The organism is Paenibacillus sp. JQZ6Y-1, assembly GCF_040719145.1.
Taxonomy (GTDB): domain Bacteria; phylum Bacillota; class Bacilli; order Paenibacillales; family Paenibacillaceae; genus Saccharibacillus; species Saccharibacillus kandeliae.
Map to the genome: position 1 here is coordinate 230,685 of NZ_JBFDUZ010000002.1, position 57,671 is coordinate 288,355.

Below are 57,671 nucleotides of genomic sequence, written 5' to 3' on the forward strand. Positions count from 1 at the left end.
GCGTATCCTGCCAACTATGAATACAACATCATCGGTGCATCGTCTGCGGTGCTGCCGATTGAAGAAATGACAACGTATCTGGCATACCGACTGTTCCAGAAGATGGACAAAATGTTTGATAAAGCGCCTGATCAGGAAGCGGTAGAAAACTTTGCCCGCAAGCTGGGTGTCGATCTGGATACGATGACCAAAACATTTGAATCGCGTGTACCGGAGCCATTGCCGGGCTTTGAGAACAGTGAGCGCCTTAGCTACAACAATGTAGTCAAAATGCAGGCGGTCAGCATGGATACCGAGCTGGAGCAAACGTTCCTAACCCGTGCGCGCGAAGAATATATCAAAGCGAAGCAGCAATTGCCGGGCGAGATTGTCGGTCAATTTTCCGATCAGATTCGTCGGATGTTCCTGCATCCAGAGCAAGGTCCATTCTATGTATCGCGTATGCTGTACACCGAAAAAGGCTTCTCCTTGCTGAAAATGCTGCTCTCGTATATCGAAACACTGCGCGAAAGCCAAACTCGCATTCCGCGCGACATCGAATCAGCAGCAGAATATGCGAATGATCGTCTCGGCGACGCGAAAAGTGCGTTCGTTTCCAAGGATAAAAAGAAAAACGTGTATATCGAAGCGAAGATTGATGAGTACTGGTTGCGTGCTGATGTCGAGCGTACGCAGCAAATGATCGAGTTTTACGAGGATCTGTATCAGCTGCTGAACCGTGAAAACAACCGTATTTACGGCGTGTTCACCGAGGTGCTGAATGCACTTAGCTCTATTTTTGAGAAAAATGGCGAGCTGCTCACAAGCGGCAGCGAGCAGGAAGATCATCGCGGCAACAAAACGTACTATTGGAATCTGGTCAGCGTGCCGGACATCTCCAAAGCGGTCAGCGATATTATGGATAGCAAGGATGGCGATGATCTGATTCGTGACTTCTCCACCCAATTGCTGGATCATTCTGATCAGTGGGTCAAAGAAAACGAAGTCGATATCGTGCGCTCCATCTCCGACTTCCTGAGCGACAAATTCGGTGATCTGATTACCCGCTCGATGGAAGACTTCTTGGTGATGAAGTACGGAGAAGACGAGCCGATTGAGAAATTTGTGGAGCGTCAAATTGCCAGCCGTTTGGATGACGATGCCGTACCGGTATTCCATCTGAGCAACAGCGCGGGCAATCTGCACTTCCCGTCATGGGGCTTTGTGTCCGTGCCGGTACAAGCGCCAAGCATCCTGCGCGGGATTCGCAACTATCAGAACAACGCGATTGGTAAATCGCATTTTACCATTAAGGAAAGTCAGGTTAAAAATCGCATCTTCTGGCTGAATACACGCAATGGTGTACCGCTGTTTGTGTATACGCCGCTGAAGGTATATGAAGAGAACTACGAGCGTACCATTCTGGATCGCGAAGGTGTCGGTCGACATCTGGTGATGAGCGAGAAGGAAAACTGGACGTATCTACCATCCCCGATTCCAGAACGTTCATGGGGCGATACGTATGTGAATACGCGTGTGCAATCGTACAATGCGCGCATTCGTGCTGATTTTAACCGTGCTCGTGCACTGCAAATTATTGTTGAGAAGGATGTAGACCAGAATACGAGCAGTCGGTTTGCCGTACGTTTCAGCCAGCCGTTCGATCTGGAAGCGGTACTGAGTGCTTACGATCTGCGTCTGGATGCGTCCCGTCCGAATCTGGGTGAGGTGAAGCGTGCGCTGGCAGAACTGCGTCGTCTGCTGAGCGAAGGATTGCCTGCGGAATCGACCAAGGATATTTTCAACAGCTATAACGAGGAACTTGCATCTGACAACCTGATTCGCTCGCCGAAAATGATTGCTCGTCTGCGCGAGGAACTGGGCAAATATGATGCACTGCAAGCGAAAATCAGCGAGCTGGAAAGTCTGCTTGGTCGTCATGAAGGCGAAGAAAAGCAGATCGACCAATTCGTTCAAGCGCTGTACACCGATACAATCACCAAAAAAGGTGCATTGTTCGTGTATGACCGTGACGAGGAAGAAGAGGCATGGGAACCGTTCGTCAATCTGATGAAAACGAAAAATGTAGTGGAGTTCGAAATCTTCGAACACTTCCGCCAATTGGACGAGAAAAGCCGCGCTGTGCTGATGCGCAAAGCGGATCGTCGCGACAACGAGCTGACAGGTTCTGAGGACGTAACCCCACTGCTGAACAAGCTGGATGAATTGTATGAGACGTATCTGGAAGCACGGGATCGTCTGGAATATGAGCGCGTGGAACTGGTCAACGGTGATGAAGCATACCAGTTCTACAAACAAATGGTTTCCAAATTAAATGATCTGCGTCGGAAGCTGAAATAAGATGAAGGAACGGCTGACACCATTTGCGGAAGCTTACGCTGCCGCCGGGGAGAAGACAGCCGGACAAGGAGACGGGCGGAGCAGTATTCACTACCCCGCCGTTTTCCTGTTTGTCGGGGATGGTCTTCAACAGGCGGCGGAACATATCCGCAGCGTGAATGCGCAAAAATGGGATAACGGAGCTGGGGTGATGTATGTGGAGGTGCAGTCGGAAGCGGCGGCATCTTCCTCCATTCACCGGGAGGAGCATCCACAGCAGCTCATTACGTACTTAACTTCGCCGGATGCAGCACGTTCGAGTGCGCAACGTCGGCGCCCAGATTGGGCGAAGCATTTTCGGGAAGAAAGCAAGCATCTACTGGAATTGAATAAAACGTTTCGCCAAGCATCGCACCGACTGGCGGACTTTGGACGATTGTATTCGTCCTTTGACCGTCTGCATTTGTCGGTGATTACGCGCGTGGAAGATCCAATGAATATTTTGGTGCCAGAAATTGCATTGCTGGCGCGTTCCATTCTCGGTCAGTCGTTCAAATCGGTGCAAATGGATCTGTATGTGCTGGTGCATGAAGGCGAACAGGAGAATAACTTTGCGTATGCCAGCTCGACAGGAGTTGCCTTTTTACAAGAAGTAGAGCAGATGCAGCGCGACGATTACAGTCTGAGCGCACCGCTACAGCGTACCGAGGATGGTTTGGCGGTCATGGTGCAGCATATGGCAGCGCCGCTGTTTGAATTGGCATACATTTTATCCGACCGCAATGAGCGCGGGGTATCTGTGAATGGCGGGATTGCTAGCAATTACGACATCATTTGCCGGATCAGCTTGCTCAAAAATCGCCAGCGTTCCGATACGGGCAGCGACGCATCGTCCCATGGCTCAGATTATAACAATACGGCATTTCGTAACAATATTCGCAATGCGGATGGCAGTCAGGGATTGGTATCGGCGGGTTTCGCGCGGGTACGACGACCAGATGAAGCGATTGCGCTAACCGTGTTGGAGCATTTCTTTCTTGGACTGGTGCAGCGAATGAAGCGCGAACCGGATCTTGGCGTTGCTGAGCGTGAACGGCTGCTCGGTATGGACGAGCCCAGTATGGATGTCCGATTGGAGCAGCTCATTCCAGACGAAGGTCGTTTAGAGGATATGAATAGTCTGATGACCCGCTCGGTTAGTTTTTCCTCGCTGCGTTCGATGAGTTTGCGGGAAGCGGAATACGCCTTATTTGAACAGGGCGGTGATGCTTTTTTTGCGGACAATTATGAGCAGGAAACGGCGCGGCGACTGGAGCGCTGGAATGCAGAACAGGAGTTTCGTGCGGTAGTTTCCGAGCGAATGAAGGGTCGCAGGGATGTACACTTTTACCAGCTAGCTGCTTGGAGTGATGAGAATCATCCAGATAGCATCTGGACCGTGCTGCACAATCGGATTCGCGATCTGAATATCTCGATTGAGCAAGCGCAGCAAGATCTGGATAGCTGGTATGGCAGTCGTGCGGACGATCTGACGTTTCAAAAGCTGCCTTTTATGGACAAGCATAATGTGCGCAGCCTGACGCGCGCGCTGATCCAAACTATCTATCCGCATAAGCTGTACATTTTAAAATTGCAAACGAGATTGAAGCTATACCGCCGCTGGGAGGAGCAGCTAACTGCTCTACATCGTGGCAGCCAAGTGCTAGTACGACAAATGGACGATCTAGCGCTGGAGCTGAACCGCGCTGCAGCAGCCAGCGTGCGTTCTGCCGACGATTACATCGGTCAAAATATCGCCGACTACTACAGTCGACTGACTGCCGAGGTGATGGCAGATATAGAAGAGAAACGCGGCGAACATGCCTTTTTCGAGGAGCGAAGTGTGGGTGATGTGATGCCTTTGCTGCAAAAAGGGTCGGACGTACTGCTGGATCGACTGATTACCATCTGTCGCCAAGACCTACTGCCGTCGCCAATCCTGTCGCAAACCTTTGAACAAGAACTGCTGAGCCGCGCCAACGTAACGATCGACTACAACAACAAACAGGCTTTGTCGCAGGAAGACCTGTTCAAAGAGCTATACCGCACACTTGAAGACCGCGCCACCATTCATATCCGGCTGCTCGACTACACACACAAGCACCGGTACGAGGAAAAGTACATGTTCGGTAACGCCAACGGCGAGTTTGTCCGCTACGCCACTGGCGTCGACCACACGACCCGCATCTACAAAACCGGCTTCATTCACGAAGACCGCACCAGCGGCGTCGAAAAGCTAAACCTTATGGGCGGCTTCACCATCGAAGACCTCATGTACTACCGTAACGGTAAGACGTATTACGATACGTATGTAGCGAATGGTTATACCTTCCATTCCGACGAAAAGTAAGAAATCAGAACATTAAGGTCAAAATGCAAGCGGATCGACAATCGTAATCCTGATTTTACATCGTCTATCCACCCACAACATGTCTTACATCTCGACCTTAGCTACATGCACGGAGCGAAGGGGATTTGGGCTTAGGACGACTTTGGAGCCGCGAGAATCTACATTTTATCCTAATCCGTAGATTCTCGTGGCTTCACCGGAGTTCGTGCCCAAATCCCTTTCCGAAGCGGTATATTGCAATCTAGCTACCCAAGAGTTTGATCCAGTTTACAAAGGAAAGGGGTGGAAGCCACAGATGCAGCGCAAGATCAACTGGCTTCTCGTATTGTTTAGCCTCATCGGAGGCGCGCTCGGTTTTATTTTCAGCGAGTGGTTGTTGCACGCGTATCTCGACCGGATGCCACGCATTCTACTCATGGGATTGTATTTCGGCATCATTAGCTTGATGATCGGCATTTTCTGCTTGCTGGCGGAAATGATCTCGCCAGTGCTAAATGGAGCTTCTTGGCGGCAACGCTATGCCGATGTTTCATGGAAGCTGCTGGTTCCAGCAACACTGGTCGTCATGTTCGTCGTCGGTCTGGCATCGCAGGCATTGTATCAGCTGGATTTTAATGGCGCACGTACAGTGAAGGATGTTGTCGTGGTCGTGGATAATTCCGGTAGTATGCTGGATACTGACCCGCAGAAATTGCGTTATCAAGCGATTAAAAATATGGTCAACTCGATGGATAATGACATGCGTGTGGGCATCATTGAATTCACCGATACGGCTAATGTAATGTTGCCCCTAACTTCACTTGAGGGAAGTTCAAGACAACAGGTGAATGCAACCATTGATGGGTTGACAGCTGGCGATGGAGGTACTAATTTTACTGCCGCCTTGGATACAGCAATGGATCAGATTGTACAACAGGAGCAAAGTGATCGTGGTATAACAGTCATTATGCTATCAGATGGATATAGTAGTTTTGATATGTCTTCATTACAACCCTATCGTGATCGTGGGATCGTTATCAATACAGTCGGTCTTACCCTTACCAATGGCGGGGGTGAAAATCTGCTTGCCAAGATTGCATCACAAACGGGTGGGCAATACCATGGTGTAGCTCAAGCAGGGGATTTGAACCAAACCTTCCAACAAATCTACGACACACTGGACAAACGCACCCTCGTTACCGAACGTAGCGAACCGTTCAACAGTAATCTGTATTATAAAATTCTCCACGTCGTATTGATTGCTCTCATTGGAGCACTCATGGGTGTCGGCTGGGGATTGATGTTCGACAATCGCTTCTTGGCACGCAGCTTTGGTGTTGGTGGCGGGGTCGGCGGATTGCTGGCAGGATTGCTGCTTGAATGGGGCATTGGTAAAACGGATTGGTCGTGGACGGATGCGGTGATTCGGTTCTTGGCAATTATGATTCTGGCGCTAGTCTTTACCTTATTCACCCTGATCATTCCGATTGGTGAAAATAACAAGCGTCTGATTCGCCGTAACGAAACTCCGCCACTGCCAAGTAGCAGCTCGGGTTCTCCGCGTCGTCGCCGTCCGGGTGATGGCGGTCGAACCTTTCAGCGTTAAAGAACTCGTGCATGCATACAGAATAACTACAACTGATTGATGCGGATACAGTTAACAGCTACGATGGACATAGGGCGGGAACTTATTCCTGCCCTACCATTGTATTTATAGCAGAAATCGCAACGAATAAGCTGGGTATACGATCTATTCTGGTTTAAAATAAAACAAACAAGCGTTAGCGGGAAGCCAGACGAGCTACATTACTATAAATGCAGCTCAATAGTGGCGACCAGCAGTAATACGTACTGGAATACGGTCATACCTCTTTTAAGGTAACCCTATACGCGAAAATAACAATATGGATCAAGTCATGAGCATACATATCATCATGACGAGTACGCAGAGGCGGAGGAAGGAGAGGGTGGGATGCGTTATCTGGATGCAAAGCCGGAGGATGAGCAGGTGATCCACGGATTAACGGCGCAGTCGGAAGAAGGCTGGTGTATACTGCGTTGGTTATGGCCTCGAGGCGCGGAGGCAGTGTACATTGAGAAGCTGACAGATCGCAGCGAAGATGGAGGAGCATCGGCATATTCGACATCCTCCCATGCGGCGCATACATCCGCCATACCTTCTCCTTCCTCTGCTTCTGTCGATACCACTTCTCTCAAGCTATACACACGCGAGGAGTACAAGGCAGCCAATGGCTACCGCGACCGAATCGACCACTTTGGCAAAATTGCCTATCGTGTACATCTAGTAGTAGAGCAAAATGGCGAAACAATGCTTGTACGTCAGCACGATGATCGTAACATAGTCGAGCTTAGCGCAGGTAAAGCCAACATCCGTTATACCATTCGTCAGCAATCCAGCTGGTTCAGCAAACGCAAAACAGTACGCATCGAGGTGCATGCCGAAGTGCCAGTAGAGCGCGATGTATTATGCTATGTAAAAAAAGATGGCGGCTATCCAGCCAGCCGTGATGATGGCATTGTCTATCCATTTGCCGAGCCGTTCCGTGCAGGACGCAATGAGCTACCCGCGATTGAGATTGGCAAAAACGAATATGTGCGTCTATTTTTTACTGATGGACGCAAGTATGGACACATGTACGAATTAATTTTGGAGTAGGGGGAAGATGGGGGATATGAAAATCTTCGATTGGTTTAAACGCAAACCGGAAGCTGAACCCAGACCATTATTTTACGATATTGTATGCCCGTATTGCTTTAACAAATTCACACCGGATGAGGTAGAGTTCCGGGCAAGTCATTACCGTGAGGATGACGAGGATTATGCGCTGCGCGAAGATGCACGGCTGAATCGCTATCGTGCTCGCTTCGGTTTGGATACCGTGCAGGACATGGAGGCAGTGCTGCGTCCACAGGATGTACCAGAGGAGCACCGGATCTATTCTGACGAGGTACTGGTCGGACTGAATGACCGTTATGGCGAGGTGACTCGTCGCCGTCTCTGCCCGCATTGTCATAACGAGCTGCCAGTAACTGCGGGCAAGGTGCCGAGTAATATTATCTCCATCGTCGGTGCATCTCAGGTCGGTAAGTCGGTGTATATGACTGCGCTGATCCATACGCTGCAAAATTCCACCGCTGATCATTTTGATGCTGCTTGCATGCCGCTGACGACAGAGATTAGCCGCAAGTTCCGCATGAATTATGAGGAGCCGCTGTTTGAACGCGGCGATCTACTCGCGTCCACGCAAAAGGAACGGATGCAGGAGCCATTTATTTTCCAATTTGTATTCAAGGATGAGAGCAAGCCGCCGCTCACACTCGTCTTCTTCGATGTAGCGGGTGAAGGTATGGTTGACCAAGACTATCTTGGATTGCACGGTCAGCATATCAAAAATTCGTCTGGCATTTTGTTCATGGTCGATCCATTGCAAATTCGCTCCATTCGTGACCGGATTCGTCTCAAACTAGGCGATACACGCGGCGAATGGGTATCCCGTTATGATGAGCCGCGCGATGTGGTGCTGACGTTGTTCAGCGATTTTATCGCTCACCAAGAAGACAGCAAGACGGATATTCCGACTGCGGTTGTACTGACCAAAAGCGATATGCTGGAATCGCTGCGTGGCGATGATGGCGAATATATCAAATCCAACAGTAATATTTTCCATAACGTCGTCCACCGCGATCACTTTGATCTGGATGAATTTGAAAATATCGACGGTGAGATTCGCCGCTTTATTGAGCGTGTGGATCGTCCGTTCAAAGGCACGATGGATGTGTATTTTAAGGACACCGCCTATTTTGCCGTCTCTGCATTGGGTAGTAATCCGGTAGAGCAAAAGCTGCAAAGTGTCGTCAGCCCGATTCGGGTGGATGAGCCGTTTGTATGGCTGATGTACAAATTGAATTATATCGAAGGGAGACGACAGGCTTGAGTATGGTTTCTGACGCTCGCATTCAGCAGCAGCTGTATACACGCGAGAAAAGCGGAATTTTCCGCACGACGGAAGGCTATGACACGATTGCGCGTTCTCCCGGACTGGACCCGTCTTTGATCAAAAAGGCGATCCATCCGCTATGTTCCTATGATGCACCAGCAGAATTGCAGGCGAAAGGGGAAAAGGATGCGTCTTTGTATCCTTCTGCCCTACAGCTGGTGCGTTTGGAAAATCGCGATATTGTGCTTGGACAGAGCGTATACGTGCCGACCGATTTCACAGGTCTGCGCAGTGCCTTTTTTACACATAACTATATGATTCCGTCCGCGCTGGGCGAGGATTGGGTACATCATTATGATCGTTGGCTGAATACTGCCTTTGTAGAGCAGTATGATCTAGAGCAGGGTAGCGAATTACCGGAGCTGAACGAGCTGCCTATGCGTGCAGAAGGACAAATGAATATTGCTGGTGATGCTGTATCCAGTAGTGCTTCGGCAGCTGTATCGTCGCCAACGAATACGATTCAGCCGCGTGTATTGCTGGATCAGTTGCAGATCGACGATGGGATGTTTCGGCAATTGCTGGGTGCTGTGATGTCAGCTATTCATCGTCATCGTAAAGTATATATTTCGCTTAATGTGCCGATTGCTCAGCTGTCCGATTATGCGCGTCAGCTGACAAGTGTGATTATGCTGGCGCTTCCGTATGCGTTTCGGCGCAGGCTTGGTTTTACCACCTATGCCAAAGAACCAGAGAGCCGCAAGGGCATGCAATTGCTGTTTGTAGAGAGCGGTTCGATTCGAGCGGGCGACCGCAATATTGAGCGGGATTATATTTTCGATCTGAACAATGGACGGATTCAAGCGGCACAGGCAGGGCGTGCTGGTCAGCTCTATATCGATTGGGTGTGCCAGCATCTGGATCAGCCGGAGCTACTGCGCGAATTGCAGCAGTTCGCCGATCAGGGGCAGGCTGGAATAGATTCGGCTGAGGAAGCATTGCCTGATCCGGCGCAATATGATGAATGGACACTGCTGTTCCGTGTGGAAAAAGGTGATCTGCAGCTATATGCTGAGCAGCGCGCGTTAGTGCTGCAAACGCTGCTGCGTCATCTACGCCCCGCAGGAGCACTGGAAGCCGCTATGCGGTTAAATGATCTGTTCTTGGCGTGCTTTGACCGAGAATTTGATGCGGTGCGTGATGGTCATGTGCCGGATGTGGCGATTGCGGAAGTATTTGCTGAGTATTATGGAATTGATCCGCAGCACACGGGACGAAAAATTTTGGAGTATTTTATCCGAGCGATTCGCAATGCGCTATCTGCCGGACAGGTGGCGGAAAGTCATGCTTTTTATGCGATGATGGAACGTCAGCCACCGCTGTATGAAGCATTTATCTCGGTTGTTGGCAGTCAGCCGGGATTGGCAACTGTACTGCTGACACCGCTGATTGATCGCAAATTCCAACAGGCACAATCGGTGGAGGAAGTGATCACGCTGGCGGCGGAGTGGGGCAGCAAATATCCACAGCTGCTAGAGATGGATGATTATTGTAACCGTGCAGGGCAATCGTTTATGGAAGCCCTGCGTCGTAGCCCCGATTTGTTGCTGGCAACCAGCAATGCGTTCAAGCAGCTAGAGCGACTAGAATCCGGTCAACAGCCAGATATGAATAGCAGTGCATGGGTGCAATCGGGTCTAGGCGAGGATATGCGTGCTTCGGCAGAGCGATTGCTGCTTAGTGAATTGGACTTAAAGGATCTTACCCGCAGTCGTCTGCTACAAGCAGATTTCCTGTCCTATCCACTGCCAAGCGATGAGCAGCCGGAACGTGCCGAACGCCGATTGAACGGTAAGAAGCGGGCGCTGCAACTGCTGCATTTCTGGTTCTCCGGCACTGGCGATGAGACAAATGAAGATGTACTGCATGAGATGGACAATTTGCCGATTGCCGAAAAGGACATCGTGCAGCAGCTTGGTCGTGCTTGGATTGGTGAGGATATTCGTAACAGTCAATTTGACCGATTGCCTGCCGCTTTTGCCTACAGTGCCAAGCCTAATGATATCGATTATGCAGCACTTGTGGAGGAAGTGCGCCGTCATTCGCCAGATGAGCAAAATATTTATCGTTTCTTCAACTGGTCGGAAGGACGCGCTGCTTTTATGATCGGCGAGGATGTGCTGGATCGTCCACGTGCATCGGCAAGTGAGCGTTCCGGCACTCGTAAGGGTAATGAACGAATAAAGGATCGTACCAAGGGTCCACGATTTGTACCGGCGTATGAAGCGGCGATTTTGGCTTACTTCCGTAAGTATGATCGCGAAGCATTCCGTCGCGGTACGCTGGCAAAAGACAATTTGCCTCAAAATAAGCCTGCTCTGACCGCTGTCTATACACGCGCACGGGATGAGCTAGCGACGCCATTCCAGAAATGGATGCGCCGTAATCGCAGTCGTTTGCCGCTGCTGATGGGTGTATTTGTAGTCTTCATTGGACTGATTGTGGGATTATCTATCTATTTCACCCATATCTTCGGTAATTCGGACAATATGGCTACTGCACCGACAACATCGGAGCAGCAAACACCTGCTATCAATCCGGATGATCTGCCCAATGTGCTAGTTACGCTATCTGGTGCAAATGGCGATACTAGCGAATCTGGAACCTCAACTGATTCCACGACTGGTGATGAATCATCGTCAAGTGAAAATCAAGACGATTCTGCCGCAGGAACTGCCACCACTGGTCAAGCTGCTACAGAAGTGGACAGCAATATCGTTACTGCTGCTTCATCCAGCACGAGCAATGCGGGTGCAGCCAATAGCAGCTCTACCAGCGGGACAACATCTGGCAGCACTTCTTCGTCAGAAGATCAGAAGAATGCCGCATCCGAGCGCTTGGTATTCCATTTTAAAACAATGGAGCCTTGCACTGCCTTTCAACCGAAAAAGGCAACCCTGCATCTGAGCGGCAAGCAGGATGTGAATTATGAAAAGCTGGAAGTACAGGCTTCCTGCACTGCCACTACCGATGATTCCGATACAACTGATAGTGGAGCAATTGGACAGAGCAGCGGCACGGATACTTCTTCTACAGGCACAACAGGAGAAGCAGGTTCTACCTCGACTGATCAAGAACAATCGGTTGATCCGACCAGCTCATCGACCTCATCGAAGGATAGCGCAACCAGCGAATCTAGCGAATCCGGTGCAGCGACATCTGAGGATACCGAAGCACCAGAATCACTGACATTGACAGCAGAGCAAATGAAGCAGGTTTATCCATACGAGGCTAGTATTGCGCTACCTACTGGTACAAATGTATCGCTGCTAGATGGCATTACCATTAACGGACAACAATATACGATTACGACCATCACGACGACTTCCTAATCGTGATTTATGTATACAACCATGCGTTTGTCCATTTGCGATAGGACAGCAGGCAGACCCGCTTTTTCATGCAGTTCCGTGCAGAAAGCGGGTTTTTGTTTTAGGGAAATCAATGAACCGGATAGACGAAGACCATACGATCAATAGAACTGTGCTACCAAAGGAGCGCATCATGAAGGAAACTGAACATCATCCCTATGTCATCGGAGTGCTAATTGGCTGGGAAATTGAGCCTGAATTGCTGCTCGCGTGCGCGCTCACAGCAGCAAGCTATCAAGCTGATTTGTTTTACTTTTATCCATCTGGTGTGGACGAGCAGCGTCAAATGATTCGCGGACGAATGCTGCGGGATGGCGAATGGGTCAAGGATGAGTTTCCTTACCCTGATGTCATTTATGATCGGATGCGTCGTCGTGGATTAAAAGGGTATGAGGATGTATATAGACAGTTAGAGCATATTCCGCTTACGCATACACTGCGCGGAAAATCGATTCGTAAGATTATGACCTATCGTTTGCTACAAAAGGATGAGCAGCTGCGCAAGTATTTGATTCCTTTTATGACGCTGCGCAGTGCAGATACCGCCTTGGAATTCATGATTCGGCATCAACAAACCATTTTAAAATCCGATTCTGGTGCATCGGCACGGGGCATTTATACGGTAGAATACCGCGATGATCGATTTGAAGTATCCGATCAGAAATATATTCACCGATTGACTCATGATCAAATGGTAGAGCTGATCGACTTCCTGATCCCGCAGCGCTATTGCTTGCAAAAGCTAGTACGTAGCGTGACGCCGCAGGGCTTTCCTTTTCATATACGTGTGCATATGAGCAAGGATGGCAAGGGGCGCTGGATCGTCGCTTTTTGTTCCCCCTCCATCTCCATGCAGCGAGAATTGAAAGTGACGAACAGTGAGCATGTATTTCGGGTTGTGCCGATGTGGAAAACATTTCTCAAGCATCATCTGAACGAAAAGCCAGGCGGAAACTTGGATCGCCGGATTGAGACATATGGCATCCAGCTGGCAGAGTATATGCAGCAACAGCTGGGTGATGGGTTTCACGAGATCGGATTGGACATTGGATTGGATGAGCAAAACCGGATTTGTTTGTTTGAAGCAGGGATTGGGTTACCTTCGACCGTCTTTCATTATGTAGAGATGGTGCGTCCGGCGATTGCGTACAGCTTAATGCTGGCACGTCGTCATCGAGAACAGGAGCAATAACGTGTCCAACAGAACAGTCAAAAGGAGAGCTGATCATGTCGAAACCTTCTCATGCAGAGCAGCCTGGATCCTGTGAAGTATTGATTGTGGGAGCGGGACCGACTGGATTGACGCTGGCGATTGAGCTGGCGCGCCGAGGCATCCATTGTCGCATTATTGATCAAGCGGATGAGCCTTCACGATACAGCAAAGCGCTAGGGGTGATGTCGCGTACGCTGGAGTTGCTAGAGCAAGCGGGTCTGGCGGAGGAATTCATCGCTCGTGGGCTTCCGATTGAACAAGTTAGCGTCTATAGCGGTAAAAAACAGCTGGCGGATATTCCTTTCGGTCAGCGCATCGCCAGCAAGTATCCGTATGCGCTGATGCTGCCGCAAAACGAAACGGAAGAGATTTTGCTGCAACGATTGGAACAGTTGGGCGTGACGGTAGAGCGAAGTACAACACTGACTGAAATTCAGCATTACGACGAGAACGCCGAGCAGCGACAGCATTCATCAGCAGTAGCTTCGTCTGCAACGGCTGTATCAGACTCTGCCAGTGCTCAACCGACAAGCAGAGCAGTACTGCCGCATTTTGTGTCTGGCAGCAGAATACAGATGAACACAACCTCTGCCACAGGGCAAAATGGCAAGCAGACCCATTATCGACTTACGGCAACGATTGTTAAACAGGCATCCTCCGCGCCACATACTTCCATCACCTCGCATATCCACGCAGGCTGGGTGGTCGGCTGTGACGGCGCGCATAGTACTGTGCGTCATCTGCTGCGTATGCCGTTCAAAGGGACAGCGATTACGCAGGATTTTGCGCTTGCTGATGTGATGGTATCCGGTAATATTGCGCATGATCGGTTGCAGATTTATTTGCATCAAGGGCGGATTGCCGCCTTTTTCCCGATGAAAAGTGGTCGTCATCGCGTGATTGTCGCTTCGCCCGTTCATGCACAGCAGACGGCAACCGACACGGATGGTACTGGAAAGGCACGAGAGATTTCGCTGCAAGATGTCCAGCAGGTGCTGGATGAATGCACGGGTGGGCAATATACTGTGTCCGACCCGATCTGGATGACGCGCTTCTCAGTTAATCAGCGTAAGGTGGAGCATTATCGGGCTGGCGCGGTGCTATTGGCAGGCGATGCGGCGCATATCCATTCTCCGGTCGGCGGTCAGGGGATGAACACAGGGATACAGGATGCGTATAACCTAGGCTGGAAGCTGGCACTCATTTGTCAGGGACGGGCGGACGAGATGCTGCTGGACAGCTATGAAGAGGAACGTGAGCCCGTGGCGCGTTCGTTGCTGCGCTGGACTGGCGTGTTTACACGTTTGGCGATCAATCGGTTTCCACTGTTGGCGATGGCGCGCGATACGGTAGCACCTTTGTTGTCGTCGCGCAGTACCGTACAGCGTCTAATGGCGCGTGCCATCTCGGAAACAGATATTCATTACCGTCATAGCGAATTGGTGCTGCGCGGGGAAAACTGGCGGCATGGCATGGTTGCGCCCGGCGATCGTGCGCCAGATGCAGGGGCTGGGCTGGATTGGTGGGATAACCGCAAGCATCTGTTGCTTGTATTCCCTGAAGCATCGCCGCAGATGCCATCTCCAACCAATCCTGAGTTGTGGGATGAAGACGAGCGTACCCGCATTCCACTCCTAATTCGGATTGGTGACAGCTGGCGGTCGGTGACGGAGATTGTAAATATTATGCCGGATCAGCCATTGATGCTGCCTCAGCCACAGCCCAATCATTTTCATCAGGATGTAGGCTCTGTATTGCGCAAGCGGTATGGCATGGAGCAGGGCGGGTATGTGATGCTACGTCCAGACGGATATGTTGGCTTTGCTGGCAGTTTGAAAGATGAAATGGAATTAATTGGATGGGTATATCGACTCTTCCGTATTCCATCCTCAGTGAAATAAAAAAATATCATCTTCGTCAGATACGCAGAACGCTGCTGCCGTACTATTGTGAGACTTTCACGATAGAACAGGTGAGCAGCGTATTTGTTGAAATTCACGAAAATATGTTCGTTCCCTATACCAATCGCCCAAAGGCATCATGTATAATTGGATATTATGTTGACCGACGGATGACCGGAAACGGTCGTATGTTCTATATTTACAACTAACTGCGCATAGATGATTACGCACATAGAAAGGCCTGGTTCACCCATGACGTTATCCTCTCCGATATCCTTTACAGACAAATCCTATATCGCCCTGCTAAGCTTCGAGGAAGACCGAGGCTTTTTCCTGCATATTTCCTATGGCAGTCTGGTAATGGAAATGGACAAAGCGCTGGATATTCAGCAGCTAGTGACTGGATACGCGCTGGAAGGCGACGAGCGCTGGCAGGTGAGCGCTTCGGGTCATACTGAATGTCTGCTCAGCACAGAAGAAGCAGGTAAGCTCTATTCGCGTTTGCTGCGTATGCTGCCGGGTACACTAGAAATGGACGATGGTGTGCCAGTACAGGCGTACTGGGATAAGCATGCCGCCGCTGTGCTGGCGGGACATGGTGAGGCATCATCTGCGATCGTGTACGAAGCGCCGGAATGGCATGATACCTTTGCAGATGAGCTGGACAATGTACCGGATCTGCATCAGGATCATGGGGATGAGCAAGATGGAATACAGATCGAGCCGGGATGGCGGAATTCACCTTCATTTTCCAATGCAACACAATCTCGTGGAGAGACATCCCATTCTCAAGCTGCGAATACATCGCTGCGCAGCCAGCCTGCACGCCAGATTCCGATGGATTGGCAGACGGTGGGCAGCAAGTCAGATCGTCAGTTGAACGAAGCGACACCAGCAGAATCGCTACCGGAAGCACCGTATATTCCGTATAACGACGAGTTTGTCGCTGACGTGCATCATGAGGTGAACTGGATTTTGGAAGGGAAAAGGGAGTCCAGACATGGCATCGGACAGGTGATGGCGGTGCCGATGATTCAGATTGGCGGTATTCGTTATCCGGCGGTGGAATTGTCACGGCGACTGCATGCGGCAGGGCGCTATATTGCACTGGATGACGGTGGACAGGTCGAGGTCGATCTGCTGCGCGAGATTGGACTTGGACCGATGGGACGGATGGCAGACGGTACGCCATTGGATCGCCATAGCAAGCTGACTCCGCAGGAGATTATCCAGCGCGGCTCGGAACGTCTACGTGGGCCGTGGTCGACCATGCTGTTACCCGGTTTGGAGTTGCCGAATGATGATGGCGAGCGTAGTCTAACGGCGCACTTTGACTTTTTGTGCCATTGGGGATTGTCTGGCGGTATATTAGGCGGGGTGACACGTCATGCTGACGATCTGGGCGAGTTTCTATCGGAATGGGTACGTCGTGAACCGGATTGTCGTATCGGTCTGATCGGGAAAAAGACACAGCTGACTGCCCTGCGCAAACAGTGGTTCGAGCTATTGGAGCCATATTGGCAGGATGCGTCTGCACCAGTAGTCAAAAGCAAAAACATGGCAGCGGCCCGTCCGCTCATCGCTGTGCCAGTCAGCATGCTAACTCAGCGTGCCGCCGTACTACCGGGCGGCGTTGATATTGTGATGTATTTAGAACCGGACGAAATGACGGGCGATGTGACCAGCAAAATGTATCGTGCTCTGAACCGTATTCAGGCGCGTGTGCGGCTGTCGGTCTTTGCCGAGGGGCAATTGCTGGATGAGCCTCATATGCGTACCGCTCAGACGAGTCTGTTGAAGCTGTTTCATTCGGTCGTGCGCGAATATGCGATTGCTGATCCACAGCATCCATTGACCGCATTGCCGCCTGCTTTTGAAATGGAGCCGAAGCGAGCTGCTCAGCCCGGTCTGCCGCAGATTGCGCGCGCGGGTGGCTTTGCCGAAATTCAACTAGGCAACGAGGAAAAAGGGATGTCCATTCCGCAGCGGGCAGGGCATCATCAGGATGAATACAACCACTATAATGAACATACAGTGGATAAATATAAGCAGGATGATCGCGGTCAGTGTAGAGAGACTGACCATGCGTACGAACAAGGGAACCATACCAATCCTATGCGGAACGATCCAACTCATACGCCGAATGAGAAAGCGGATCGAGCAGAGCGAATGGAAGGGTTACTACAGGAGTTGTCCAGACAGGGCATTCATATCCAGCGTCCGCCAGCTTTTGCTACTTCTGAACAAGCGGAAATGGAAGAGCCAGCTGTACCTATGGAATACAACGAGCCGCATCTTCCATATGATGGCGCCGAGCTGGAACTGTCGCCAGAGCAACAGCGTCGTAGCAATCTGTATATCCCGCCAGTGCAGCAGCAACGCTCGCTGGATTGGGATGGAACAAGCAGTGACTGGACGAAGCCTTCCACAGGATCAAACAGTCAAGGATATATCAGCGACGAACGGCAGGAATCATCTGCTTCGACGCGTTCCGATTCTGCGACAGAGCAGAACATAGAAGAAACAGGCTCTATTTTTGAAAATAGTCAGGCAGCACATTCTGAACATCCAACGTCCTCCCTTAACGACATATTATCTATAGAGGATCGCCAGCATATAGATGGAGCATCTGCATCGCTTCCATCGTCTGCACCGAGCATGCCGATCATACTGTCCAAAACGGAAGGACGCACATATGCCATTCCGCCAGCAGCAGACGCACCGCTGCCAGCGCGACCATTCTTGACGGAAGCAGACAGCGATCTCGCTGCAAATACAGACTGCCGTACGGATCGTGACCATGAGCTGAATCTGGAGTTGGAGCCGCTACATCTGGAAGGCATGTCGACGTCTGAGTCGCAACGACAGCCGTTCTCGGCAACCGATGATGTGCATGAACGCAGTCGTTCGTTGTCAGCGATTCAGAGCGCGGAATATATTTTCGCTTGCCGGGCGCATGATATGGTGGAGCGGGTGGAAGACGAAGCGGAATTTGTACCGTTTATGAGCTATTGGCCGACGTATGAGAGCATGACATGGCGGCAGAAGAAATGGTACTTTTACTGGCGGAACGAGGTGCGGAATGAGCGTTATCCCGCGACCGATTTGTCGTATATTTTCTTGCTCTGCTACGAGATTATTAACGGGGCGGGCTGGCAGGAGCCGCTGGATGGTCATCATGTGCTGATGAATCTGTGGCGCCAGTATCGCCGTCGTTTTCATAAAATGGATCGTTATCTGCCTCAATGGATTATCGACTTCTCGCAGGTACATGGTCTGAACGAGTCGCTGCTGGAGCTACTGCTGGAAACGCCGCGCCATGTATCGCAGGAACTGGCGGATCTAGAGTGGGAGCGCATTTGGAGCGCGTCGCCGATTCAGCTGCCGTTTGCATTGCTGCCACAGTTGCTGGATTACGATCTGGAGCGCAGCCGCTTTTATGCCGAGCAGGGCGGCGAGGTGATGCGTCAATACATTCCGAAGGTACTGGCAGCGGTCGATGCTTTTCTGGACAAGCAGCAGGGTACACGCTTGATCCAGCTGTTCCGTCCACCTGTGTATCGAGAAAATGAACGTTATCTGTTCCGCAGTGCTGTCTACGATGCTTCCCGCTACGGCCGAACCAGTCTGGTACGACGCTTGCCATTGAGCGATCATAAGCCGTTGCGTGAGTTCCTAACGGGCATCGTCAAAATGACCGAAAATGAACTGCGTCGTCAGTTGAATGTGAATGGACGCTTGCGTATCAACCCGCCAGTCGAGCCGGAAATTGCACGTCTGATCGAGCGTTATGTACGCCGTGCCTTTACACCGGTTGAGGAATTGCCTGCACCGCGTCGAGTGGAAATCAACACCGAGCTGCTGGAGCAATTACAAGCGGATTCTGCCGTTGTACGCGATATGCTGACGCTGCGTCAGGACGAACTGGATGTGATCATACAAGAAGCCAGCGAAGAAGCACAGCTTGAGCAATGGGCATCGGCGTTGGCACAAGCCGAGTCTCCTGTTACTGCTACGCTGGATTCAGAACCTGATCGTGATTGTCACGATGACGATCTGGCAGGCTGGATATCCACTGGCTCCGAGCATGATGATCCCGACTGGATGCTTATGCAGGAGCGAGAGCCGTCGACAATTGATGTATCGTTAATGGAAGAAATGAAGCGCTCTGCTGACGAAATCCCTGTCATGTCTTCGCCCACTTCCACTCTGGAATCGCCTACTGCTGCCATTTCAAATATGGCAACGCTGGGTGATATGAGTGAACTGGATGAGGAATGGCAGGATTGTCTGAACGCATTACAGCCGCAGCATATCCAATTGCTGGCGGCGATGCTGAGTGGCGCGGACGAACACGCACAGCAGGTCGTTGCCGGACGTTATGGTACAATGGCAGCGCTGCTGGCGGACGAGATCAACGATCTAGCGATGGATCATATTGGCGATCTGCTGCTGGATAGCGGCGAAATGATGGAAGAATATCGATCCATACTGGATGCAATCATCATGAGGTGAACTGTAAATGAATGAAGTGAAAATACCAAAACGTATCACAACTGCACTGGTCAATTCGTTTGCTGCCGGAGTCGTTCCGCGCATCGGATTAGAGCATGTAGCGGTTGGTCGTAAATACGAGATTGAATCCATATTGCGCGAGCTAGACAATGTTGCTGACGGCGGGGCGGCTTTCAAGCTAATCACCGGTCGTTACGGTAGCGGGAAAAGCTTTTTGCTGCAAATGATCCGCAACTACGCGATGGATCGCGGCTTTGTTGTTGCGGATGGCGATCTGTCACCAGAACGCCGTCTTACCGGTGCAAAGGGGCAAGGTCTGGCAACATACCGCGAGCTGATGATCAACTTGTCCACCCGTACGCGTCCCGACGGCGGCGCACTGGAATCCATGCTGCAAAAGTGGATTTCCAATCTACAATTGCAGGTGATGGAGGAGCAGGGCGTGAGTGCAGACGATCCATCCATCGGCATTGAGGTGCAGCGCCGGATTCATGCGGTGACTGCCGAGATGGAGGGCTGGGTGCACGGCTTTGATTTTGCCAAAGTATTGTCTGCGTATTGGCAAGGCATCCGTCTGAATGAAGATACGCTCAAGCAATCCGCTCTGCGCTGGCTGCGCGGCGAATACCAGACGCGTACCGAAGCGCGGCGCGAGCTGAATGTGAGTGTCATTATCGACGATGATGGCTGGTACGATTATATGAAGCTGTGGGCAGAATTTGCCGCTCGCATCGGATACAAAGGATTGCTGCTATTCGTCGACGAAGGCGTCAATCTGTACAAAATCTCCAACAGCGTTTCTCGCCAAAGCAACTATGAAAAGCTGCTGACTATCTTCAACGATACGATGCAGGGCAAGGCAGGTCATCTCGGCGTCTTTGTCGGTGGTACGCCGCAGTTCGTCGAGGACCCGCGTCGTGGATTGTACAGCTATGAAGCGCTGCGTTCTCGACTAGCAGAAAGTCGATTTGGCAGCAGTGGTACGAAGAATTTTGCTGGTCCAGTCATTCGATTGGAAATGCTGTCTCACGAGGAGATTCTGCTTATGCTGCAAAAGTTGCGCGATATTCACTGCCAGCATTATAAATACGATAGCGCGCTGGAGCAGGCGCAGCTTGTCTCCTTTATGCAAACAGCGGTGTCGCGGCTGGGAGCAGACGAATTGCTAACCCCGCGCGAAGTGGTACGCGATTTTGTCGATCTGCTGAACACACTGCATTTCAACGAGGAATTGACGTTTGATCATCTGCTGGGCGAACTAGCATCGGCGCCAGCGTCTTCACCAAGCAGTTATAGCGCTGATGAGGATATTCCGGCAAAAGCTGTCGGTGCGTCCTCAACTTCGACACGCTCGTCAGGTGCTACGCCGAAGCAGCCGGATGATGTCGATGATTTTTTAGCGGAGTTTGACCTGTGAGCGGGCATCCGTTTTACCGGTTAGCGCCGTTTATTCAGGAGTATATTTACCGCAGTGGTTGGAAAGAATTGCGTGAGGCGCAGGTGGAGGCGTGTAGGGTATTGCTTGATACGCCACATCATCTGCTAATTGCCTCCGGTACAGCTTCTGGGAAAACGGAAGCCGCATTTTTCCCAGCGTTAACGGCATTATATGAACAACCGTCCAAATCGGTCGGCATTCTGTACATTGGACCGCTCAAGGCATTGATCAATGACCAGTACGAGCGGCTCAAAGGCGTATTGCGCGACGCTGACATTCCGGTCTGGCATTGGCACGGCGATGTACCGCAATCGCACAAGACGAAACTGGTACAGAATCCGTCCGGCATTTTACAGATTACACCAGAATCGCTGGAAGGGCTGCTGATGAACAAGCCGAATTCGATTCTAGCGCTGTTCGGTGATCTGCGCTATATTGTAGTTGATGAAGTACATGCCTTTATGGGTGTAGATCGCGGGGTGCAGGTGCTGTCGCAGCTGTCACGTATTCAGCGCATGGCAGGCTGTCGTCCGCAGCGGATCGGTCTGTCCGCCACATTGAGCGATTACGAGAGTGCTTGTGAGTGGCTGTCGTCGGACACGGGACAGCCGGTGGAGATTGTATCGCCGCAAGGCTCGCGCAAGCTGCGTATCAGCGTGGAGCATTTTTCATTTCCCGATGCGCGCAATGAAGAACAGGCGCAGCAGCTGGAATATGCACAGCAGGCGTATCATAACTTCATCTACGACCAGACGCATCATAAGAAGGCATTAATCTTCACGAATAGCCGCTCGGATGCTGAATATTTGACATTGGAAATGCGTAAAGTTGCTGCTCACCGTCAGGAACCGGATATTTTTCATGTGCATCATGGCAGTATCTCGGCAATGCTGCGCGAGGAAGCGGAAGCGGCACTGCGGGAAGGCTACGGACCCGCCGTGGCGGCAGCGACATTAACATTGGAGCTAGGGATCGATCTGGGCGAGTTGGAGCGCGTCATTCAGCTGGGAGCGCCATATTCCTGCTCTAGCTTTGTGCAGCGGCTTGGACGCTCTGGGCGACGCGAAGGTGCCGTTTCGGAAATGATCTTTGTCTGTCCAGAGGAAGAGGATGAGCAGGCGCAATTGCCAGCAAGAATGCCGTGGATGATGCTACGGGCGATTGCTGTCATTGAGCTATATGTGCGCGACCGCTGGGTCGAGCCGTTCAGCGCTCGTAAGCTGCCGATTGGCATTCTGTATCATCAGACGATGAGTACGCTCAAGAGTATGGGCGAAGCCGAGCCTGCTGAATTGGCGCGTGCAGTGATGACCTTGCCGCCGTTCCGCCATTTTACCGTGGAGCATTATCAGCAATTTTTACGATATCTGCTACAGCTGGACCATATCCAGCAGACGGAGGAAGGTACGCTGATCATCGGCATGGCAGGTGAGAAGATCGTGAACAATTTTCGCTTCTATGCGGTATTTAAGGATGACGAGGAGCATGCTGTATACAACGGTTCGGAAGAGATCGGGTCGATTACAACTGTTCCGCCGCCGGGCTATTGCTTCTCACTGGCTGGGAAGCTGTGGAAAGTAGAAGAGATCGACAGTCGCCACAAAGCCGTCTACGTCAAATCGTCCAAAGGTAAAGTCGATACACTCTGGCTCGGTGCAGGCGGTGATGTCGATACAAAAGTCATGCAAAAGATTCGTGAGATTCTTGCTTCGACAGACCTGTACTCGTATCTGGCACCGAATGCTGCGTCTCGATTGGAACGTGCGCGTCGGCTGGCACGCGAAACTGGGCTGCTGGACGAGATCGTGATTCCGGCAGGTGGCGATTCATGCTTCGTGCTGCCGTGGCTTGGCAGCAAGCCGTTCCGTACATTAGAGCGCATGCTCAAGCATAATCTTGCTGAACGGCTTGGACTGCGCGCAGTCACGCCGATGGAGCCGTATTATTTTGTCGTGTCCGGTCAAGCAGATGCTGCGGAGCTACTGTCTGAGATGATCGCTGAATGCAAGCATATCGATTATCCTGAGCAATTACTCAGTGAGGAAGAAGCGCCGTATTTGGGCAAATACGATGAATTTATTCAGCCCGGACTGGTACGTCAGGCATTTGCTGCGGATGGATTGGATCTGGAAGGCTTGCGAGCCGGTCTGTTAAATATCCAGAAAATACAAATTAATTTGAATCCGTCATCCGATAAAGAAGCTAGAGAGTTTTGATCTCTGGCTTCTTTTGCTATTTGCGCTTGAGGTGTATTCCTTCTTATACGCAATATCGCATATGAAAATTAGAACAATACACAAAGTTGACAAAGCACATTTTCTTAAATATAATCTACTTATTAAAAGTAAGTAATAAACCAATAGAGCGACCACTACTACAAATAAAGATACTGTAATCGAGGTGGGAAGGAGAAGCCGATGAGTTGGAATGCAGAAGTAATTATTGCGGGGGCCGGTCCCGGCGGTGCACTGCTGGGGTATTTGCTCGCAGCCAGCGGAGTGTCTGTGATTTTGCTAGAGCGGCATAGTCACATGGATAAAGAATTTCGCGGAGAGCATCTGAATGCACAGGGAGAACAGATTTTGAAGGAGCATGGACTGTACCAGCATGTACAGGAGGCAGGATTGCTGCTAATGGAGCGGGTAGAATATTTTCAACAAGGACGCATCATCAAGACGATTCTGCCGGGTCCGGGTGAACAGCATACCGGTATTCATGTGCCGCAAAAAAACCTACTGCAAGTACTGATCGGCGAATCCTTGAAATTTCCGAATTACAGACTGATGATGGATACAACGGTGACCGAATTACTGCACGATGAGCAGAGCGGAGCTGTCAACGGCGTCAAAGTACGCCATCAAGGGCAAGAACAGACCATACACAGTTCACTGGTCATCGGTGCGGATGGACGCTACTCCACTGTACGCAAGCTGGCTGGTATTGGCACGCGTATTCTCAAGCATGGCTTTGATCTGCTGTGGGCGCGCATTCCGGCACCTATCGGCTGGCCTGCTACGGTGCGTATGGCATTAGCCAATGATTCGCAGCTGGCGTTATTCAGCCAGCAGGGTGGGTACATTCAGGTAGGCTGGAATATTGAGCAGGACAGCTACCGCAAGCTGCGTAAGCAGCCAGTTGAGCCATTTGTGCATGCGCTGGTTGAAGCCTTTCCCGAATTGAAAGAAACGGTGGATCAGCATATCCGTAGCTGGGATGATTTCGTGCTACTTCAGGTACAGAGCTGTATATGTGATACATGGGTGCAGCCGGGAGTAGTTATTATGGGCGATGCAGCGCATACGTTCAGTCCAACAGGCGCGATTGGTGTAAACAGCGCGATGCAGGATGCGCATGTATTAGCGCCGCTCTTGCTAGATGCGCTGCGTTCCGGTGATACTGGTCTAGAAACATTACAACAGTTTGAACAGCTGCGCCGTCAGGAAACAACTGCCGAGCTGGATAGCCAATTTGCTAAGGAAGCGGGCTTTAGCGGCAATTTTGCGATCTATCAGTCGTAAGCTACAGAGGAAATCAGATGAGGCGGAAACAATACAGCCGGTTCATCATCCAATTTTGAATATAACACGTATCTATCGTTGACAGAGATACACAACCGGAGGTAATTGATAATGATTAATCCCAAAATAGCAGATGCTCTCAAAGATCATATACAAATCGTACCCAGTGGCGAAAAATCCATCTATCTGGTCGGCCCAATCCGTCTGCCTGTAAATCTGGATGGCGAAACGGTCGTTTTCCAATGGTATTGCTGGTTGCGCTGTGACAATATCGCAGGTGCAGAATGCGGCAACACAAATATTGACCATGCAGCGATTATTGAGATGTTGTCTTCGTCCAATCTGGCGGAAGCACAGCAATCGAGCGTACTCGTATACGGCGACTTCAAAGGCTCCGCCGATGCGCTGATTCGTATGCACAGCATTTGTCATACTGGCGATATTTTTGGCAGCAAGCGCTGCGATTGCGGCTATCAGCTGAAGCAATCGATGAAAATGATCGTTGCTCACGGCACAGGGGCGTTATTCTATCTGGCGAATCATGAAGGACGCGGCATCGGTCTGTTCAGCAAAGCGATGGCATACGTACTGCAAGAGCAAGGTCTAGATACAGTAGAAGCGAATCTGGAGCTGGGCTTTGAAGATGATATGCGCAATTACGACGATGCGATCGCTGTACTGGGTCAGCTGCGTCAACAGCCCGTAACCCTGATCACGAACAACCCGCGCAAGCTGGATGCTTTACAGCGCTCTGGTGCAGAAGTGAGTGGTCGTGTACCGCTATGGGGAGACATCTCCGAATTTAACGAAAAATATCTGAATACAAAGGTGAATCGCTCCGGTCATTTCGGCAGTGGTCCACTGACTAACGCAGTGGTAGATTAAGCCAAGTTTCGATGGATGCGTGATCGTACAAAGTAAATGATACAAGGCAGTCGGGAGTGAATATCCGAACTGCCTTTTTGCATTATGCTCCAGTTTGTATTAAAATTGCCAAAAGTTAAAATTTGAATGATCCACAACCGAAAACAGGGTATTATACAACTTCTTGTAAAGGAACAGCGAAGATCCAATCGCCGACAGCACCATATGGTATAGAATTATGTAACTTTATAATGTAAAGTACGTGTAAATCTGATATGGTAGAAATAGGAATCGTTTGGTAAAATTCGTAGACAGAGAAAGCTGTGCAGACTACAGTAGAGTAGAAAGAGAAAGAAGTAGATAGATAAACAGCTGTTCCTTTTACAGATCGCGGCAGGAGGTGAGTTTCTTGGACAGTCTTAAATTAATGGAAGAGTGCATCGAACAAGAGCGCCGAGAACTTAATGAGATGGTGCAATTTTACGACCTACAAGACCACCGCGTATTGGACCAGTCGAGACGAGTAGATTCCATACTTAATCAGTACAATCATTTGAAACAGACACTTTTGGGTACTCGCAGTTCAATCGTAGGGTCTTCGTAACCAAACGGGAAAGACGAGCGAAGTCGGTAGCAAGCCGACAGGGACACAACATAAGCTTTATGATGATAGCTACAACTGAATGGACTTTGTATAGCCTCCGTGGATAACGGGGGCTTTTTTATATGTTTATATACTTGGATTGTAGGATGTCAGAGGCTTGCACGAATCGTAGATGCTATATCTGTATCTGCCATCAGACATACCATCGCTGCAAGCAAAACAACCGCCAGCCGACCTAAGGTCGACGAGCGGTTGCATGTGTAATCAGCTCGTTCAGATACAAACAGCTGAATTAGAAATTGAAATTGTCTGGATCTGGGCCTGTACGCTCGTTTTTGTTGAGCGCGTTCAGTTGGTCGATCTCGTCAGTCGTGAGCTGGAAGTCGAAAATGTTAGCATTGTCGACAATACGTTCTTCTTTGACGGAACGAGTCAGAACGATGACGCCTTTGTCCAGTACCCAGCGCAGCAATACTTGTGCAGGGCTTTTGCCGTATTTTTCGCCGATGGCTTTAACGGTTTCGTTGTCGAACAGCTTACCGCGGGCAAGTGGGGACCAAGCTTCCACCTGAATACCTTTTTGCGCGCTGTAATCCAGTAGTTCGTTTTGCGTCAGCAGTGGGTGGAATTCCACCTGATTGACCGCTGGTACGACTTCGGCATCTGCCAGCAGATCGTCCAGATGATGCGGTTGGAAGTTACTTACGCCGATTGCACGGATACGTCCTTCTTTGTACAGCTTCTCCATCGCACGCCAGGAATCTTTGTACTTACCTTTGACTGGCCAGTGAATAAGGTACAGATCCAGTACATCCAGACCGAGCTTGTTCATCGTATCGTCAAACGCTGCCAGCGTCGATTCGTAGCCTTGATCGCCGTTCCACAGCTTGGATGTAACGAACAGTTGGTCGCGCGGTACACCGGAGTCGCGGATTGCTTTGCCGACGCTCTCCTCGTTTTTGTAGGCTGCGGCGGTATCGATCAGTACATAGCCTGCATTGATCGCAGCAGTTACGGATTTGGTTGCATCTTCGCCTTCTTCTACTTGCCATACGCCTAGACCGAACCATGGGATTTCTACGCCATTGTTCAGCTTCACGGTAGTTTTGATATCTGTTGTCATTTGTGATTCCTCCTTTGGGGGTGCTTTTGGGTTCCTTATACATCATACCCTAAATTGGGAGTGTTAATCGGAATTAGCTGGAAAAATTACTGTTTTACGCTGGTATCTACCACTACGGAAAGGAATAAGGGAACAGGCTCCAGTGGAGAGAGGAGAATCTACACAATGGGAGATACTTGTATATTCCCCTCCTCCAAAGTCGCCTTTTCCCCCTATTTTCGTTCCTCCGTTCCGAGCAGCATCGAGTACCTTGTATTAGTCTATGGATGGATGACAAGCGTGATGTAGGGATTCGAGCAAGTCTTGTAGATTTTGTTTTAAAGTAACGTCTGTGATGGTGCCTTCTTTGGATAGCTTTAAGGTAATGTGCGGGATGGTTAGGGTAGTTGTGTCTGATACCTTGGCGTTGATCATTTGTAGGGTGAGCAGCAGAGACGCGTTGGCATGGTTCCCACCCATAGGGGAAGGGGAGGCTGTAATAACGGCGGTTGGTTTGTTTACAAATTCGCCGGATGATACGATCCAGTCGAGAGCATTTTTCAGTGTGCCGGGTACGCCATTACCATATTCGGGCGTGCAGATGAGTACACCTTGGGCGTCTTGAAGCTGTTTTCTCAGGTCTTGCACAGACTCTGGTCCATTGTCGGTATCGAGGTCTGGGGTAAAATGAGGCAGGTCATTGAGACCAGTATAGGTGGTGAAGATCATATGGTCGGGAGCAAGTCCCATGATAGCGTTGAGTAGTCTTGTATTGGAAGAAGACTGACGCAGACTTCCTGAGATGGCGAGTATAGTCACGGGCTGATTCATAAATGGATATCCTCTTTTCTATAAGTAAGATATGTAATGCTTGCGCGGATAGCGATAAGACCAAGCCGTTCTGTTCAGTATAGCTTAGTACAAGATAGTGTTGGATGAAGATTGGATGTATACAATTTTTATGTATATAACAAAAAGCAGGAAGAGCGAAGGGGGAGTGCTGCATATGTAAGCGATGGTAGCGCACAATGCAATGCAGAAGAGAAGACGATCAACAAAAAAACGAAGACCAGATCAACTAAAAAAGGGAGCGGCAACCGTATAGGCTGCTGCTCCGTTTCATGAGAGAATGACATTGCTTCGTATGGGAAGGATATAGATATAGATACGTCGAGCTATTCGACATGAATCTCGTTGTTTTTGGGAGCGGTTGGATAAATATAGCCCTTGCTGCCTGCGCCGAGACCTGTGTAGAGAAGGCTGACAGCAGCTACAACGAGCAGCAGCAGCGGAATAGTCCAGCTGTTGGAAGTGTCGTGCAGAATACCGAATAGGGTAGGGCCGCAGGCAGCTAGCAGATAGCCGACGGATTGCGCCATACCGGAAATTTCGGTTGCTTGCTCCGGTGTCTGGGTACGCAGGTTGAAGAACATCATTGAAAGGCTAAATGCAGCAGCACCAGCGATACCGATCAGGATCAGACAAACGGCGATAATACCAAGATGCCCACTGCCAAAGATGATCCCAAGCAGACCGATCAGATACATGGCGACGGTTCCAGTAACAAGCAGACGCTGGGTAGCGAAGCGTGCTGCTAGAATCGGAATAATAAAGTTAAAGGGCAGCATGGAAAACTGCATCAGAGACAGCATATAGCCGGATTGTATGCGGGACAAGCCTTGCTCTTGCAAAATGTCCGGTAACCAAGCGATGGATACATAGAAGATCATCGACTGCATGCCCATGAAAAAGGTGATTTTCCACGCGAGCGGCGATTTCCAGACACTATGACCAGATGTATGCGAGCGCTTCGCCAGACGAGCGACCTTGTTGTAGCGCAACTGGGTGACCCAGAACAACAGCGCTCCGGTTGCCAGTACGGTCCAAGTGAGCAGAGAGCCTTTCCAGCCGAGACCCGCATTCATGGCGAGCGGTAAACTGAGTGCAGACGCCAGTGCGGCAAATACATTGCTGCAAATCGAATAAATACTCGTCATCAGCCCGATGCGATGCGGAAATTCACGCTTGATCATGCCCGGCAAAATAACGTTAATCACGGCAATCGCCAGACCCGTCAGAAACGTACCAGTGACCAAGATACCGAGTCCGCCAAACGGACGCATCCAGCCGCCAATCATCATGACGATCATCGAAAAGAAAATGATTTTTTCCATCCCGTAATTGCCTGCTAGCTTGGCAACGAAAGGAGATAACAGCGCAAACGCCAGCAGTGGAATAGTCGTCAAAAAGCCCGCCATCGTATTGGAAATGGGAAAATCAGCGCGCATCAGATCGAGTAGTGGACTAAGCCCGGTAATCGGACTGCGCATCGTGCAGGAAACAAATAAGATACAGAACAGTAAAAAGGCCGGATTCCGCAACGCGGCGGACTGACCGGGTATGTCAAGCGTACGCTTCATTGCCTAAAATCTCCTTCGGTCATAATGGATTTGAAATAGTGAATATAATCATCTACAATCACTGCCGCCCGCTGTTCGTCCTGCTGACGGATTGCTTCGATCAGATTGTGATGCCCCGTATGATCATTGTCGGTCGTCAGCTCGGTAGTGCTCATAATCGACATCTGAATCCGTTCAAACATATGGTTGTACAGATCGACCAGCAGTGGGTTGTAGGATGCCCCGATGATCGTATGATGCAGCTGCATATCGACCTCGACGAATTGCTCGATCTCGCCAGCATGAGTATGCTGCAAGCAGAGAGCGGAATAATGCTCCATCTTTTGCAGATCATCGTCTGTGCGGCGCTGACATGCCAAAATAACCGCTTCCCGATCAAGCGCATGCCGAACTTCCAGAATCTCAATCACGCTGGAATTGCCGACTCGCTTTTGGAGGACCGAACCGAGTGGACTGGCAGCAATAACAAACGTGCCGTCTCCTTGACGTGTAGATAGCAGTCCCACATGTACGAGCGCACGAATGGCTTCACGCAGTGTATTGCGGCTGACACCAAACTGTTCCATCAATTCCGCTTCTTTCGGAATGCGCATACCGACAGTCCAAACGCCGCTACGAATCTGTTCCTCCAGCCGTTCACATAGCTGCTCAACGAGCGACTTTTTTTCTAATTTATCAAACATAGTCTTCCCCGCATTTCTGGATATAATGAGCTGTATGTCAACAGCAATCCTTTATTTATGGTTAAAGGTAGGATGATTGGTCTATTGGGCATTTTAAGGGATGAAGAGCTATTTGTCCATAGCTAACATGAAAAAGAAGATTTGCGAAGCCTATAGAATTGCTAAATTTCCTTTTAATAAAAATTTTACATAAAAGAGGAATTTGATAGATAAAAGAGGAATATGATCAATAGAGAATCGTATTTTCCCGCACTGACGGGTATAGGAGGAATGTTCATTGAATTACACTATTCGCAAAAGAACGGTTGCTGCGCTCATGACCGCGATTCTGACGGTCGCTACATTGCTTGGGTTTATCCCACAGCAGCAGGTGCAGGCGGCTACAGCGCTGACTGTGGCACAAGCGATTCAATCGCAAAGTGCAGGCACGATCACTGTAACCGGCATTATCGTCGGACACGCCAGCGGTTCACAAACCGCCGATTTTACTAGTCCGTTTGCCAATGATTTTAACGTGTTGCTGGCGGACAGTAGCAGCGAAACCAGCACATCCAAGCTGCTGGACGTTCAATTGCCATCTTCATTCCGTTCTCAATATGGGCTGCAAACCAACCCCGGATTGATTGGCACAACCATCACCGTTACAGGAACAGCCGGTACATACAACAACTTTGCGGGTGTAAAAAGCCCGACTGCCATCACGACTGGTGGCAGCACCACACCTCCACCAACCGAGCCGGGCACCACACTGCCTAACGGCACAGGCAAAAAAGTCCTGTTCGACAATACTCATGCGCAAACCGCAGGTGCAGCGGACTGGGTAATCGACGGCGGCTTCTCTGACTTCGCGAACGGTCTGCGTGCCGACGGATTTACGGTATCGTCGCTGGAGCGCTCCATTCCTTACACATTTGGCGAGCAAGCGATCACATACGACAAGCTGAAAGGCTATGACGTATTCGTTATCGCTGAGCCCAACGTACCGTTCAAAACAAGCGAACAGGCAGCCATGCTGCAATACGTCAAAGGTGGCGGCAGCATTTTCTTCATCGGCGATCACTACAACGCCGACCGTAACAAAAACCGCTGGGATGGTTCCGAAGCAATTAACGGATACCGTCGTGGTGCCTACAACAATCCGACACTGGGCATGTCTACAGAAGAAGCAGCTTCCCCAGCAATGCAAAATGTAACAGGCTCCGACTGGTTGGGCAGCAACTTCGGTATTCGTTTCCGTTACAATGCGTTGGGTGATGCTAACGCAACGGATATCGTATCTTCCTCCCAAGCCTTTGGCATTACAGCAGGTGTCAGCTCGGTAGCTATGCACGCTGGCTCCACACTGGCAATCCTTGATCCGACCAAAGCCAAAGGGATCGTCTACATCCCATCCGGTATGTCCAAATGGGGCAATGCAGTGGATCAGGGCGTATACAATGGCGGCGGACGCGCAGAAGGTCCGTATGCAGCCGTATCCAAGCTAGGTGCAGGTAAAGCAGCATTTATCGGCGATTCCTCTCCAGTTGAAGATGCTTCGCCTAAATACAAACGCGAAGAAAACGGTCAAACCAAAACAACCTATGATGGCTACAAAGAAGTCAACGATGCCACACTGCTGGTAAACACAGTTCGTTGGTTGGCTGTCAAAGAAAGCTATACCGATCTGACGCAAGTAAGTGGTCTGACACTGGACAGCAAAACATCCCTGCTGTCGATTGAAAATCCTGCTACATCGACTGAGCCGCAAACCGAACCGTGGGCTGCTCCAGCGGCAGGGTACAAATGGTATGACCCAACTACATTCAAATCCGGCTCATACGGTTATGTAGCCAAATAATGAACACATTCGGCATACCCGAATAACCAAGTGATACCAGTTATACCCCAAAGGAAATAGCCCCTGTATACCCACAATCATATGGGAGATACAGGGGCTATTTACACACTTCCTCTATGGACTACACTTGTACAGCATTCAGCCCTGCTTACATCAGAAATGTACCAATCACAAACGAAATTCCAATAATCACCGAGCGCAGCAAGCGCGCCAACGCCATATTGCCGTTCTGAATCTGCTCACACAATTTTGTTTTCGGTGTGATCAGATCAAAGATAATATACACGAGACACAGAATCACGATACCGACTGCTGACCAGATGATCACATCCATCCAGTTGTCCGAACCAATCGACACTAGCCCAACGATGATACATAGTCCGAGCAGCTTGCTGCCCATATACATCCCAGCTGCTTCATTGCCTGCGGCGATCTCCTTGTTATCATCGTACCGGGTCAAGCGACTGAATACATAATACCCCACCAGCAAAATGGCAAATAAAATGACCAGCCCAATTCCTACATGACCTAGATCCGTTACAAAATTTCTCAACATAGTTCCTCCTTCATAAATACATACCATTGATAAGCATGAGCTTTATAGTTGGGGTACGACTGCCGCTGCACAATAACATGCCAGATTGTCAGTTACCTTGCCGCCAATCCGCGGCAGCAGACCGGCAAAGCGTCCACCAATAACAAATGCACCCGTCAACAGATACCCGTCAAAATCCCCTTCCAGCGTCTGCGCACAGATTCGTTCCATCGGTTGAAGCTGCTGATAGATCTTCAGTTGTTGCTCATAATAAGCAGCGATAGCCGCTTCGTCCTCTGCTGTGTCAGACGTATCCAAAGCCAGCGCATCCGTCATATCTTCACTGTGAGTCTGCGGCTGTTCAACTAGCTTTGTACCTTGACCTTCGCGTCCGAAGAAGCCTTTGGACACATACGGAATATCCGCTGTTATAAACGGTTCCGGGGTAAAATAAGTCGGCAGCATATAGCGTTCAATCCATTGGCATTCCTCATCCGTAAATAGCTGAAAGCCCACATGCTCCGCCATCTGGTCATTGCGTTCATACAGCGACCATAGCGTAGCCATAAAGCCTTTGCTCTGTGTAATCATATGCTGCACCGGATTGATCAGCCCTAGCTTGCCATCCGCCACCAGATGCAGCAGGTCCTCACCAACGGTGCGTCCGCTGTCCTCCTCGCGATCCTCCGCCAGATATTCCAGCGGATACAGACGATATAGCAGCTCAATCTTTTCGTTCTCATAAAAAAGCCCTTCACCCGGAACAATCCGCAATTGCTCCAGCGGTACAAATACCGCTTCGATGCCTGCCAGCTTGCATTGTTCTAGCAGATAGATTGTATTCATTCGATCCTCATCATGCCAGTCGTAGCTGGTCATATACAAGATGCCGCCAAGCCCGCGTTGCCGATAATCCTGCACCGCAGTTACAAACATGTCTCGAATACAGCTGTCCATGTGTGAGGAGGCAGGGTGTAAATCGGGCGCATATTCCAGCAGCTTTCCTTCCAAATATGCCGCTTCTGGAATGCCGCTAGGAGTATCGGTGTTATTCTCAATACATTTCATATCGCCATTCGGGCTAATGATCCAGTCCAGTCGGGTAATGCCGTCCCAATCGACCTGTTCCGTCGCCAGTACAGCAAGCAGCGGATGCAGACCAAGCTGGTGTACGAGATAAGGCTCTGGCAAATGCTGCTGGATAAAGCGCAGCGTTTTGCGATATAGATGATGCACGCGCTCCGAGCCGAGCGAGAGCTGTTCATATTCATCGGCGTGATACAGTGTGAGGGCAGGCAGGCAATACGGCTTGTCGTACATGATATGGTATGGCACGACTTCTGCCACCTCGCCGCCAAACAGTACGTCGCGCGATAGCTGCAATGGACGAGTTTGGCGCACGGAATCAACCTCCAAAGAACGAATGGCTAGAACCGGAGCTGCCAAAGCCGCTATGCGAGCTGGAACTACTTTTTTTGTAATAATGTGAGCTGTAATAGCCACCGCTGGAGCTGTAATAATAATCTTCATCCTGACAGTCAAACGGCTTGCCTGCACTATCATATTGGCAATATTCATCCTTGTCGCCACAGCCCGTAAGTGCAACTGGTACGACCAGCATGAGGGAGAAGGCAGTCATTTTGGCTTTGTTGGCGGCATTGCCTGTTGGTTTGCTGAGCGGCGATAGTGATTTGTCGTTAGATGCCTGCGAGGAAGAGGAGATGTTAGTATCGTTGTTCATTACAGATCCACTCCTCTCATGAAAATCATGACTTTTTGCCGATCCGCATCCAAGGCGGTATACAGCAGTTCATATGTATCTCCATGCTCCACCCGATAATGATCCAGCAGCATGCGCGCGATATCCAGTGTAGACATAAAGGAAGAAAAGGAAGCGCGTCGCACAAACTCACGACCATCCCAGATCCAGAATTCCGGCTCCAATCGGGAAGGGTAATCCTTCTGTCCAGCAAGCACACGACCGAGACGTTCCTGATACGGTTCCGGTAATTCCTGAGCAAAGGGACGCGTATACACGACATGCCGCTGATCGTCCTGCGTTTCATGGGAAACATGTACCCAGATTCGATGGTTTAGCTTCACCGCATCTACCAGCTTATGTAGAAACAGCTCGTCTTGCGGCAACGATGGGTACTCGTGAATCAATCCTAGCTCGCGTTGTTGTTGTTCTGACCACTCTACGTATTGTAGTGGGTAATACATGTTGTCGTACTCACTCCTTTTGAATAACTGCGATTTGCAATATTTCCATGTTTACGAAGCATCTCGCATAAAGATGCAATATTCCCATTTTTCGATAAAAATGCGTATTTGGCAATACTATTTTTGTAAATTCCGACTTCTTATGTAGAGGAGCGGGAGCAAGGTCATATGATGTAGGAACCAATAGGCAGTCATTGTTGGTAATCGTGCTATGGACGACTGTATAATAGGGGCAAGCATTCGCGTTTTTGGCAGGTGTGCGTTGAGGCATACCATGCTTTCCTTGGATAAACGTCTGCCACTTTTGTATTGCACAGGGAGGTAAGACCGTATGAATAAACGCGCTGAGGCGCTGCAATCTCGTCTGCATCGGACGGGACGATCTCATACTCATCATCGCCGTTATGAATGGTGGTGGATCGCCGGATTGCTCATCGCAGGTCTGCTCATACGACTTTGGCTGGGCGGACGCTATCCCGGCTTTATGGATGACCAGAATCTATTCGTGCAATGGATGAATAATGTAAGGCAATATGGGCTCGGAACCGTCTATATGCACAATAACGGGATCAATTACCCGCCGATCTTTCTTGCACTAATGAGCATGTACGCATCCGTACTACATCTGTTCGGCATGCAGGCAACGGCGGGTACACTATCGTACAAAGGAATTCTGATCGTACTTGATCTGCTATGCTTTATCGCTGTCGCAATCTGGTCGCGCGGCAAATCGGGACGCATCGCTCGACCACTGCTGCTGGCACTGTTCGCTCTGAATCCGGTGCTGATCGTAGACGGCGCGATCTGGGGACAGGTGGATATATTAAATGGCATGCTGATGACCGGCTCACTGCTGCTGATTCTATCCGCTCCGCTACTCGCCGGTGTCCTATTCGCGCTGGCGCTACTCACCAAGTTTCAAGCGATTGTCATTGCGCCGGTATTTGGCTGGTACATGCTGCGTACGTTATGGAAAAGACAGCTGCGTCCATTGCTGCGTTTTCTTGTGGGTGCCTTGCTGCCGCTGCTGCTCACTGCACTGTACTTTACGCTGCACGGCGGCTTCACAGCTATGATTCGTGGCGCGTATTTAAGCGCTGTCGGCATGTACAAGCAAGTCACCTTGAATGCCTTTAACATCTGGTATTACCTTGTCGGCACTACCCCAGATACAAGCGATACGATCAAGCTATGGAACCTGATCTCGCTGCGCAATATTGGCTTTGTCCTGCTGCTATTGGCTGTGTTATACACCGGCTGGTATATTTGGAGACGGCAAACTCTGACCACCGCCGCCATGCTGCAAGCAGGCGCATGGATCTCATTCGCTTTCTTCATGCTGCCCACCGAGATTCACGAACGCTACAGCGTACCTGCACTGGTCACGCTGCTGCTACTGAACCTGCTGGACCGCCGCTGGATACCAATCACACTACTACTAAGCATCACCATTACCTACAACCTGTGTGCAGTCATCGCCAGCTACCTACCACCAGCTCCAGGCATCATCATATCCTGCATCCATGTATTCGCCCTACTCTGGATGGCTTGGCTCATACTGCAAGACCTACGTACTTCCAATCGCCAACCCAAAAGCCATCCAACAAACCATCAATCCATCCCTACCAACACCGTTTAATCAAAATCAAAACCGCAACCCTATTACACCAACTAACCAAATAACCAAAAATCACCCCAAAAGAAGTCGCTCCCCGAGCAGACTTCTTTTTTTGCCAACCCAACTCCCCACTACCCCACACCCTCATTCCCTCCCCAACTCAACCTATCCCCCAAAACTCCCTGCCACTCCTTCTCTTTCCACCCCTACCACCTCCACAAAAGAGCACCGGATGAGGCGTGGAACGGAGGGGATGGAGCAATGCCGGACGTCCGACTTTGAAGCCCGGATGTCGACCGCATGTACCCATTCCTGACATCCGGGCTTCACCGGAGGCGCCGACATGTTCCATCCCCGGATTGGTCCCCTCTCCAGAGAAATTTTAAATTGACAGTATCCGCTTTCAACTTCTATGATGTTAAACAGTTGTTTGAAAAACTTGTTACCGCAACTTTACAGCAGCTAAACTTTAGAAGGATATAGACAGACCATTGGTAGATGGCGTCACAAGGAGGATACATGAAAAGCGCATTTCAAGCATTTATGAAATTGCCAACGACCAAGGTTGGTATAATGACGGCAATTTTGTTTCAAGTAATTTTTACCGTTGTCTGGATGACCGGCTATCAAGGCATTACAGACCGTTTGCAAAATCTGAGCGTAGCGGTGGTTAACGAAGACCCTACCTACGGTCAGCAGATTATCGAAGGATTGCAGAGAAAGGTGCCAGTACAATTGAAAACTGGGCTAACTCTGGATCAAGCGCAGCAGCAATTGCAGCAGCGCGAAGTGCAGATGATTATTCAGATTCCAGCCGATTTTGGTTCATCTATACAATCGGCGAATCCAGCGCAGCTACATTATCTGATCAACGAATCGAATCCGGTAATGATCAAGAACATGATGACCAATATCGCTGATCAAGTAACGGCGAGCGTGAATAAAGTTGCGATTCAGAGCGGTTTAACTGGTGTATTTGCTGGTGCTGGTCAGGCGTCGGAACAACAGGCGCAAGCAACCGCAGCGATGCTAGCACAGCGCGTTGTATCGGATATTCAATCGGTGAATCCGGTGCAGGGGATGAACAACCAGATGGTTCCGATGATGATGGTGCTTGCGTCGTATGTAGGCGCGATGATCATGGGTCAGAATTTCCAAATTTCGTCCAAAGCAATGGCAAGCCGCTTCGGACGCTGGCAGCGCATGTCGGTACGCTTGCTCGTAACCGCTGCGTCGGCAGTGGTTGTATCGTTGATCGGTACTTCGCTTGTGGCGTTGTTTGGCGGACAATTAGGACATGGCTTCTTCGCCTTGTGGGGCTTCCAAGCGCTGTTCCTGTTAACCTTTATGTTTGTGGCGCAGATGTTCCTCTTCGTCTTCGATATGGCGGGGATGCTGTTCAACATTCTAATCTTGTCCGTACAGCTTGTTTCCTCCGGTGCGATGATGCCGCGTGAGCTGCTGCCGACGTTTTACCATGTACTGGGCAGTGCTTTTCCAGCAACGTATGCTGTGCAGGGCTTGATGAATATTTTGTTCGGCGGCAACGGTACAGGCGCTGCTTGTCTGGCGCTAGTACTAATCTTCGTCGTGGCATTGATCATCATTGTGGTGTCGACGTATTTCCGTCGTGACCGGATGCCCGTATCGCCCGTAGTAGCGGCAGCCGAGTCTTGATGCTAAGATAAGAAGAGCGAGTCTGGAAATGATTGGTGAATCAGAACGACAGAAGTGTGTACGTTGTTTCCAGCTGTAAGCAATCTGAAGCAGGGAAGTGAAGGGTACGTTGGTAAAACAAGGCGAAGATCATGTCAAACTGCGAATTTTGCAGGCGGCACGTAAGCTGGCGGCAGACAGAGGCTTTGAAGCGACGACCATCCGCGAAATCTGTCGGGAGGCAAATGCGAATATTTCGCTCGTTTCCTATTATTACGGAGGCAAGGAGCATCTGTTTGAAGCGATGCTACAACAGTTTATTCCGTTTCCGCTCTATTCTGTGCAGATCCGGCAGGAGAAGCTCGACCCAGTAACTGGGATGGATCGATTGATTGAGCGGGTATTCGATTTTGGTCAGCAGGACCCGGAGATTTCTCATATTTTGCATCAGGAGTTTGCCCTTCGTTCGGAACGAATTGCGACGATTCAGCAGTATACGTTTCCTGCATGGGAGCTGCTGCGACAATATTTGAGGGACGGTCGGGAACAGGGCGTATTTCATTTTTATTCGCTGGACCAGACATTTTTGCAGGTGATAGGAAGTATTCTGTTTGGCAGCAATACCGTCAAATCGTTTGCATTTATTCCACTGCTGGATCAGGAAGAACCGGATCGTCAGCAGCAGCTGGATGAGTTGAAGCGATATGTATTGCGCGGTATCGGCTACCGTCAGGAATTGTCGTCTCCATAAACAGATCACGGACATAAAGGATGAGGTGTACACGCGAAATATGGGTGTATACCTCATCCTTTTTATATATATAAAGTATGACAAAAGTTGTGCTACCGCATCGTCAGTTCGTTATTTTTAAATAGATTTTACACAAAAAGAGAGCTATTTTATGATTCATATGACCTAAATTCTGGTTACTGCACTATTAGGTTAAGAAATTAGCTATTGACTGTGTAATGGATGTCATCCATGGACAATTTCGTTTCTGTGCATACGTAAATACGTATAACAGAGTGTTGTAAACATATGCTTGCTGATTGCATATCACTGCTCCATTCGATGTACGTATGGTGCAGACCGTATATGAAGCATGAAAAAGGACAACAGAGGGAGAGATGGCATGAACAGGCTGACACGCTTGATTATTTTCCTGATCGGATTGGCAGGCATGATTGTTACTGCGGTGCTAGTGGCGATTACGTATCCGCTGGGACGTGTAACGGAAGTGGTCGTTACCACGCTCTCACAACAACCATGGGTACTACAAACGCTCGTCATTTTATCGCTGGTTATGTTCGTCATATTTGCACTGATGTTTCTGGTTGGTTTGCTGGCGCGTCCCAAAGCAAGAGCGTTATACATTACGACTCCGGTTGGAACGATCCGCTTATCACAGGCAATGATTGAACAGACGATTTTCTATGCTGTACAGGAAAAGAATCTATTGAAGCAACCACATATTACGACCAAATTAAACAGCCGCAATCAAGCCGTATACGCGCGTATTAGTGGAGGCGTTATCCCGACCATGAGACTGGTAGATGCTTCAAGCGAATTGCAATTGTATGTGGAGCAGCAGCTTCAGCAGCTATTGCAGATCGAGAAGGTGCGAGTGGAAGTGCTGATCAATGAACGACAGGAAGAAAAGAAAAGCAAAAATGTGCCGCGTGTCATATAAGGAGGGAATCCATTGGAATTGCTGGAGCAATTGATGCCTTATCGAAGACGGATTTTGTGGACGCTGTTTGGTTTGTTGATCGGCATTTTGTGGATCACCATCGGGTTCAAATATACCCTGCTCATCATCGCCTGTATGGTTGTCGGCTTTCTGATCGGCAAATGGCAGGATGGGGCGCTGGATGTACAGCGCTGGATTCAATTTTTTACCCGCTAGGCTGGAAATACGCTTTACGGAATACAAGCTCGGTATTTTGGAATGATATGGCTCATCCGAGATGAGTGATGAATCCTTTATACAATAGATGAATTATGCGCTGCATGAGCGCAAGGTCAACTGCTGCACCGTCGGAGAAGGAATGATTTTAATTTTCAATTGTGAGAGGATGACTGAACATGGCAGAAACTAGACTGGACCCAACACAGGAGACTGTATTGCACGAACGGAAAAACTCGCTTACCTTTGAAGACCAAGTCATACAGAAGATCGCTGCACTGGCAGCCAACGAAGTACCAGGTGTGCTGTCGCTAGAAGGCGGATTTTTCAGCAATCTGGCAGGTCGCTTTAGCAATTCGGAAAATGTCATTCGCGGTGTAGATGTGGAAGTTGGCGAAAAGCAGGTCGCACTCGATCTGGTCGCTGTTGTCGAATACGGCAAAAGCATCCCTGCCATCTTCAATGAACTGATCAAAAAAGTATCCGAAGCAATCAACCGCATGACTGGCTTGGAAGTGGTGGAGATCAACCTTAATATCGTAGATGTGAAAACACGCAAAGAATTTGATCTGGAAACCAAGCCTCCGCAAGAGGAGCCTAAAATAGAGCGTGTGAATTAATCCGTTCTATTCAGGGATTGAGCGTATCCAAGAATCATTTGCATCACATATCCGGCAACCGATTGCTGCATACGCTATATACCCCCAAGCGGTATCGATAGTGTGCCAAAATAGCAAATAATAATATGCCGAAAAACCCGTGTTCATAGAGATGAGCACGGGTTTTATTTTACTCTAGCAAGAGAGAAATCAGGAAATGGGTGGATTGTTGTAGCATTTACGACAAACCGGGTAATAACTTTCATTACCACCAATCTGAATCTGCTCGCCTGTATACACGGGATGACCATCGCGCATACGCATATTCATCGTAGCTTTGCGCTCGCAGAACCAGCAGATCGTCTTCATTTCCTCAATCTTGTCAGCATAGAGCAGCATATATTGACTGCCTTCAAACAGATGGTTTTGGAAGTCATTTTTCAGACCAAAGCCCATTACCGGAATATTCAGCTTGTCTACAATATCTACCAGTTGCAGGACAGCGTCTTTTTTTAGAAACTGGCATTCATCAATCAATATGCAAGATGGCTTAGGCTGATAATTTTGCACGATATGGTAAATATCCGTATCTTCGTGAATAGCAATAGCCTGCCGTCGTACACCGATGCGTGACGATACATAACCCATTTCATCCCGCGTATCCAACGCAGAAGTGAAGATAAGGACATGCTTGTTCTGTTCTTCATAATTATGGGCAACTTTGAGAATTTCAATCGATTTGCCGCTGTTCATGGCGCCGTACTTAAAAAATAGCTGTGCCAACGAAAAATGCCCCTTTCTCCGTAGTTTCGCTCCGTTAACCTGATCCATTGTATCAGGAAACGGCAGCAAGACCAAGGCATTATGGCAAAGTATTGCAACGCCAGCGAAGGGCAATGAGGGATTCCACTAGATAGCGGATTACTCGGTTGAGCCAGCTTGAGCCAGCAATCGTTCCAGCTCATTCGTTTGTTGCTCCAACCAGCGAATATCGGAAGACTGCCATATTTTGTCTGGATCGTTTAAAATGTAATCAGTCATCTCAGCACAGATGTGATCAATCTCGACAAAGGACAGCGTTAACGCCAATCCCTTGATGGCATGCACATGACGGTGCACCAGCATGGCGAGTTCACGGGCGGTCGATTCAGACGGCTCGCTGGTCTGACGGTATTCGGTAAAGCTGGCATCAAGCTCTTGCATTTTGATGCTGGCATCTTGGAGAAAGCGGATGCGTGTCTGCTCCATAATCTGCCGGTATCGTTCTGCTTTGGACACGTGGGGTTCCTCCCTTTGATTATAAAAAAGGATGTGAGAATAATCGTGAAAAAAATAGTGATTATCGATGATAGCAACCCATTTGTCATGCTGGTAAAACATTTGCTGGAGGATGAACAGGTGCTGGTGGATTCATTTGAGGATGCGGTCGACTTTTTGCGTATTCCTTCCCGCATTGCCGCGTACGATCTTATTATTCTGGATATTAATTTGCCAGGCATGAATGGATTGCAGGTGTTGGACGAATTAAAAAGCAAACCGGCAACACGGGACGTACCGGTACTGCTACTGTCGGGCGATTCGCGCTCCGAGATTGTCGTCAAAGGTATTCGTCGCGGAGCTATCGACTTTTTGACCAAGCCGGTAGATCCGCCGCAGCTGTTGGAACGCGTGATGAAGCATTTGCAGCCGGAAGGGAAAACAGGTAGCGACATCCTTGATACGCAGGAAGAGACCGATCACATTCAGTCCCCATTCCATGAAGAAATGGAAACAGAGAGTAGTGAGCCTGCCGTAACGCTAACTGGGGATCATCAGTTGCCAAAACAAGAAAATGAGGATCATAATCACAGCGCTTCACAGCCTTCGGAAGACAACACTCAAGCTGCTACAACGCTAGAACAAGAATCGTCAGAAGCCGGATCAGATGAAGCGGATAAAATCACCAAAACATCGATATCGGATGCAGCCGATTCCAAATAACCTATGGTCTAGTTGAGTAGAGTGTTTAGAAGGAATACTACAAGTTTACCATAATGACAGCGGGAATCTTCTTTGAATTACCTTTTTATGTAATTAAAATTTTATCTAATTCGTAGTATAGCGTTAGATTGTTTATCTGCCCTTTGGGAAAAATAGGTATTTTATTCTTATCATCCTCTTGTATACCCCATAGGGGTATGTTAGAATGGAGCTATAATCAACATCCGCCTCAGTCTGATTGGTTCGTATACCGCATGCTGATGGGGTGGCAGAGGGGGACATGGAATGGAGAAAACAGGCACTTCGCAGGAAGAAACCCTGCTTGATATTGCGGAACAGGGGGAAGCCTGTGCCACTGGTGGTCATCATGGTCGCCGCAGCCATCATTCGGATGAGACGAAGACCAATCTGGTACGTCGCTTAAACCGGGTAGAGGGACAGATTCGCGGCATCAAGGGCATGATTGAGAAGGACACCTATTGCGACGATGTGTTAAATCAGATCGCTGCTGCCCAGTCCGCACTCAATTCGGTCGGCAGATTGCTACTGGAAGGGCATATGAAGAGCTGTGTCGTCGAACGGATTGAAGCGGGCGAGAATGAAGTGATCGACGAGCTGTTGATCACGATCAATAAGCTATTGAAATAATACAACAAATGATGAAGGTATTCTCACTCTGCGGAATCTGATATGAGTAGGATGCACATCATTGCATATGAAATACAAATCCCGACGAAAGAGGAGGAACAATTATGGCACAAGTAACATTGGAAGTAGAAGGAATGTCCTGTCAGCATTGCGTCAAAGCGGTAGAAGGCGCTCTAGCAGAGATTGGTGCGAGTGGCAAAGTCAATCTGGAAGGCAAATCGGTAGATATTGAGTACGATGAGAACAAGGTAGATGTTGTGAAGCTGACCGAGGCAATCGAAGATCAAGGCTACGATGTGATCTCGGCAGGAGCATGATTTGACAGGTATGAGTTGGACAACGATTAGTAAAACAGCAGATGCTCAGCAATTGCATTCTGCTCTGGCACAACTGGATATCAATCAACAGGATGAACGCGGGCGTACACCACTTATGTTGCTGATTACGAACCGTCGCTCAGCAGAGCTGGTATCTGTTTTGCTACAGCATCAGCCAGAATTAGAAGTGTCCGACAAGCTAGGCGAGACAGCACTAATCAAGACGATAAAGTTCAAGCAATATGAGCTGATTCCATCATTGTTACAGGCAGGTGCGTAGCTGGATCATCCAGAAGGGATTCTGCATTCAGCCTGGCAGGAAGCCAGAACTAGACATGATCTGAAGGCTGCTCGTCTTTTGTCCAATACAACAGGGGCAGTACGGCTGGAACTGACTGAAGATGAACAAAAAGCCGTTGATGCCGTCGTCTATCAGGAATCCGTCGCTGCTGCTTGTGAAGCTGCTTCTCGTCTGAATAATAGCGCTATGCTGCATGTTGCCGCAGAACAGTACAATTGGGATGATGGTCCGGCACCGATGCTTATCATCGCGGATCATCCACAGTGTGCTTGGATCACGTGGTACACCATGTATGGACTATTGGATGGTGACTACTGGCTAGCAATGGATGAGAATACGCTAACGCAGTATGATGAAGGAACACAGTCTAAGGAACTGGCTTTACTTTTACAGGGGAAATTGAATGACTCCTATTCGCAGTCGTAGCGGAGCGAACAAGAGAGTAATGCTAACCCAGTGTTATACCTTGATGCACATTGATTAATCTTGATCAGTATGGAAGATAAAGTACGATAAGTCTGCCGAATGGATATATTCAGATTCATCCTCCTTCGGCAGTTCTTTTTGGAATAAAATATACCCCCTATAGGTATTTATGGGTTTGTATCATAGCATACGATTCATTGGATAGAACGACATATCGCTTACAAAGGAGGTATTTCAGATGAACAATCCACTTCAAAAGTCGCCCGTCGATTCGTTGTCAGCTATAACACCGCCGCCGTCAACTGGAGGTGATTCCGCTTCTGCCAAGCAGCTGCAAGTCCAGATTGGCGGCATGACGTGTGCTGCCTGTGCCACTCGAATTGAGAAAGGATTACGCCGCATGGACGGCGTAACCGAAGCCAATGTCAATCTGGCATTGGAGCGCGCAGCGATCACCTATGAACCCGGCAAAACAAGCGCTGACGATGTAGAACGCAAAATTCAGCAGCTTGGGTATCAGACGCTCAAGGAAACGGTGGATTACGATATTAGCGGCATGACCTGCGCCGCCTGTGCGACACGGATTGAAAAAGGATTATCCCGCATGGACGGTGTAGATCATGTGAATGTGAATTTGGCATTGGAAACAGCTCGTGTAGTCTACAACCCGGGTACGCTAAACAGCGAGGATATTCAACGGCGCGTAGAAAAGCTTGGCTACAAAGCTTCCCCGAAACGGGAGGAGGGTATCCGTGATCGGCGTCAGCAGGAGGCGCAGCAGCGCAAGTGGAAGCTGATTGCTTCGGCGGTATTGTCATTTCCGCTGTTATGGGCGATGGTTGCGCATTTCAGCATAACATCATGGCTGTACATGCCGCATCTTTTGATGAATCCGTGGTTTCAACTGATTCTGGCGACACCGGTTCAATTTATCATCGGTCGCCAGTTTTATGTGGGTGCGTACAAGGCACTGCGCAGTGGCAGCGCTAATATGGATGTACTGGTGGCGCTGGGTACATCCGCAGCGTACTTCTATAGTCTATTTCTGATCGTTCGCTCGCTGATCGTGCCGGGTGCGGAGGTGCAGCTGTATTTTGAAGTAAGCTCGATTCTGATCACGCTGATTTTATTGGGGAAATGGTTTGAACACCGCGCCAAAGGACGCTCCTCCGAAGCGATTCGCAGTCTGATGAATCTGCGCGCCCAAACGGCGTTGGTCGAGCGAGATGGGCAGGAGATACAGATCGCTGCCGAGGATGTAGTTGTCGGCGATATTCTTATCGTTAAACCGGGTGAGAAGATTCCGGTGGACGGACAGGTGATCGACGGTCGTTCCTCTGTAGACGAGTCGATGCTAACGGGCGAAAGCTTGCCAGTCGACAAAGCAGTCGGCGATCTGGTGATCGGAGCAACGATCAATCGCAATGGACGACTGAAATTCCGAGCGGAAAAGATCGGTCGCGATACCGCGCTCGCACAGATTATCCGCGTGGTAGAAGAAGCGCAGGTATCCAAAGCACCGATTCAACGGCTGGCAGATGTGATTTCTGGCATTTTCGTGCCGATTGTGGTCGGTATCGCGCTTCTGACATTTGGCATCTGGTATCTGGGCGTGGAGCCGGGTAATGTTAGCAGTGCATTGGAAAAGGCGATTGCTGTGCTGGTTATCGCTTGCCCATGTGCGCTCGGTCTTGCTACACCGACGTCTATTATGGCTGGCTCTGGTCGTGCCGCCGAATACGGCATTTTGTTCAAAGGCGGCGAGCATTTGGAAGCTGCTCACAACGTAGATACCGTTGTATTGGACAAAACAGGCACCATTACCCGTGGTGAGCCGATTCTGACCGACTGGCATGTCGAAGGTGACCCTATGGATGAACATCAGTGGATGCTGCTAATCGCTGCTGCTGAGAGTGCATCTGAGCATCCATTGGCGCGTGCCATTGTGAGCGGATTGAAGGAGCAGGGGATCACACCAACAGCCGTACAATCATTTGAAAATATACCGGGCAAGGGTATCGTAGCGGTACAGGATGGGCATACCATTGTCGTTGGTACACGACTGCTACTGCGAGAAATGGGTATGGATACGACACCAGTGGAGGACACCATTGCGGCGCTAGAGCAGCAGGGCAAGACGGTCATGCTGACTGCGATTGACGAGCATTATGCCGGTTGGATTGCGGTTGCTGATACAGTCAAGGATACATCACGCGCGGCGATTGCTCGACTGCATGAATTGGGCTTGCAAGTGCTGATGATTACTGGTGATAATGAGCGGACTGCCCGCGCGATTGGCGAGCAGACTGGTGTGGATGTAGTACTGGCAGGCGTATTGCCGGAAGGAAAGGCCGCTGAGATCAAACGATTACAGGATGAAGGTAGAATCGTAGCGATGGTCGGGGACGGCATCAACGATGCACCCGCTCTAGCTACGGCGCATATTGGTATTGCGATTGGTACGGGTACAGATGTAGCGATGGAAGCCGCTGATGTAACCTTAATGCGTGGTGATCTGAACGGTATCGCCGATGCCATTCTGATCAGCCGCCGCACGATCCGCAATATTCGGCAAAACCTATTCTGGGCGCTTGCCTACAATGTCATCGGGATTCCGATTGCCGCCATCGGCTTGCTGGCACCGTGGCTGGCAGGCGCAGCGATGGCATTTAGCTCAGTATCGGTCGTCTTGAACGCACTGCGTTTGCAGCGGATCAAGCTATAAGGATGGTCATCCTATCCTACGTATCAAAGAAAAAAATAAGATAACTTGCGCACAATCTGTTTTAGGATCATACTATAAAGGTAAGATACTTATGAATGATTAGCAGACAGGAGTGCATATAGATATGAACGAAACGATTAATTTATTGATGAACCACCGCTCAATCCGTAGTTATAAACCCGACGCTGTGACAGACGAACAGTTGGAAGCTATTGTAGCTGCTGGGCAAATGGCGTCCAGTTCCAGTAATGTGCAGGCGTATAGTGTGATCGCCGTTCGCGATCCAGAGCGCAAATCGAAGCTGGCAGAGTTGGCGGGTAATCAGCGTTATATTGACGAATGCCCGGTATTCCTCGTTTGGTGTGCCGATCTGTATCGTCTGGAGCATGCGGTACAAGAGCATTTGCCAGAGCAGGAATCCTATGTGGATGCTGTTGAGAACTTTATCGTAGCGACAGCGGACGTGACACTGGCAGCGCAAAATGCCGCAGTAGCAGCAGAATCGCTCGGTTTGGGCGTTGTGTATATCGGTGGTATTCGTACAAAGATCGAAGAAGTATCCGAGCTGCTGGGCTTGCCGGAGCTGACGTATCCAATCTACGGCATGTGTCTGGGTTATCCGAATCAAGAGCCGGGTATTCGTCCGCGCCTGCCACTCAAAGCAGTGCTGCACCACGAATCATATCAAACGGATACGACGCTGGAAGCAGTGAAGGAATACGATGAGACCATGGTGAATTATTTGAGCGAACGCACAGGCGGAGCGAAGACCGAACCGTGGTCTAAGCTGATGGCACAGAAGATTGCGACACCTTCGCGTATGCAGCTCAAAGAGTTTTTGGAGAAAAAAGGCTTTAACAAACGCTAATCGACGCTAGAGTTATTACTGGTTATCAATATATGATATGCTGTGTACCGATTTTGATTGGAGCATGGCTGAATGATATTTGCCCTTGTCTATTTCATGGTTGCGACCTGCACATGGAATAGATAAGGGCTTTTTGTTATGACTGACAGGAAGTTGATACATCAGGATGAAGTGGATCAACGAATGTGCTATACACCGTCCACAGAGATATTTTCCACATTCCCGATCGAAACAGTTACGATTCTGAAACCATGTGATAGGACAGCAGTATATACTAGAGAAAGAACATGCCCGCATACATATAGAGTAGAGAAAGGGCACATCATGGAATCATCAGGCTTGCAATCAAATTACTCCCGTGTACTGAGCGATGCTACACATTGCATGACGAGGTCACGGTCATAAGGAGGAAGATCACATGTCACTCGCTCGGGAACAGCTGGTGATGCGCAAACTTCATCCAGATTGGAAATTGGCAGAACGTAAATCGGCACTCGTCAGCAATGGCTGCTGGCTACTCGCTGTGCTGGTTGTTTTCAGTCTGCCGTCACTGCTGGACTGGTTTCATGTGCCAGTGTGGATCTGGGTCATAGCTATATTGATCGTATTACTGCGCATGGGATTGAACGCATTTCTATTGCCGTCTTTCCGGTATGAGAAGTTTGCTTTTCATGTGTCCGATGAAGAGGTACACATACATAAAGGCTGGCTATTTATTAGCGAAATGATCGTGCCGATGACTAGAGTTCAGCATGTGGAGCTGGAATCAGGACCGATTTTGCGACAATACGGTCTGGCATCGGTGGAGATTGTGACAGCGGCAACGACGCATATTATCGCCGGATTGAAGCTGGATGAAGCAGAACAGCTGAAGCAGCGAATCGGTGAGCTGGCAAGGAGGACGGACGAATGAATACCGAACCTCGTCGTCAGCATATTCTGTATCTGGCATTTACCGTATTGAAAAGTATACGGGCGTTCGCATTTCCATTGGTATTGATGCTGTTCAATATAGTTCGTGGCGATGAAGTGAATCGCTCGTATATGTATTTGTTGCTGGTATTGGCGCTGATGATTGTGATTATGAATGTGTATCAGATAGCATCATGGCGTAAGTTTACGTATCACGAGGAACCGGATCGTTTTGTTATTCGCAGTGGTTTATGGACGCGCAATGAAAAGGCGATCTATTACGAGCGTATTCATTCCGTCAGCATCGAGCAACCGCTGCTGCAACGTCTGCTGGGCGTGGTACAGTTGAAGATTGAGACACCCGGGGGTAGCTCTAGCGGCGATGCGGTGCTGGAAGTACTGTCCACAGCGGAAGCGGATCGCTTGCAGCGTGTACTTAATGAACAGTCGGCACGTACACATGCCATAACGTCAGAGGCGGCTGCTATTCCTGAGTCGCATGTCACCTCGTCGTCTGCACCTGCTGCTATCAATCCACATGCTTCGCAGCAGATCACAGATGCACCGACCGATATCGTTCCGAATAGCCATTATGAAGCTACACCTTCTATTGGTGAGCAGACCGAAGGAGTGGAGCGTTCTGCCACAGAGCATACTCAGCCTATGCCCACTGCTGCTGTTCATGAATCGGTGTCTACGAACCATTCAAGCGCATCGACGGCGGTACATGATTCGATTGCTAGCCCTTCCGCTCAGGGGCTTCATCAGCCGCAATTGTTGTACCGACTCACGACCAAGCAGCTGCTGCGCGCTGCATTGACAGAAATGAATCTGGGGCTAGGATTGGCGGTCATCGCGGGGGTATACTCATTTGCCCATGATCTGATTCCTCAATCGCTGCTGGATCGTCTACTGGTCGATGCTAGTGGATATATGAGTGGGATCAAGACGCTCATATGGGCAGTGGTTGCTGGATTATTCATTACGTGGCTGCTGTCATTGATTATGTTTATTGTGAAATACGCTGATTTTTCGGTATATCGCATCGGGGAGCGGTTGTCGATTCGCTATGGTCTGCTGGAACGTCGCCAATTTGTGTTTCATCCACGCCATGTACAGGCGGTAACGGTAAAAGAAAGCACGATTCGTCGCTGGCTGGGCTATGCGCAGATTCAAGTGCATGTAATCTCGTCTGATCGCTCTGGCAAATTGCCGACGCTGCATCCGTTTGTGCGGCGTGATGAGTTACAGGAGCTGTTGGATGCGCATATTCCCGGTTTTGTATATAGCAAGCCGCAGTACCATTCGCCTTCGCGTGCCCTACTCGCCTATGTATGGCCAAGTTTGCTAGTGTGTGCAGTGGCTGGCATTGTATTTTCCTATTTCTGGTCATGGTATGCGATTGGGATGGTCCTTCCGGCAGCGCTGCTGTTCTGGCTAGACTACAATCGTTACCGTTATTCTGGTGCAAGGCTGGATGGGCAACGAGTCATTGTCAGCAATCGTTATATAGCGCACTACACCCATTGTATTCAGTGGAAGCATATCGAAGCGTTCCAGCTTCGCTGCAACTGGATGCAGCAGCGTCGTGATCTGCTGGACATTCGTATGTATATTGCAGCAGGCAGAGCAGATTTTGAAACGAGACGATTGGAGCGGACGGAAGCAGAGTTGTTTTTTGACTGGTATAGCCGCCGTGTACCTTCGGTTGAGCGCGAAAAGGATAACTAGAACTAGGCTGTATCGTTTTGATTGGATACAGATAGATGAATTATCATAGCAAAAAGACCGTACTTCATTTTAAAAGTACGGTCTTTTTGCTTATATTATCTTTTTATCTTGGCTGTTTGTTGGTGGTTGCGTTTCTGTACAGCTGTGTCTCTGCTGTTTGTCGGATACAACGTCTGTATCCAGTAGTCAAACGTACACGATGGAATTCTGATCTGTAACATCTCATCATGCCTACTTATCGAATGACGATACGATCATATCGTTACTGATGATTATGCAGCAGCTTGCTGCTTGACGGCAGGAATAGGGCGACAAGCAGGTTCAGCGCAGCTACCGCCAGCATGAGCAGGAATACGCCATGAATCCCGCTAGCGATCTGTAACGCTGTATCCGATGTGACGATCGAGTTGAACACTAGACCGAAGACGGCAACACTGACCGTCTGTCCGAGTGAGTTCATGAGTGTGTTGGTAGACGTTGCTACACTACGCATGCGGAAATCGACAGCGCCCTGAATGGTGACCATAGATGGGGTCACGATGCAGCCCATACCGAAGCCAATCAGGATCAGCGAAGCGACGATCAATCCATACGTAGAGCCTGCTTCCATTATGGCAACAAGCAGACTGCCGATCACGACCAGCACAGAACCGAATACGATCAGCCATTTGGCACCGATTCGGTACATCCAGCGTCCGGCAAGGGTAGAAGCAACTGGCCATGCAATTGACATCGGCATAAGCGCAAGTCCAGCGAGTGTTGCACTAGAGCCGGAGACATCTTGCATCCAGAGTGCGCAATAGACCGTCACACCCATCACCATCCAGCGTGTGGTGAAGCCGAGAATATACGGGATCGATAATACCGGATTACGGAACAGCGACAAGGGCAGCATCGGTTCTGTAGCGCGTTTCTCGATCCAGAGGAACAGTCCAAGAAACACAACCGTAATCGCGAACATGATCATAATGACAGGCGAGTTCCATGCGTATTCCTCGCCGCCGGTTAACAGCGCCAGCAGCAGAGAGGTCATCCCAATCGTGAACGTAATCGCACCGGCATAGTCGATCGATTTGTTCTGCTTTTCAAACGATTCATGATAATAGAGGAAAATAAACAGCACAGCAATAATCCCGACTGGCAGATTGATAAAGAAAATCCAGCGCCATGAGATATAGTCGACAAAATAGCCACCTACCAGCGGACCGAACAGACCAGCAATCGACCAGACGGAGGAGAAGATACCTTGTACTTTGGCACGTTCCTTGCCCGGATATAGATCGCCAACGATGGTGAAGGTGACTGGTGTTAGCGCCCCGGCACCAATCCCTTGCAGCGCGCGGAACCAGATCAATTCAGTCATAGAGTCAGCGAATCCGCACAAGACGGAGCCGACGACGAACAGACCGAGACCGATGGCAAATACAAGCCGACGTCCATACAGATCGCCCAGCTTGCCGAAGATCGGCGTAGCGATACAGGTTGTCAGTGTATAAACGGAGAAAATCCAGCTAATCAGGCTAAGACCGCCAAGTGAATCAATAATGCGCGGCGAAGCGGTACTCACCACAGTCGAATCCAGCGCCCCGATAAACAGTGCTGCCAGCAGCCCGACCGTGACCATGGAACGGTTCGTTTCTTTGGACATAGAGAGCGATTCCTTCTTCCTGTATGCAACAATAGTTTAAAATTAAGATGTAATGCGTTCAATATCGTATAGCGTAAATGACTGTTCGTCAAGCACTCCATGATATACGTTATGAAACAAAACAGAGGCGATCTACAGCAGATGTTCCTTTTTAATAACCGGAATGGACGTTCGGCAATCGGAAATAAGCAGCAAACGAAATTAATTTTGACAGAACCCGTTTCAGGGTAATGAATTGGCGTATACTTGAAGAGATATATCGATTTACAAAATCATCCATTGTCGAATCATTACCAGAGAGGACGAACCTATTCTTTATGAATTATAAAAAGCAGCAGATCTGGGGTTTTGGTATAGTTTTGCTTTTGGCCGTTGTGTTGATCATGGTGGAGGGACTGATCTTTCAGTACACGTCCATATCCGGGATATGGGGAGTGACGGGCGCCTTGATTGTGCTGCTCATCGCCATCGGCATCCTGATTGCAACGTGGACAATCCGTCGCACAACTGGCAGATTGAAAAAGGTAACAGATGTAATCTCAGATACCGACTTCAAGGCGGCTGAACAGCTGCCACGTTTACAAGTAACTGGCGGCGACGAAATTGCCAATATTGCTACAGCATTCAATGATATGTCTGCCGCATTGGAGCTGCATAACCGTAAGGTGAGAGAGACATCGGAAGAAATGGAAGACAGTAACTGGGTGCAAACTCAGTTCGCTCTCACTGGCAATATTTATCAAGGAATCAACAACAAGTCCGAGCTGGCGGAGAAGCTGATGACCCGCCTTGTACCGCTGCTGGATGGTGCATATGGATTGCTGTATTATACCGAAAATGCAGAACCCGCACACGAGAAATACTTTAAACTGCAATGCTCGTATTCGGCGTATACCGATATGCCAGATGCTGTATCTTCCTTTCAACCCGGCGAGGGCATGATCGGACGTGTTGCCAACAATAAGCAGATGGTCATATTGGAAGCAACGCCAGAACATCCGATTCGTATTCAGACCGGACAGGCGCATCTAACACCGAAGCAAATTGTCGTTGCTCCGATTGTATTCAATGATCACACGCTGGCTGTGCTGGAATTAGGAACATTGCATACCTTTAGCCGTCGTCATCTGCAATTGATTGAGCTGATTTGTGCCAATTTTGGATTGGTGATTGATCGCATTGAGAGTCGGATGAAAGTGGATCAACTGCTGCATAGCACGCAGCAGCTGAATCAGGAGTTGCAGGCGCAGCAGGAGGAGCTTCAAGCCCAGCAAGAAGAGCTTCAGGTGCAACAGGAGGAATTACAGGCAACGAATGAACAGCTACGCGAGCGTAGTCAATTTGCTGAAATGAAGACGCATGAGTTGGAAGTGACGCAGCAGGAATTGGAAGAGTACGCGAACAAGCTGGAAACAAGCTCGGGCTACAAAAGCCAGTTTCTTGCCAATATGTCGCATGAGCTGCGCACGCCGATCAACAGTATTCTCATTCTTGCCCAGCTGCTGGCAGAGCGCGAGCCGCTGCATGATGGAGACGAAGTGGCGGAATACGGTAGTATTATCCACCGTTCCGGCGAGGATCTGCTGGCGTTGATCGACGATATATTGGATTTGTCCAAAGTGGAAGCAGGTATGGTGGATGTGCATTCTGAGCTAGTATCCATTACAGATATTCCAGAAACATTAGGGTATACCTTTGACAAAATGGCAGAGCAGCGCGGTATCGAATTTCATTCTGTCATCGCTGAGGGAACGCCGGACAGTCTACATACGGACGGCAAGCGATTGCAGCAGATTCTGAAAAATTTGCTATCCAATGCGTTCAAATTCACTCGCAGTGGTTCTGTTACTTTGATGATCCAGCCTGCTACGCAGGTGCTGCCTGCCTCCGGTTATAGCGTGCCGTCCGATGTAGAGCATATGATTGCTATATCCGTGACAGATACCGGAATCGGCATCGCCAGAGAGCGACAGCAGCAGATTTTTGAGGCATTTCAGCAGGAGCATGGGGCGGCTACTGAGCGCGATTATGGTGGTACTGGACTAGGATTGTCCATTTGCCGAGAATTCTCGCGCTTGCTAGGCGGCTTCGTGACAGTGGAAAGTGAGCAGGGGAAAGGCAGCACGTTTACTCTATATTTGCCATCCCTGCCGATAGATCAGCAGGATACACCGGATGAGATGCCGCCGCTGGTGGATACAGGCGAGGTCTACCCCGATGCAGGTGTGCTGGCTGGCAAGCGAGTGCTGATTGTGGACGATGATGCACGGAATATCTCCGCATTGGAACGCATGTTAAAAACAAGGGATATGCACGTATTCAGTGCTCCTGACGGTAATCGAGCGCTGCATGTGCTACCGCAGGTGAAGCCTGATCTGGTGTTGATGGATATGATGATGCCGGTTATGGATGGATATGAAACGATCCGTTATATGCGTAGTCAGCCAGAATGGGAGCATACGCCGATTATCGCCCTCACCGCCAAAGCGATGAAGGACGACCGCAAGCGCTGTATGGAAGCAGGCGCGTCTGACTATTTGAGCAAGCCATTGAATATTGCACAGCTGCTATCGATGATGCAGGTTTGGTTGAACCATGAACAGGCAGATGGGCAGGAGTACAATGATGAATGGTAAATAACAGGTTGGCATGAGGCGGCTGTCGAATAGAGGAATGAATTCGTTTATATGCAAAGAAGCCCGGTGGTTGCACCATATGCGTTTATAGCATTTGGTCGCAATCACCGGGCTTTGTGCTGTTTCTTTAGGACAATCCGTAAAACCGCTGTGCGTTAGCGTACAGTAAGGCAGCCGCATCGCCCACATCCATGTTCTGAATCGCTGCCCATTCGCGGCATACATCCACTACCATGCTCGGCATTGTCGGCTTACCAGCGAACATATGCTCAAATGGCCACGGTCCATCTGTTTCGGTCATCACCAGCTCGCGAGGATAGGCAGCTGCCAGCTCACGGATGTCATGCTCATATGCAATATCTGGGGTGAATGAAATGAAATACCCACGCTCCGCCATACGCTGGATCGTCTGTGCCGAGCCTTTGAACCAGTGAAAGTGAGCACGTTCGATTCCATGCTGATCCAGCATATCGCATACGATATCGGCATCCTCGTACACCGCATGCAGCACGACAGGCTTGTCATGCAAACGACCCAAGCGCAAATATTGATCTAGCAGATCAATATACCCTTGCTTATCCAGCGTGGAGCCTTGCGCCGCCCATTCCTGACGGCGATAATACGGCAGACCAATCTCGCCAATCGCTACCATTTCATGTATCCGTGCCTCGATCCATTCCAGCAGTATCTTGGTCTGATGTTGCTGAGGCAACGGTTGCTCTGGGTGATACCCGTACGCTGGTTGAACAATGCCAGGATATTGTCGTGCTAGCTGTTCCGTACGCATACAGGATTCCCGATTCATCGAAACGGCGATCAGCTGCGCTACACCATAACGCGGCAATTCGCGAATCATCGTACGAATATCAGTGTCGCTGTATTGATCCAGATGAATATGCGTGTCGATCCATTTCATCGGCTGCTCACCTCCGCACGTAGCAGATCGGTCAGTCGGCGCCGCAAGGCGACAAATTCCGGCGTATCTACCAGCTCCTCACGCCGCGGTCTGGCAAAAGGCACGGTCACCTTTTCTAGCACATGCGCTGGTCGTGCAGATAACACGTAGATCGTATCGGATAGCAGCAGGGCTTCTTCAATATGATGCGTAATAAAGACGACCGACCGCCGCGTTTCTTCCCATATTCGTAATAGCCATGCCTGCATATCGCTGCGGGTAAAGGCATCCAGTGCGCTGAACGGTTCATCCAGACAGAGCAGCGACTGCGGACCGAGCAAGGCGCGAACAAAGGCAGCACGCTGCTGCATACCGCCGGACAATGTATGCGGATAGGCGTTGCGGAACTCACCCAGTCCAGCGCGCTCCAGCCAGCGCCGTGCCTGCTCCAGCGATTCGCGGCGCGACATGCCTGCCACTTCGCGTGCAAGTACTACATTATCCTCGATATTGCGCCACGGCAGCAGAGCGGGCTGCTGCGGCATATAGCCTGCTTTGCCACGCTGTCCGGTGATAGGCTGTCCATCCAGCACAATTTCGCCATGATCTGGCAGCATCACACCGCCGATCATTTGCAGCAAGGTACTTTTACCGGAGCCGGATGGACCGATAATAGAGACAAATTCGCCTTCCTGTACTGATAACGAGATGTTATCCAGCACATGTAACCGATTGCCGCCTTTGCCAAACGACTTGCCGATACCTTGTAATTCTAAAAAGGCGGAAGAGGATGAATGTGCTGTCGTTACACTGGCTGATGGAACGTCGCGCTTTGACATAGGGATGGAATTCGGTTGACCTGCGTTCAGTATATTGTCGTTATCCACGCTCATTTCCTCCCTGCTCCTGCGGTCGTTGCCAGCGGATGCACCATCTCTCCAGCAGAACAATGATGGAGAACATGAGCAGACTGAGCAGCACCACAATCATAATGGCGACAAACATTCGATCGGTACGGAAAGCAGACTTTTGCAGCAGCATATAATAGCCTAACCCTTGATCACTACTGATCCATTCCGCGATAATCGCGCCCATAATGCTATACGTCGCAGCGATGCGTAATCCCGAAAAGACGGCAGGCAGACTGTATGGCAATTCCAATTTCCAGAAGATCTGACTGCGAGAAGCGCCGATCATTTGCATATAGTTTAGCATGGTGCGATCCGTACCGGCTAATCCGCCCAGCGCGGCAACCGTAATGGGGAAAAAGCACACCAGCACAATAACGATCAGTTTGGACAACATGCCAAAGCCGAACCAGATAATAAGCAGCGGTCCAAGCGCAATAATCGGAATATTTTGACTTAAAATAAGCAGCGGATATAAGGCACGCCGCAGAAATGGAATATAATGCAGCACGCCTGCTACGATAAGCCCTGTTGCCGTACCGATGGCAAAGCCCGATAAAGTCAGCTTGAGCGTCGCCCACGTATGACCGAGCAGCCGATCATAGCTATTCTCCGCTTCGTGTGCAATTTGTAGCGGAGCAGGCAGAATCCAATCTTCAATACCAAACAGCGACGTCGCTGCTTGCCAGAGCAACAGTAACAAAACGACCGCCCCTAAGGGCGGCCATATGCCTTTCCACCATTCACGTACCGTCATGCGCGGTATTTCTCCGTCAGACCGTCCATGCTGATGCCGGTTGGATTATGGGCAATTTTGATCTGGGAAATGATGCTGGGGCTGCCCTTCTCGACGAGTGCTTCGTGCATCCGGCGCACGATGTCCAGCAACTCCTCCAATTCGCCTTCCATCGTCGTTTCGAGTGGATGTACTTCATATTGCACACCGGAGGACTGAATCACTTCAAT

At 49.7% G+C, this 57,671-nt stretch carries 46 protein-coding genes (2 of these 46 cut by a window edge); 31 read left to right on the forward strand and 15 right to left on the reverse strand.

The genetic code is table 11. From position 1 onward, the window contains the following. From ABXR35_RS14805 to ABXR35_RS14870, 14 genes are all read left to right on the forward strand, one after another. Positions 1-2,340, forward strand: partial view of a tubulin-like doman-containing protein gene (locus ABXR35_RS14805; protein ID WP_367062003.1) — the 3' portion only. It extends 1,050 nt beyond the left edge of the window; the window shows 2,340 of its 3,390 coding nt (coding positions 1,051-3,390); its start codon lies off the left edge, out of view; its stop codon occupies positions 2,338-2,340. 1 nt (position 2,341) lies between these two features. After that, positions 2,342-4,708: a transcription initiation factor TFIID gene (locus tag ABXR35_RS14810; protein ID WP_367062006.1), complete on the forward strand. Its 2,367-nt coding sequence runs from the start codon at positions 2,342-2,344 to the stop codon at positions 4,706-4,708. 205 nt (positions 4,709-4,913) lie between these two features. Further along, positions 4,914-6,293, forward strand: coding sequence for a vWA domain-containing protein (locus ABXR35_RS14815; protein WP_367062009.1), 1,380 nt, complete (start codon positions 4,914-4,916; stop codon positions 6,291-6,293). 366 nt (positions 6,294-6,659) lie between these two features. Beyond that, complete coding sequence (locus tag ABXR35_RS14820) at positions 6,660-7,364, forward strand: beta-mannanase (protein ID WP_367062012.1); 705 nt, start codon at positions 6,660-6,662, stop codon at positions 7,362-7,364. Positions 7,365-7,380: 16 nt separating this feature from the next. After that, positions 7,381-8,643 (forward strand): TRAFAC clade GTPase domain-containing protein, encoded by a 1,263-nt coding sequence (locus ABXR35_RS14825; RefSeq protein ID WP_367062799.1) that lies wholly within the window; start codon positions 7,381-7,383, stop codon positions 8,641-8,643. A gap of 2 nt (positions 8,644-8,645) precedes the next feature. Next, positions 8,646-12,038, forward strand: coding sequence for a GAP1-N2 domain-containing protein (locus ABXR35_RS14830; RefSeq protein ID WP_367062801.1), 3,393 nt, complete (start codon positions 8,646-8,648; stop codon positions 12,036-12,038). A 172-nt stretch (positions 12,039-12,210) separates the two neighbouring features. Continuing rightward, entirely contained in the window at positions 12,211-13,269 is a 1,059-nt protein-coding gene (locus tag ABXR35_RS14835) for a YheC/YheD family protein (RefSeq protein ID WP_367062015.1), read from the forward strand. 35 nt (positions 13,270-13,304) lie between these two features. After that, positions 13,305-15,191 (forward strand): FAD-dependent monooxygenase, encoded by a 1,887-nt coding sequence (locus ABXR35_RS14840; RefSeq protein WP_367062018.1) that lies wholly within the window; start codon positions 13,305-13,307, stop codon positions 15,189-15,191. A 252-nt stretch (positions 15,192-15,443) separates the two neighbouring features. Next, positions 15,444-19,706: a TerB N-terminal domain-containing protein gene (locus ABXR35_RS14845; protein ID WP_367062021.1), complete on the forward strand. Its 4,263-nt coding sequence runs from the start codon at positions 15,444-15,446 to the stop codon at positions 19,704-19,706. Between the two features lie 7 nt (positions 19,707-19,713). Next, positions 19,714-21,123, forward strand: coding sequence for an ATP-binding protein (locus tag ABXR35_RS14850; protein ID WP_367062024.1), 1,410 nt, complete (start codon positions 19,714-19,716; stop codon positions 21,121-21,123). Then, on the forward strand, positions 21,120-23,360 hold the full coding sequence (locus ABXR35_RS14855) for a DEAD/DEAH box helicase (RefSeq protein WP_367062027.1): 2,241 nt from the start codon (positions 21,120-21,122) through the stop codon (positions 23,358-23,360). Before ABXR35_RS14850 ends, ABXR35_RS14855 begins: the two co-directional genes overlap by 4 nt. A gap of 201 nt (positions 23,361-23,561) precedes the next feature. Further along, positions 23,562-24,662, forward strand: coding sequence for an FAD-dependent monooxygenase (locus ABXR35_RS14860; RefSeq protein WP_367062030.1), 1,101 nt, complete (start codon positions 23,562-23,564; stop codon positions 24,660-24,662). A 111-nt stretch (positions 24,663-24,773) separates the two neighbouring features. Then, a complete protein-coding gene (locus ABXR35_RS14865; RefSeq protein ID WP_367062033.1) occupies positions 24,774-25,547 on the forward strand; it encodes a GTP cyclohydrolase II in 774 nt (257 codons plus the stop codon). Positions 25,548-25,953: 406 nt separating this feature from the next. Then, a complete protein-coding gene (locus ABXR35_RS14870; protein ID WP_367062803.1) occupies positions 25,954-26,130 on the forward strand; it encodes a Spo0E family sporulation regulatory protein-aspartic acid phosphatase in 177 nt (58 codons plus the stop codon). 292 nt (positions 26,131-26,422) lie between these two features. On the opposite strand, the gene ABXR35_RS14875 is transcribed toward ABXR35_RS14870, so the two are convergent. From ABXR35_RS14875 to ABXR35_RS14890, 4 genes are all read right to left on the reverse strand, one after another. Next, entirely contained in the window at positions 26,423-27,253 is an 831-nt protein-coding gene (locus ABXR35_RS14875; protein WP_367062036.1) for an aldo/keto reductase, read from the reverse strand. 255 nt (positions 27,254-27,508) lie between these two features. Further along, on the reverse strand, positions 27,509-28,063 hold the full coding sequence (locus tag ABXR35_RS14880; RefSeq protein ID WP_367062039.1) for an NADPH-dependent FMN reductase: 555 nt from the start codon (positions 28,061-28,063) through the stop codon (positions 27,509-27,511). A gap of 344 nt (positions 28,064-28,407) precedes the next feature. Beyond that, positions 28,408-29,652, reverse strand: a complete 1,245-nt coding sequence (locus tag ABXR35_RS14885) for a CynX/NimT family MFS transporter (RefSeq protein WP_367062042.1) — start codon at positions 29,650-29,652, stop codon at positions 28,408-28,410. Beyond that, positions 29,649-30,335, reverse strand: a complete 687-nt coding sequence (locus ABXR35_RS14890; protein WP_367062045.1) for a FadR/GntR family transcriptional regulator — start codon at positions 30,333-30,335, stop codon at positions 29,649-29,651. Before ABXR35_RS14890 ends, ABXR35_RS14885 begins: the two co-directional genes overlap by 4 nt. Before the next feature lie 316 nt (positions 30,336-30,651). On the opposite strand from ABXR35_RS14890, the gene ABXR35_RS14895 reads away from it, so the two are divergent. Then, positions 30,652-32,172, forward strand: coding sequence for a DUF6359 domain-containing protein (locus ABXR35_RS14895; RefSeq protein WP_367062805.1), 1,521 nt, complete (start codon positions 30,652-30,654; stop codon positions 32,170-32,172). A gap of 148 nt (positions 32,173-32,320) precedes the next feature. Here ABXR35_RS14895 and ABXR35_RS14900 read toward each other — a convergent pair whose 3' ends face one another. From ABXR35_RS14900 to ABXR35_RS14915, 4 genes are read right to left on the reverse strand one after another with little or no spacing between them, the layout of a single operon-like run. Continuing rightward, complete coding sequence (locus ABXR35_RS14900; protein ID WP_367062048.1) at positions 32,321-32,728, reverse strand: DUF350 domain-containing protein; 408 nt, start codon at positions 32,726-32,728, stop codon at positions 32,321-32,323. Between the two features lie 42 nt (positions 32,729-32,770). Continuing rightward, positions 32,771-34,108: a glutathionylspermidine synthase family protein gene (locus tag ABXR35_RS14905; RefSeq protein WP_367062051.1), complete on the reverse strand. Its 1,338-nt coding sequence runs from the start codon at positions 34,106-34,108 to the stop codon at positions 32,771-32,773. A 4-nt stretch (positions 34,109-34,112) separates the two neighbouring features. Next, positions 34,113-34,448: a hypothetical protein gene (locus ABXR35_RS14910; RefSeq protein ID WP_367062054.1), complete on the reverse strand. Its 336-nt coding sequence runs from the start codon at positions 34,446-34,448 to the stop codon at positions 34,113-34,115. Continuing rightward, positions 34,448-34,930, reverse strand: a complete 483-nt coding sequence (locus ABXR35_RS14915) for a hypothetical protein (protein ID WP_367062057.1) — start codon at positions 34,928-34,930, stop codon at positions 34,448-34,450. The genes ABXR35_RS14910 and ABXR35_RS14915 overlap by 1 nt, the downstream gene beginning before the upstream one ends. A gap of 331 nt (positions 34,931-35,261) precedes the next feature. On the opposite strand from ABXR35_RS14915, the gene ABXR35_RS14920 reads away from it, so the two are divergent. From ABXR35_RS14920 to ABXR35_RS14945, 6 genes are all read left to right on the forward strand, one after another. Next, on the forward strand, positions 35,262-36,569 hold the full coding sequence (locus ABXR35_RS14920; protein WP_367062060.1) for a putative hexosyltransferase: 1,308 nt from the start codon (positions 35,262-35,264) through the stop codon (positions 36,567-36,569). 498 nt (positions 36,570-37,067) lie between these two features. Further along, positions 37,068-38,225, forward strand: coding sequence for a YhgE/Pip domain-containing protein (locus ABXR35_RS14925; RefSeq protein ID WP_367062063.1), 1,158 nt, complete (start codon positions 37,068-37,070; stop codon positions 38,223-38,225). A gap of 109 nt (positions 38,226-38,334) precedes the next feature. Further along, on the forward strand, positions 38,335-38,955 hold the full coding sequence (locus ABXR35_RS14930) for a TetR/AcrR family transcriptional regulator (protein WP_367062066.1): 621 nt from the start codon (positions 38,335-38,337) through the stop codon (positions 38,953-38,955). 382 nt (positions 38,956-39,337) lie between these two features. Continuing rightward, positions 39,338-39,895, forward strand: a complete 558-nt coding sequence (gene amaP / locus ABXR35_RS14935) for an alkaline shock response membrane anchor protein AmaP (protein ID WP_367062069.1) — start codon at positions 39,338-39,340, stop codon at positions 39,893-39,895. A 12-nt stretch (positions 39,896-39,907) separates the two neighbouring features. Beyond that, complete coding sequence (locus tag ABXR35_RS14940; protein ID WP_367062072.1) at positions 39,908-40,111, forward strand: DUF2273 domain-containing protein; 204 nt, start codon at positions 39,908-39,910, stop codon at positions 40,109-40,111. Positions 40,112-40,290: 179 nt separating this feature from the next. Further along, entirely contained in the window at positions 40,291-40,731 is a 441-nt protein-coding gene (locus tag ABXR35_RS14945) for an Asp23/Gls24 family envelope stress response protein (protein WP_367062075.1), read from the forward strand. 189 nt (positions 40,732-40,920) lie between these two features. On the opposite strand, the gene ABXR35_RS14950 is transcribed toward ABXR35_RS14945, so the two are convergent. Beyond that, positions 40,921-41,493 (reverse strand): thymidine kinase, encoded by a 573-nt coding sequence (locus ABXR35_RS14950; RefSeq protein ID WP_367062078.1) that lies wholly within the window; start codon positions 41,491-41,493, stop codon positions 40,921-40,923. 138 nt (positions 41,494-41,631) lie between these two features. Continuing rightward, on the reverse strand, positions 41,632-41,988 hold the full coding sequence (locus ABXR35_RS14955) for an Hpt domain-containing protein (RefSeq protein ID WP_367062081.1): 357 nt from the start codon (positions 41,986-41,988) through the stop codon (positions 41,632-41,634). Between the two features lie 45 nt (positions 41,989-42,033). Between ABXR35_RS14955 and ABXR35_RS14960 the strand changes: the two genes are divergently transcribed. The 9 genes from ABXR35_RS14960 to ABXR35_RS15000 all read left to right on the forward strand — a co-directional run bounded on the left by ABXR35_RS14960 (position 42,034) and on the right by ABXR35_RS15000 (position 50,618). Beyond that, positions 42,034-42,690 (forward strand): response regulator, encoded by a 657-nt coding sequence (locus ABXR35_RS14960; RefSeq protein ID WP_367062084.1) that lies wholly within the window; start codon positions 42,034-42,036, stop codon positions 42,688-42,690. A 285-nt stretch (positions 42,691-42,975) separates the two neighbouring features. Further along, positions 42,976-43,338, forward strand: a complete 363-nt coding sequence (locus ABXR35_RS14965) for a metal-sensitive transcriptional regulator (protein WP_367062087.1) — start codon at positions 42,976-42,978, stop codon at positions 43,336-43,338. A 104-nt stretch (positions 43,339-43,442) separates the two neighbouring features. Further along, positions 43,443-43,655 carry a copper ion binding protein gene (locus ABXR35_RS14970; protein WP_367062090.1) on the forward strand — a complete coding sequence of 71 codons (213 nt, stop codon included), beginning with the start codon at positions 43,443-43,445 and terminating at the stop codon, positions 43,653-43,655. 10 nt (positions 43,656-43,665) lie between these two features. After that, positions 43,666-43,935 (forward strand): ankyrin repeat domain-containing protein, encoded by a 270-nt coding sequence (locus ABXR35_RS14975; RefSeq protein WP_367062093.1) that lies wholly within the window; start codon positions 43,666-43,668, stop codon positions 43,933-43,935. Positions 43,936-44,013: 78 nt separating this feature from the next. Beyond that, the gene (locus ABXR35_RS14980) at positions 44,014-44,382 is read left to right on the forward strand and encodes a DUF4274 domain-containing protein (protein ID WP_367062096.1); all 369 of its coding nucleotides are present in this window, start codon (positions 44,014-44,016) and stop codon (positions 44,380-44,382) included. Between the two features lie 238 nt (positions 44,383-44,620). Next, positions 44,621-47,107: a heavy metal translocating P-type ATPase gene (locus tag ABXR35_RS14985; protein ID WP_367062099.1), complete on the forward strand. Its 2,487-nt coding sequence runs from the start codon at positions 44,621-44,623 to the stop codon at positions 47,105-47,107. Between the two features lie 124 nt (positions 47,108-47,231). Beyond that, positions 47,232-47,975 carry an oxygen-insensitive NADPH nitroreductase gene (gene nfsA / locus ABXR35_RS14990; protein ID WP_367062102.1) on the forward strand — a complete coding sequence of 248 codons (744 nt, stop codon included), beginning with the start codon at positions 47,232-47,234 and terminating at the stop codon, positions 47,973-47,975. A 418-nt stretch (positions 47,976-48,393) separates the two neighbouring features. After that, a complete protein-coding gene (locus ABXR35_RS14995) occupies positions 48,394-48,888 on the forward strand; it encodes a PH domain-containing protein (protein ID WP_367062105.1) in 495 nt (164 codons plus the stop codon). Further along, positions 48,885-50,618 (forward strand): PH domain-containing protein, encoded by a 1,734-nt coding sequence (locus ABXR35_RS15000; RefSeq protein ID WP_367062107.1) that lies wholly within the window; start codon positions 48,885-48,887, stop codon positions 50,616-50,618. Before ABXR35_RS14995 ends, ABXR35_RS15000 begins: the two co-directional genes overlap by 4 nt. Positions 50,619-50,880: 262 nt before the next feature. Here the strand turns inward: ABXR35_RS15000 and ABXR35_RS15005 are convergent, their stop codons facing one another. After that, on the reverse strand, positions 50,881-52,266 hold the full coding sequence (locus tag ABXR35_RS15005) for an MDR family MFS transporter (RefSeq protein WP_367062110.1): 1,386 nt from the start codon (positions 52,264-52,266) through the stop codon (positions 50,881-50,883). A gap of 434 nt (positions 52,267-52,700) precedes the next feature. Between ABXR35_RS15005 and ABXR35_RS15010 the strand changes: the two genes are divergently transcribed. Next, positions 52,701-54,902, forward strand: a complete 2,202-nt coding sequence (locus ABXR35_RS15010; protein ID WP_367062113.1) for a response regulator — start codon at positions 52,701-52,703, stop codon at positions 54,900-54,902. A gap of 127 nt (positions 54,903-55,029) precedes the next feature. On the opposite strand, the gene ABXR35_RS15015 is transcribed toward ABXR35_RS15010, so the two are convergent. The 4 genes in view from ABXR35_RS15015 to ABXR35_RS15030 are tightly spaced (at most 40 nt apart) and all read right to left on the reverse strand, a layout consistent with a single transcriptional unit that may run on beyond the window. Then, a complete protein-coding gene (locus ABXR35_RS15015; protein ID WP_367062115.1) occupies positions 55,030-55,818 on the reverse strand; it encodes a TatD family hydrolase in 789 nt (262 codons plus the stop codon). Continuing rightward, on the reverse strand, positions 55,815-56,636 hold the full coding sequence (locus ABXR35_RS15020) for an ABC transporter ATP-binding protein (protein ID WP_367062807.1): 822 nt from the start codon (positions 56,634-56,636) through the stop codon (positions 55,815-55,817). Before ABXR35_RS15020 ends, ABXR35_RS15015 begins: the two co-directional genes overlap by 4 nt. 40 nt (positions 56,637-56,676) lie before the next feature. Continuing rightward, a complete protein-coding gene (locus ABXR35_RS15025) occupies positions 56,677-57,462 on the reverse strand; it encodes an ABC transporter permease (protein WP_367062116.1) in 786 nt (261 codons plus the stop codon). After that, positions 57,459-57,671, reverse strand: partial view of a thiamine-binding protein gene (locus tag ABXR35_RS15030; protein WP_367062118.1) — the 3' portion only. The gene runs 81 nt beyond the window's last position; 213 of the gene's 294 nt are visible here — the last part of the coding sequence; the start codon falls outside the window, past its right edge; the stop codon is at positions 57,459-57,461. Before ABXR35_RS15030 ends, ABXR35_RS15025 begins: the two co-directional genes overlap by 4 nt.

What these genes read in the sequence shown, in the direction of transcription:
- amaP (WP_367062069.1), top strand. Translation starts at nt 39,338, where the DNA reads ATGAACAGGCTGACACGCTTGATTATTTTCCTGATCGGATTGGCAGGC.
- ABXR35_RS14985 (WP_367062099.1), top strand. Translation starts at nt 44,621, where the DNA reads ATGAACAATCCACTTCAAAAGTCGCCCGTCGATTCGTTGTCAGCTATA.
- ABXR35_RS14835 (WP_367062015.1), top strand. Translation starts at nt 12,211, where the DNA reads ATGAAGGAAACTGAACATCATCCCTATGTCATCGGAGTGCTAATTGGC.
- ABXR35_RS14895 (WP_367062805.1), top strand. Translation starts at nt 30,652, where the DNA reads ATGACCGCGATTCTGACGGTCGCTACATTGCTTGGGTTTATCCCACAG.
- ABXR35_RS15000 (WP_367062107.1), top strand. Translation starts at nt 48,885, where the DNA reads ATGAATACCGAACCTCGTCGTCAGCATATTCTGTATCTGGCATTTACC.
- ABXR35_RS14840 (WP_367062018.1), top strand. Translation starts at nt 13,305, where the DNA reads ATGTCGAAACCTTCTCATGCAGAGCAGCCTGGATCCTGTGAAGTATTG.
- ABXR35_RS15020 (WP_367062807.1), bottom strand. Translation starts at nt 56,636, where the DNA reads ATGTCAAAGCGCGACGTTCCATCAGCCAGTGTAACGACAGCACATTCA.
- ABXR35_RS14825 (WP_367062799.1), top strand. Translation starts at nt 7,381, where the DNA reads ATGAAAATCTTCGATTGGTTTAAACGCAAACCGGAAGCTGAACCCAGA.
- ABXR35_RS14970 (WP_367062090.1), top strand. Translation starts at nt 43,443, where the DNA reads ATGGCACAAGTAACATTGGAAGTAGAAGGAATGTCCTGTCAGCATTGC.
- ABXR35_RS14870 (WP_367062803.1), top strand. Translation starts at nt 25,954, where the DNA reads ATGGAAGAGTGCATCGAACAAGAGCGCCGAGAACTTAATGAGATGGTG.
- ABXR35_RS14880 (WP_367062039.1), bottom strand. Translation starts at nt 28,063, where the DNA reads ATGAATCAGCCCGTGACTATACTCGCCATCTCAGGAAGTCTGCGTCAG.
- ABXR35_RS14975 (WP_367062093.1), top strand. Translation starts at nt 43,666, where the DNA reads ATGAGTTGGACAACGATTAGTAAAACAGCAGATGCTCAGCAATTGCAT.
- nfsA (WP_367062102.1), top strand. Translation starts at nt 47,232, where the DNA reads ATGAACGAAACGATTAATTTATTGATGAACCACCGCTCAATCCGTAGT.
- ABXR35_RS14945 (WP_367062075.1), top strand. Translation starts at nt 40,291, where the DNA reads ATGGCAGAAACTAGACTGGACCCAACACAGGAGACTGTATTGCACGAA.
- ABXR35_RS14820 (WP_367062012.1), top strand. Translation starts at nt 6,660, where the DNA reads ATGCGTTATCTGGATGCAAAGCCGGAGGATGAGCAGGTGATCCACGGA.
- ABXR35_RS14865 (WP_367062033.1), top strand. Translation starts at nt 24,774, where the DNA reads ATGATTAATCCCAAAATAGCAGATGCTCTCAAAGATCATATACAAATC.
- ABXR35_RS14860 (WP_367062030.1), top strand. Translation starts at nt 23,562, where the DNA reads ATGAGTTGGAATGCAGAAGTAATTATTGCGGGGGCCGGTCCCGGCGGT.
- ABXR35_RS14875 (WP_367062036.1), bottom strand. Translation starts at nt 27,253, where the DNA reads ATGACAACAGATATCAAAACTACCGTGAAGCTGAACAATGGCGTAGAA.
- ABXR35_RS14910 (WP_367062054.1), bottom strand. Translation starts at nt 34,448, where the DNA reads ATGAACAACGATACTAACATCTCCTCTTCCTCGCAGGCATCTAACGAC.
- ABXR35_RS14925 (WP_367062063.1), top strand. Translation starts at nt 37,068, where the DNA reads ATGAAAAGCGCATTTCAAGCATTTATGAAATTGCCAACGACCAAGGTT.
- ABXR35_RS14915 (WP_367062057.1), bottom strand. Translation starts at nt 34,930, where the DNA reads ATGTATTACCCACTACAATACGTAGAGTGGTCAGAACAACAACAACGC.
- ABXR35_RS14920 (WP_367062060.1), top strand. Translation starts at nt 35,262, where the DNA reads ATGAATAAACGCGCTGAGGCGCTGCAATCTCGTCTGCATCGGACGGGA.
- ABXR35_RS14995 (WP_367062105.1), top strand. Translation starts at nt 48,394, where the DNA reads ATGTCACTCGCTCGGGAACAGCTGGTGATGCGCAAACTTCATCCAGAT.
- ABXR35_RS14890 (WP_367062045.1), bottom strand. Translation starts at nt 30,335, where the DNA reads ATGTTTGATAAATTAGAAAAAAAGTCGCTCGTTGAGCAGCTATGTGAA.
- ABXR35_RS14845 (WP_367062021.1), top strand. Translation starts at nt 15,444, where the DNA reads ATGACGTTATCCTCTCCGATATCCTTTACAGACAAATCCTATATCGCC.
- ABXR35_RS14830 (WP_367062801.1), top strand. Translation starts at nt 8,646, where the DNA reads ATGGTTTCTGACGCTCGCATTCAGCAGCAGCTGTATACACGCGAGAAA.
- ABXR35_RS15015 (WP_367062115.1), bottom strand. Translation starts at nt 55,818, where the DNA reads ATGAAATGGATCGACACGCATATTCATCTGGATCAATACAGCGACACT.
- ABXR35_RS15005 (WP_367062110.1), bottom strand. Translation starts at nt 52,266, where the DNA reads ATGTCCAAAGAAACGAACCGTTCCATGGTCACGGTCGGGCTGCTGGCA.
- ABXR35_RS15025 (WP_367062116.1), bottom strand. Translation starts at nt 57,462, where the DNA reads ATGACGGTACGTGAATGGTGGAAAGGCATATGGCCGCCCTTAGGGGCG.
- ABXR35_RS14850 (WP_367062024.1), top strand. Translation starts at nt 19,714, where the DNA reads ATGAATGAAGTGAAAATACCAAAACGTATCACAACTGCACTGGTCAAT.
- ABXR35_RS14965 (WP_367062087.1), top strand. Translation starts at nt 42,976, where the DNA reads ATGGAGAAAACAGGCACTTCGCAGGAAGAAACCCTGCTTGATATTGCG.
- ABXR35_RS14810 (WP_367062006.1), top strand. Translation starts at nt 2,342, where the DNA reads ATGAAGGAACGGCTGACACCATTTGCGGAAGCTTACGCTGCCGCCGGG.
- ABXR35_RS14885 (WP_367062042.1), bottom strand. Translation starts at nt 29,652, where the DNA reads ATGAAGCGTACGCTTGACATACCCGGTCAGTCCGCCGCGTTGCGGAAT.
- ABXR35_RS14900 (WP_367062048.1), bottom strand. Translation starts at nt 32,728, where the DNA reads ATGTTGAGAAATTTTGTAACGGATCTAGGTCATGTAGGAATTGGGCTG.